We start from the raw sequence: 56,296 nt of genomic DNA on the forward strand, positions 1-56,296 counted from the left end.
GCCCGCAACCTCTGGTTCCGCGGCATCCTCCCGCTCGCCGGCGCGCTGCTGCTGACCGCGGCGTTCTTCATCTCGGCCGTCCAGATGTGGGACCCGGCCTACGGCGACACCCAGATCTTCGGCATCGGCGGTGCCTTCGTGAGCGGTGTGGTGCTGCTGGCGATCGGCGTGGTGCTCGCCGCCCTCTGCCGGTTCCTGCCCGCCACCCGCGGCTACTTCCTGGTAAAGAAATGACGGGCAAAAAAATGACTGCTGAAGAGATGCGCGGTGAAGAGAGTGACGCCGTGACCGCGGGCCCCTCCGACGTCCTGGACCTCGACTCCCTGCTGTCCGCGGAGGAACTGGAGCTCCGGCAGAAGGTCCGCGACTTCACCCACCAGCGGATCAAACCGGACATCGCCCGCTGGTACGAGGACGCCGTCTTTCCCCTTGAACTGGCGACGGAACTCGGTGAGCTGGGCGTCCTGGGGATGCACCTGGAGGGCTATGGCTGCCCGGGCCGGTCCGCCGTCGTGTACGGCCTGGCGGCGATGGAACTGGAGGCCGGGGATTCAGGCATCCGCACCTTCGTGTCCGTCCAGGGTTCGCTGGCCATGACCGCCATCCACACCTGGGGCTCCGAGGAGCAGAAGCAGGAGTGGCTGCCCCGGATGGCCGCCGGCGAGGTCATCGGGTGCTTCGCCCTGACCGAGCCCACGGCCGGATCGGACCCCGCCTCCATGGCCACCTCCGCGGTCCGGGACGGCAGCGGGGACGACGCCGGCTGGGTGCTCAACGGCACCAAGCGCTGGATCGGGCTGGCCTCCGTGGTAAGCGTCATGGTGGTGTGGGCCATGACCGACGACGGCGTGCACGGCTTCCTGGTGCCGGCCGGCACACCCGGCGTGACGGCCACGCCCATCCGGCAGAAGCTGTCCATGCGCGCCTCCATCCAGTGCGACGTGGTGTTCGACGACGTCCGGCTGGGTCCTGAGGCCCTGCTCCCGGCTGCGCGCGGGCTCCGCGGCCCGTTCACCTGCCTTAACGAGGCCCGGTACGGGATCGCTTGGGGTGCCATGGGCGCCGCCCGGGATTCCTACGAGGCAGCACTGGATTACTCACTGGAGCGGCTGCAGTTCGGCAAGCCGCTGGCGGGCTACCAGCTCACGCAGCAGAAACTGGTGGACATGCTGCTCGAGATCCAGAAGGGCACACTGCTGGCCCTGCACTTGGGCTTACTCAAGGACGCGGGGACTATCCGGCCCGAACAGATCTCGCTGGGCAAGCTGAACAACGTGCGCGAAGCCATCAGGATCGCCCGCGAGGCCCGGACCATCCTGGGCGGCAACGGCATTACCACCGACTACTCACCGCTGCGGCACGCTGCGAACCTGGAATCAGTGCGGACCTACGAGGGTACCGACGAGGTGCACACCCTGGTCCTGGGCCGGCACATCACCGGGCTTGATGCCTTCCACTGAGCGCGGGTTGGCGGCGGGTTGCGGCGCAGCGCTCAGGCGGAGAAGCCGCCGTCGGACTTGATCAGCTGACCGGAGACCCATCGTCCGGCCGGTGAGAGCAGGAAGGCCACGGTCCTGGCAACGTCCGCCGGGGTGCCCAGGCGGCCGCCCGGCTGCTGCGCCGTGAGCTCTTCGCGCACCTCCGGGGTCATCCAGCCGGTGTCCACAGGCCCCGGGTTGAGGACGTTCGCGGAGATGCCCTGTGGTCCCAGCTCGCGGGCGGCGGCAATCACGATTCTGTCCAGGGCACCCTTGGAGGCGCCGTAGGGAAGGTTGAACGCTGTGTGGTCACTGGTCAGCGCAACGATCGCGCCGCCGTCGTCTGTGGCCTGGCGGGCGAAGGCGGCAATCAGCTGCCAGCTGGCACGCGTGTTCACGGCGAAATGCCGGTCGAAGGACTCAACCGTGGTGTCCAGCACGCCGGAATCCACCGACTCGGCATGGCTGAGCACCAGGCCCTGCAGCGGACCGGCCAGCTGGGCCGCCTCCGCCACGAGCCGGTCCGGGACGCCGGGATCCTGCAGGTCGGCGGACAGGACATGGACCTGGGCACCGATGGCTTCCAGCTCCGCGGTCAGGCGTACCACGTCTTCGGGTTCGCTCCCCCACGGCATGCGGGCGTCGTAGTCGGCCCAGTAGGACAGGACCAGGTCCCAGCCGTCCGCCGCGAGCTGGCGGGCAATTCCCGCGCCGATGCTTGCCAGCCGGCCCACACCGGTGACCAGGGCAACAGGACGGGAAGGGGCGGGAGTGAGGGGTTCCATCCGACCAGCCTAGCGGCGCCGCGTTTCAGGCCGCTGCGGGCTCCGCTTCCCGCCGGCTGTGGTGCCGGCGGATGGTGGCACTGATGACCGCGGCGATGGTGCACATCGCGGCCGCACCGAACCAGGCGTAGGTGTAGTGCCCGGTGGCATCACGGAGGGCCCCGGCGGCGATGGCGGCTCCGGCGGCGCCCAGCTGGTGCGCTGCAAAGACCCATCCGAAGACCACGCTGCCGTCAGCTCCGAACGTTTCGCGGCAGATGGCTGCCGTGGGTGGAACGGTGGCCACCCAGTCCAGGCCGTAGATCACCACGAACACGATCATGCTGGGCTGCACTTCGGCGTTCAGCAGCAGCGGAAGCACCAGCAGGCCGATCCCGCGGAACTGGTAGTAGACGGCCAGCAGGATGCGGGGGTTGAACCGGTCCGTCAGCCAGCCCGAGGCGATGGTCCCGATGATGTCGAAGATCCCGACGACGGCCAGCAGTCCCGCGGCGGTGGTTTCAGGCATGCCGTGGTCGTGCGCGGAGGGGATGAAGTGGGTGCCGATCAGCCCGTTGGTGGTGGCGCCGCAGATGGCGAACCCCGCCGCGAGGGCCCAGAAGGTCCTGACCTTGCTGGCGCGCCGCAGCACCTGGAGGGCGCGGACGGCGGCGTTGGTGCGGGGTCCGCTGTCCTGGACCGGTGCGGCCTCTTTAGCCTCGACGTCCACCGGCGCAGCACCGTAGGGCAGCACCCCGACGTCGGCCGGCGAGTTCTTGAGGAACTTCAGCACCAGCGGGACCACGGCCAGGGCGCCGGCAGCGATGAGCAGGGAGGCCTGCCGCCAGCCGGGGTCCTGCGCAAGCATGGCGATGAAGGGCAGGAAGACCAGCTGGTACCGCGCTGCGGCGGTGAGGATGCCAATGACCAGGCCGCGGCTCTTGGTGAACCACGTGTTGGCGATAGTGGCGGCGAAGACCAGGGCCATGGAGCCCGTCCCCAGCCCGATCAGCAGCCCCCACGTCAGCAGGATCTGCCAGGACTGGTTCACCAGCACCGTCAGCGCGCTGCCCATCCCGATCAGGACCAGTGCCGTCGCCGTCACGGCCCGGATGCCGAAGCGCTCCATCAGGGCGGCGGCGAACGGGGCGGTGAGGCCGAAGAGCACCAGGTTGATGCTTACGGCCGCGGACAGCACAGTGGTGGACCAGCCGAACTCCTGCTGGAGCGGGACCATGAGGACGCCGGGAGCAGCCCGGAAACCGGCGGCCCCCACCAGCGCCAGGAAGGCGACGGCGGCGACGACCCAGGCGGGGTGGAAGCGGCGCCCCCGTCCGCGCGGGGTCTGCAGCGTCGACGTGTCCGCCGTATCCCCGGGCAGGGCGCTCACGCGGCCGTTCCTTTCCCGGAAGCGGTGGACAGCCGGATGGGCTCCTCGGAACGGGCGCGGCTGTGCCAGCTGGTGTTCGCCGCGGTCAGCCGCTCCCCGCATTCGGTGCAGGTGTCCGCCGAACTGGTGGCTTTTCCGCAGCCGGAATGGATGACGTGGAGATGCGCCTGATCCGACGGTGCCGGCAAATGCTTCTCCGCCCAGATGGTCACCGCGTTCAGGACCGGCAGTACGTCCTCACCTTTGGGTGTGAGGACGTACTCCTGGCGGGTGCGCCCGCCGTCGTCGTACGCCTTTTTCTCCAGCAGTCCGGACTCAACCAGGCCTGCCAGCCGCTTCGTGAGGACCGAGTCCGCCACCTCCAGCCGGCTCTTCATGGCGTCGAAGCGCCCGTTGCCGAAGAAGACCTCCCGCAGGACCAGGATGGACCAGGGGTCACCCAGGATGTCCAGGCCGCGGGCCATGCTGCAGTTGCGTTGGGACCAGTCGGATCGAAGAGGCATACCGGAACACTAGTTAACTTTCTTCAAGAAAGCCAGAGGTCCGCCTACCGTTACGGGATATTCGAGAAGGCCTGGTCCAGGTCCGCGATCAGGTCTTCCTTGTCCTCGATGCCGCAGGACAGGCGCAGCAGGTTTACCGGGACGGCCAGCTCCGTGCCCTTGACGGACGCGTGCGTCATCTCCGACGGGTAGTTCATGAGCGATTCGATCCCGCCCAGGGACTCCGCCAGCGTGAACACGGACGTAGACTCGGCCACCTTGCGGGCAGCGGCTTCACCGCCCTTGAACTGCACGGACACCATGCCGCCGAACTTGCGCATCTGGGATTTGGCCAGCTCATGGCCGGGGTGGCCTGGCAGGCCCGGGTAGAGGACGGCCTCCACCTCCGGGCGCTCCAGCAGCCACTCGGCCACGGCCTGGCCGTTCTCGCTGTGCCGGTCCATCCGGACGCCGAGCGTCTTGAGTCCGCGGGTGGTCAGGAAGGCGTCCATGGGGCCGGACACGGCCCCCACCGCGAACTGGACGAAGCCGATCTTCTCGGCCAGTTCCTCGTCCTTGACCACGACGGCGCCACCCACCACGTCGGAGTGGCCGCCAATGTACTTCGTGGTGGAATGGACCACCACGTCGGCACCCAGGGCGAGCGGGTTCTGCAGGTAGGGCGACGCGAAGGTGTTGTCGACCACCAGGAGGGCCCCGGCGTCGTGCGCTATGTCGGCGAGCGCCACAATGTCGGTGATCTTCATCAGCGGGTTGGACGGCGTCTCCACCCATACGAACCGGGTCTTGTGCGCAGCCACCGCACGGCGGACCCTGTCCAGGTTGGCCATGTCCACCGGTGTGTTGCCGATCCCCCAGTCGCCCAGGACACGGCTGATGAGCCGGTAGGTGCCGCCGTAGGCGTCGTTGCCCAACACAATGTGGTCCCCGGGGCGGGTCAGCGCGCGGATCAGGGCGTCCTCCGCGGCGAGCCCGGAGCTGAAACTGTAGGCGTGCGTGCCCAGCTCCAGTGCCGCGAGCTGTTCCTGGAGCGCGTCCCGTGTCGGGTTGCCGCCGCGCCCGTACTCATAGCCGCTGCGCAGGCCGCCGATGCCGTCCTGCGCGTAGGTGGAGCTGAAGTGCAGCGGCGGGACCACTGCTCCCGTGCGGGGCTCGAAGGCCTGGCCGGCGTGGACGGCGCGGGTGTTGAAACCCTGGTTTTCAGAGGCAGTCATGATGCTCCTTTTGGGTGACGCAGATCAGTTGCTGAGGTAGGCCAGCAGGTCGTGCCGGGTGAGGATGCCCACCGGCGCGCCCACGAACGTGACCATCAGGGTGTCCGTGTCAGAGAGCAGTTCCCTGGCAGCGGAGATGGTTTCCAGTGAGCCGATCACGGGCAGCTTGGGGCCCATGTGTTCGGAGATCTTGTCCGTCAGCTTCGCTTCGCCGCGGAACAGTTTGGCGGTCAGGGTGCGCTCGTCCACGGCGCCGAGGACCTCGCCCATGACCACCGGCGGTTCCTGTGAGAGGACCGGGATGTGGCTGACGCCGAACTCGTTCATGATGTTGATGACGTCGCGGACCGACTCGTTGGGGTGGATGTGAACCAGGTCGGGCAGCTCGCCGTTCTTGGATTTGATGACCTCCCCCACGGAGGTTTCCTCGCCGCCGGAGAGGAATCCGTAGGAGCGCATCCACTGGTCGTTGAAGATTTTGGCCAAGTAGCCGCGGCCGGAGTCGGGCAGGATGACCACGACGACGGCGCTCTCCGGCAGGTCCCTGGCCGCCTTGAGCGCGGCTGCTACGGCCATGCCGGAGGAACCGCCCACCAGCAGACCCTCCTCCCGCGCCAGGCGCCGGGTCATGGCAAAGGAGTCAGCATCGGAGACGGCAATGACGTCGTCCGGGATGGTCTTGTCATAGTTGGCCGGTCACATGTCCTCCCCGACGCCTTCCACGAAGTACGGGCGCCCGGTGCCGCCTGAGTAGACCGAACCTTCGGGGTCCGCGCCGATGATCCGGACCACACCGCCGTCGGACTCCGGCCTGTCAGCCGAAACCTCCTTGAGGTACCGGCCGGTGCCGGTGATGGTGCCGCCCGTGCCGGCGCCGATGACGCAGTGGGTGACCTTGCCGTCGGTGTCCCGCCAGATCTCCGGCCCAGTGGTCTTGTAGTGGCTGCCGGGCGCGGCAGGGTTGGAGAACTGGTCCGGCTTGAAGGCGCCCGGGGTCTCGCGGGTAATCCGGTCCGAGACGCCGTAGTAGCTCTGGGGGCTGTCCGGCGGAACGGAGGTGGGCGTGACCACCACTTCCGCACCGTAGGCCTGGAGCACGGCACGCTTGTCCTCGCCCACCTTGTCCGGGACCACGAAGACGCACTTGTAGCCCTTCTGCTGCGCCACGAGGGCAAGGCCCACCCCGGTGTTCCCTGAGGTCGGCTCCACGATGGTGCCGCCGGGCTTCAGTTTGCCCTCGCGTTCGGCGTCCTCGATCATCTGCGCCGCGATCCGGTCCTTGATGGACCCCCCGGGGTTCAGGTACTCCAGTTTGACCAGGACGGTGGCCTTGATGCCCTCAGTCACGTGGTTGAGTTTGATGAGCGGGGTATTGCCGATGAGGTCCAGGATGGACTGGGCGTACTTCATAGGTACAAAGCTACCGCTTCCTGCGAGCCGATCCCTGCCGCGGGTGCGAGGATAGGCCGGTGAAGCAGTTCGCATGGCTGAGAGCCACCCGCAGCTACCTGCTGCCCGGCGCAACCCTGGCAGCAGGCGTGGCCACCCTGGCATCCGGTGTGCTGCCCGTTCCCGCGTTCGGGGACCTGGCGTCCCGGACCATTCCCATCCTGGCCTTCGTGCTGGCCATGTCCCTGGTCACCGAGCTCGTGGACGAAGCAGGGCTGTTCCGGGTGGTGACGGACCGCTTGGCCGCACTGGGCCGGGGCCGCGTATTCCTCCTGTGGCTCCTGGTGGTGGCAGTGGCAACGGTGTCCACCGTGTTCCTGTCCCTGGATACGACGGCGGTGCTGGTGACACCGGTGGTGGTCCTGTTGGCCGTCCATGCCCGGATCCCGCCGTTGCCTTTCGCGCTGACCAGCATCTGGCTGGCCAATACCGCGTCCCTGCTGCTGCCGGTGTCCAACCTGACCAACCTCCTGGCGCAGGACCGGCTGGGCCTGAGCCCCTTGCGCTTCGCCGGGCTGGTTTGGGCTCCGGCCCTGGTTGGCCTGCTGGTCCCCCTTGGCCTGCTGTGGCTGGCGTTCCGGCGGGACCTGCGCGGAACGTACGGACCGCAACCGGCCCATCCCATCCGCGACCGGACCCTGCTTAAAGCCGCAGGGATCACGCTGGTGGTCCTGTTGCCTGCACTGGTGTCCGGACTTCCGGTCCAGTACCCGGCGCTCGCCGCCGCCGCCGTCCTGGTGGCGGTCTTCCTCCGGCGCCGGCCCTCCGCCCTGCGGTGGTCCATGGTCCCGTGGCGGCCGCTGATGCTGACGGTGGGGCTGTTCATGCTGCTGGAAGCCCTGCACGCGCACGGCCTCACGTCCCTGCTGGCGGGTGTGGCCGGAACCGGGGAGAGCCTGCCCGCACTCCTGCAGCTGGCCGGGCTGGGCGCCGGTGCGGCCAACGCTGCCAACAACCTCCCCGCCTACCTGGCACTGGAACCGGTGGCGGGTTCACCGGCCCGGCTCGCAGCGCTCCTGATCGGCGTGAACCTTGGCCCGTTGGTGACTCCCTGGGCCTCGCTGGCCACGTTGCTCTGGCACGAGCGGCTGCGGGTGCTGAACGTTCCCATCCGGTGGGGCGGGTTCGCAGCGGCGGGACTGCTGGCGGTGGCGCTGACCGTGCCGCTTGCCGTGCTGGCACTGTGGGCCGTGTCCGGAATGCCCTGAGCCGTCACCACGTCAGCTGCCCGGGTCAGCTGTCGCGGGTCAGCTGCCTGGAGCCTGGCCGCTCTCCGCGGCGGGGAGGTTCTCCCAGAGGCCCATCACATTGCCCTCAGGATCCTTGAAGTAGGCCGTGTAGCCCATCCCGGGAATCTCATTTTTGGGCATGACCACGGAGCCGCCCAGCTCCTCCACGCTCTTGAGCGTGGCGTTGATATCCGGAACGTCCACGGTGATGACCGGACCGGTGATCTGCCCCTCCCTGGCCATCATTCCCCCGTTGATGGCGCCCGCAGCCGCCGGCTGGCCGTCGTCGTCCATGTCCGTGGTGATGACCATGCTGTAGTCCATCCCCGGCACCGGTTCGATCCGCCAGCCCAACGCCTCCTGGTAGAACTTCCTGGCCCGCTTCTGGTCGTCCGCGGGGATCTCGAAATGCACTACTCCGCCCATGGTTGCCCTCCGTGTTCCTGTGCTTATCTGTTGGTTGGGTGCCTTGCGCCGGTGTCCGGGCGCCACACGCGGTGATCCTAATCCGGGGTCGCAATGCGCAGAAGGGCCGATGGTCCCGCCGCTGTCAGTGGTCCGTGGGACGATTGAAGGCATGACGATCGCAGAGGCACCTCCCCGGCTGGCAGCCGCGGCGGACGTGTCGCTGCGCTGGTATCCGGAGGCCCCCTACAGCCTTTCCCGGACCCTTGGCCCGCTCCTGCGCGGCAACAGCGATCCTTCCTTCTGCGTGCACGGGGACGTTGTCTGGAATGCTTTTACGACGCCGGACGGTCCGGCCACCATGCGGCTCGCCCCCGCGGGTGGCGGCGATGTGGGTGCGCCGTTGGTGGATATCCAGGCGTGGGGGCCCGGCGCCGCAGCCGCCGTGCAGGCGGCGCCCCGCCTGTTGGGGGCCGACGACGACTGGCAGGGTTTCGATGAACCGGCTTTCCATGCCACGCTGCCGCGCATGGTGCGGGAGGCGCGGCGCCGCAGCCTGGCGGTCCGGCTGCCTTCAAGCGGCCGCATGGTGGACCAGCTGGTGCCGATCATCCTGGAGCAGAAGGTGACGGTGATCGAGGCGCGGCGCGCCTACCGCTACCTGGTGCAGCGTTACGGGACTCCGGCGCCCCCGGCCGGGACGTCCACCCCGCGCGGTTTGCTCGTGGCACCGACGGCAACCCAGTGGCTGCAGGTTCCCAGCTGGGAGTGGCACAAGGCCGGGGTGGGACCCCAGCGCTCCGCCACCGTCATGCGCGCCCTGCGCTCCGCCGCCGCGCTTGAACGCCTCGCGGCGCTGCCGGCGCTGGAGGCAGCGGAGAAGATGCAGGCCATCCCGGGGATTGGGGTGTGGACCGCGGCCGAGGTGGTGCAGCGCACCCACGGCTGCCCGGACTCGATCTCGGTGGGCGACTACCACCTCGCGGCCTACGTGGGGGCCGCATTGACCGGACGGCGGACCGACGACGCCGGGATGCTCCGCCTTTTGGAGCCCTGGCGGGGGCACCGCCAGCGCGTGGTCCGGATGATCCAGGCCACCGGCTTCCGCAAGCCCACCTTTGGCCCGCGGATGACCATCCAGGACCACCGGGGGCACTGACCTGCACGGCACTTCCGGCCGCCTGGAAACGCTTGATCTCCGTGCCAGAGGGTACGGAGCCGGTATAGGGCGCTCCGCAGGGTGCCACACCCGTCCGGTTGGACGGCACCAGGCTGGCAGGCAACGTCGACCGAAAGGATCCCATGAGCTCCGAAACAGGCAGCACCAACCCAAACTCCGAGGCTGTGCCCGGAACGTCCCAGGATCCCGCCGTCCTGGATCCGGACGCCCAGGATCCGGACGCAGAGGAGAAGCTTAGGCTGCAGCTGGCCATCTTCGACGTGTCGCGCGACGCCGGAGGCAGGGGCTTGGAGGAGATCCGGGACATGCTGCTGTCAGCCTTTGCCGCCCGGGGCGTTGCGGCACCGCCTGCAACTTGGGTGGAGTCCGTGGCGTCCTCGGCGTTTTACGGTGAGCCCTACATCATCGACTACCCCACGGCCATCGCAGCCGACGATCTGGAACCGGCCCCGAACCCGGAGGTCCGCGAGCGGCTCGCCGCCCGGCGCGAGCTGCGCGAAGTGCAGCTCCCACCCGGAATCTTTCCCTCCCAAGAGGAGTGGAATATCCCTGCCAAAGAGGTCACCACCGCGGACCAGGGACGCGGCGGGCGAGGTGCCTTCCAAGCCCTGACGGCACCTGGAGGCCCCTCCCGGCAGCTCCTGGCGGCGGTAGGGCTGGCAGGAGTCGTCCTGGCTGCCCTTGCGATTATCCAGTTATCACGCCGCACCTCCCGGGTCTCCCTGGAGGGCTAGGGGCAGTTCTCCCCATCCCGCCTTGGCCCGCCGCCGCATAAGCTGTTGGAGGCTGGGACTGATTTGGGGGAACAATGGCAGGCATTTATGGGGCGGACGTCGCCCAACTCCGCGCCCTGGGAAAGGCCCTGGCCTCTTCCTCAGCCCGCTTGGCATCCACCAGAACGGCGCTGTCGAGAGACGTGCGCGACCCGGGCCGGTGGAAAGGGGCCGACGCCGAAAGGTTCCGGAACGAGTGGGACGGCACCCACAGCCTCCTGCTGGGCAAAGTCGTCGAGGCGCTTGCGGAGGCCGGGAAAGCGGCCGGACGGCACGCGGATGAGCAGGAACTCGCCAGCGGCGCCGGTGGCACGGCAAGCCGGACCAGCGCTGCTGGACGCCCCGCCGGCAAGGGCGGCGGGGATTCGACAGCCGAGTATCTGACCGGCGGGGAGCATTCTGTTGCGCGCCACCCCGACCGCGGCGAAGCGAACCTGACCGCGCCGGAACTGGACAGGCTCCGGGGCCTGGTCAGGGACGCGAAGTCCGCTTCGACCTGGTACAGCAGCCCGATGGACAATCCTGAGGCCGGTCGGCTCATGGCGCGAACTTCGGAGGCGTGGGGCTGGCTCCTTGTCCTGGCAGCCCTGTCCTCGGCCCTGACCCTCGCTGGCTGTGCCCAGCCCGAAACAACGGTTGATTCGAAGCCGCAGGCAGTAGCCACGAAAGGCCAAGGGCGCGCTTCCAGCCCAAGCTGCACCAGCACTGGAACCTACAAGGTGGTCCCATCAGCAAACGGCTCATTCCCGCTGCTTCCAGCAACCTCCGCAGCGGAGCCACCCCTGGTCCGGCTTTCCAGCACGCACCTCAAGAGTGACCCGGTGACCGCGGACTTGTCGGTTGCCCTCTTTTCCGGCGGCAGCCCCGCGTCAAAAGAGTTCCGCGGGCTCGCTATCGGCCAGCAGGCATCCTTTGACGGCTACACGGTCCGGGTCACATCCATCTGCGAGGGCGAAGTGCTGTTCGACCTCGTGCAGCAGCCCGGATAGTCAGAGGCCCAGCCGGGCCACGGCCTCCTCGCGCATCTGGACCTTGCGGATCTTCCCCGAGACCGTCATGGGGAAGCTCTCCCGAACTTCCACGTAGCGGGGAATCTTGTAGTGGGCCAGCCGCCCGCGGCAGAACTCTGCCAGGGAGTCGGCATCGAGCGGCCCGGCACCCGGCTTGAGGATGATGCAGGCCATGAGTTCCTCGCCGTACCGCTGGTCCGGGACCCCGATGACCTGGACATCCTGGATGGCGGGATGCGTGTAGAGGAATTCCTCGATTTCGCGGGGGTAGATGTTTTCGCCGCCACGGATCACCATGTCCTTGATGCGGCCTTCCACCACCACGTAGCCGTCCTCGTCCATGAGGGCCAGGTCGCCGGTGTGCATCCACCCGTCGGCGTCGATCGCCTCGGCCGTCTTGTCCGGCTGGTTCCAGTACCCGGCCATCACGGCATAGCCGCGGGTGCAGAGTTCGCCGATCTGTCCGCGTTCCAGTTCCTCCCCGGTGGCCGGGTCCACAATCCGGCTTTCCAGCTGGGGCATGGTCCGGCCCACGGTCTCGGTGCGCTGCTGCAGAGTGTCGCCCTTGCGGGTCATGGTGGACACCGGCGAGGTTTCAGTCATGCCGTAGCAGATGGCCACATCCACCATGTTCATTTCCGAAATGACCCGGTTCATCACCTCGATGGGGCACAGCGAACCTGCCATGACCCCGGTGCGGAGCGTGGACAGATCGTAGGAACCGAAGTCGGGCAGCGCCAGCTCGGCGATGAACATGGTGGGCACCCCGTACAGGGACGTCCCCTCAAAGTCCTGGACGGCCTCAAGTGCGGCGGCGGGCGAGAAGCCCCGGCCCGGGATGATGGTGGCGGCGCCGTGGCTGAGGGCGTTGAGGTTGCCGATCACCATGCCGAAGCAGTGGTAGAAGGGCACCGGGATGACCACGCGGTCGTGCTCCGTGTAGCCCAGCAGCTCGCCGATCGCAAAACCGTTGTTCAGGATGTTGTGGTGCGTCAGCGTGGCGCCCTTGGGGAACCCCGTGGTACCGGAGGTGTACTGGAGGTTGATGGGATCGTACGGGCTGAGTTCAGCCATGCGGGCCACCAGGTGCGAGTGCGCGACGGCGTCGGCGCGCTTGAGCAGCTCGGCGTACGTAAGTTCGGCGTCGCTTTGGGGGCTGCCGGCGTTCAGCGCGTCCAGGCCATGGTCCGGCAGGAAGACGAGTTCCCGCAGGTCCGGGCAGGTAAGGAGGGCCTGGCGGCCCATGGCGACGTAGTCGCTGTTGGCGTCCGACGGCGCCGTGACCAGCGTGCGCATGCCGTTCTGCTTGACCACGAACTCCAGTTCGTGGCTGCGGTATGCGGGGTTGACGTTGACCAGGATGGCACCCATCTTGGCGGTGGCATACTGCAGCAGCGTCCACTCGGCGCAATTGGGGCTCCAGATGCCCACCCTCTCCCCCTTGGCGACGCCCAGGGCGAGGAGCGCGCGGGCCAGCCGGTCGACGTCGTCGTTCATCTTGGTGTAGCTCCAGCGGCGGGCGTCAGCGCCCGCCACGGGTGCGGCCTCGATGAGGGCGTCGTGGAGTGGAAACTGCGCGGCGACGCGCTCGAAGTTCGCGCCGATGGTTTCCTCCAGGAGCGGGACGTCAGTGTCCCCGGCTGTATAAGCACGCATGATGGCACGCTACCAACAGGATCCCGGCAGGAGAAGAACGACAGGCTGGGAAACAGGGGCAACAGAACCGGACGGCCCGGTGGCGCCCGGTATTGTGAAATCCATGAGTGCACCCATTGACCTGATAGCAACGTTCGTCCCCAACGACGGCGAGTTCCACCGCGTGAAGCTGGCCCTGGAAATCGCCATCGACGAGGTGGTGAAGGAGCCAGGCTGCATCCAGTACGAACTGACCGAAGCCACCGAGGAGAAGCTGGTCCTGACCGAGCAGTGGGCGTCCGAGGAGGACCTGGACAGGCACTCCAAGGGCATCGCCGTGCAGGACCTGAACGAATCGCTGAGCGCGCTGCTGGCCGAACCGGTCAAGGTTGAACGCGTCTAGCGCACCCGTTAACCGCAGAATGCGGGACCTCCCACCGGAGGTCCCGCATTCTGCGTTTACGGGGTCTTAGAAGTCGGGGATCTGCGTGCCGTCCTGGGGGCCGGTTTGGCCTGCCGGCTTGCTGGCCGCGGCTGCTGCTTCTTCCCGCTGCTTGGCCACATGGGCGTGGACCTCATCCATGTCCAGCGCCTTCACGGCGTCCACTACCTGTTCCAGCTGCTGGGCGTTCAAAGCGCCGGGCTGTGAGAACACCAGCACCTTTTCGCGGAAGGCCATCAGCGTGGGGATGGAAGAAATGCCTGCCTCCGCTGCGAGCTGCTGCTCAGCTTCGGTGTCCACCTTGGTGAAGAGGACGTCGGGGTGCTTCTCGGAGACGGCGGAGTACGTGGGGCCGAACTGCTTGCACGGGCCGCACCATTCCGCCCAGAAATCGACCAGGACAATGTCGTTGCCTTCGATCGTCGATGCGAACTGTTCACCTGTGATGTCAAGGGTAGCCATGTGTCCACGGTACGCGTCAGCCCCGGGCCTGTCGCGGTTGTTCGCTCCCCGCGTCATCGGGAATACGGGGAAGGACGACGGCGGCCGCCGGGTTCAGGCGGTGGCATCCCAGAGATGCGGGGCGGGCGTGCGGCTGCCTGGGAGGGCGCTGGAGGCGCGCCATTCGTGGATCCATTCGGGGAGCACCAGGTCCGCCGGCGGGGCGCCGAACTCCGCAAGGATGTCCTCCTGGCTGACCGGGCCCGTCCTGGTGACCAGCCGGGTGGCGATGTAGGCACGCGCGTAGATTTCGCCGTCGGACACCATGCGCTGCTCGAAGAAGATCGCCTTGGTGTCCAGCCCGATGATGCGGGTCTCGATGGCGTACTCCCGCCACAGCTGCAGCGATTTGCGGAAGGAGATGGTCTCCGCGGACACCACCGGGCTCCAGCCGCGGCGGCGCATCCGCTTCCAGACGCCGCTGCGCACCATCAGGTCGAACCGGCCCAGGTCCATCAGGGACAGGTACATGCCGTTGTTGACGTGCATGGCGATGTCGATGTCCGTGGGCAGGACGCGCAGGGGCAGGGACGACGGATCCCACACCGCCAACGGCGGACGGCGGCGGGAGCGGAAGAGCATAAGGAGTGTTCTCAGGAGCAGGTGCATGCCTCAATGTTACCCGTCAGTAACATCTTACGGGAGGGCGCTCCACATCCGGCACCGTGGGATTTCCGGCATCGCCTGGTGACGTTGCTGTCCGTGCTGCACCGGACCGTGGGCGAAACGCTGCGCGGCCGGGTGGTCACCTACGTGGCGGCGTCCGCGGCGTTGCTGGTTTTCGTGGGGGCCTTGGCCGTGCTGGACGTGGAACAGTGGGCGCCCGAGGCCAAGATCACCACGTTCGGTGACGCACTGTGGTGGGCCACCGCCACCATCACCACGGCGGGCTACGGGGACATGTACCCCGTCACGCCCATCGGCCGCCTGGTGGCCACAGCGCTCATGATGAGCGGAATCGCGGTACTCGGTGTGGCGACGGCGTCCATCGCCTCGTGGCTCGTCCAAAGGGTGGAAGACACAGCCGAAACGGTGGCCGAGGCCGTGGAGGAACCGGTGCGGGCCGAGGTGGCCGAGCTGGTCAGCGAGATCGCCCTGCTGCGGCGGGAGATCCCGGAACTGCGGGAATGCTGGCCCCTGTAACGCCAAGTATTCAACGTTCCGGCGTCGAGTAGCGGCCCCCTTCCGGGCGAGTAGCGGGCCGGCAAAATCGGGTAACCCCTACTGGTGCCCCGGCCTTGCCCCGTTCCTAGACTCGGGTTTCCTAGGACCAACACGCACTGGCAGGTCCCCCGGGTGGCTTCCGGGAGCTCCTGCCGTCACGCGGAGCTCCGGTTTTCTGGGTATGCGGACGCCTCCAACCTGCGCCGCTTTCGGTTCCGGCCCCCGCCGGGACCGGCGGCGCAATATCATCTCGCTCCGTCCAGCGTCCTGGTGTGCATGCAGCGCCCCGGCGGGACCGAACACTGATGGGCAACCCATGAACCAGCCTTCCCTTCCCTCCCCCGACGGCACCAGCAGAAGCTTCGCCACCGACGAACCCCGGACCGACCTGACCACCGGCCGGCCGGTCATCAGCAACAAGTTATGGGCCGGCATGGCCACGGCAGCGGTGGTGGCAGCGGTGGGCGTCGGTGCCATGGCGGCGCCGCCCGCGTCCCTCAACGGGAGCACGACGGCGGCGGCGCAGGTAGCAGAGGCCCCCGCGCCGCCGTCGGCAAGCACCTCCGCCCCCACAGCTCCTGCAGCCGCTCCCGGGGCGGCGGAAGCGGTGGCAGCGCAGGCGGCCGCTCCGGCCGCCGAAGCCGGCCGCACCGGCCGACCCGGCTCCGGCTCCGCCGCCCGCACCCGAGCCTGCACCCGCGCGCCCCCGAACCTGCCGGCGACCCCAACCTGTACACGGTGGTGCCGGGCGACACCGTCGGGGCAATCGCCGCGGCCATGGCGTGGACATGAATGCCATGCTCGCGGCCAACGGACTGAGTGCGTACAGCATCATCTACCCGGGCGAAACGCTCCTGTTGACGGGCCCGCCCATCGCAGTTGCCGAGCCTGCTCCTGCTCCGGCTGCCGCGCCCGCCCCCGCCGCGGCACCGGTTGCTGCGCAGGCATCCGCTCCGGCCGCCGTTGCGCCGGCGGCTCCTGCCGTCCGGACCATCTACGTAGCCGGTTCGGGTGGCCAGTCCATGGTGGACGCCTGCATCGGGCCCATCCACTACACACCCAATGACGGCTACTCCCTGTTCATCACCGAACACGATTTCTGCGGTGGATGGGCCCGGTTCTCGGGAATCGGCGTGGGTGAGACCGTGAGCATCCCGGGTTACGGAACGTACACGGTGACCGGGCGCGGCACAGTGCCAAATCCCGGAACCACCAATGACGTCATCTCGGTGTTCGGCGGGTTTCCCCGGGCGATCCTGCAGACCTGCATCCCGGGAACCAGCACGATGCTCCTGATCGCGCTGAACTGAAATTGCGGAATTCGTAAGCTTGTCCGCGGGTCCTGGCCTCCAAGGGCTGGACCCGCGGACAAGTCAATGACGCGCCACAATGGCGCGCTATACGCCGTGGCGTTCTGAAATGTGTTCCACCAGTTCGCCCACGCGCTGTTCGGAGTAGTTGCGGGCAATATCGCCCTGGCTGATGATGCCTACCAGCTTGTGGTCCGAGATCACCGGGAGCCTGCGGACCTGGTGCTGCTCCATCATGTCGATCGCTGCATCAACGTTGGCGTCGGCGTCGATGCAGTAGGGCTTGCCGGCAGCCAGCTCGCGGGCCATCATCTGGCCCGGGTCGCGGCCGGCGGCAACGCACTTGAGCACGATGTCGCGGTCAGTGATCATGCCCTTCAACTTGCCGTCGTCACCGCAGATGGGAAGCGCTCCGCAGTCAAGGTCCATCATCATGCGGGCCGCGTCCGTCAGTGACTCTGTTTCCCTGACGCACCTCGCATCAGTGGTCATGAATTCACGTACAGCACTCATTGAATCCTCCTTCATCGATGGATTATCGACGCAGGGCATCGGAGCACATGCGCCGATGCTGCCAGATTACGCCCGCACCCAGATGGTGTCGACGGCGGAAGGAGGCCCGTTCTGAAGGGCTGGGAAAGGGCCCGGGGCAACGAAAAAGCCTCCGGAACCTGGTGGTTCCGGAGGCTTTTCCTTCGGTGGCAGATGAGGGATTCGAACCCCCGTAGGCGTTGCCAGCTGATTTACAGTCAGCCCCCTTTGGCCGCTCGGGTAATCTGCCGAACTTCAAAAGAAGTACCCGCCGATGCAGTGTTGGGAAGCATCCGTTTCCGGCGCTTTCCGCTTCAGTAACCGCGGGCAAGACAACTTTACAGAACTTCGGGCGAAGAATCGAATCGGGCCTTCCACGGCCCCTAAAGCCCTGAATCGGCGCCGAAAAATTGGTGCCTAAGCCTCCCCGAGGATGCGCCCGGCCAGCTTTGCTTCGAAGCTGAGTGCCTGCTCCTCGGTGATCTGGTTCAGCTGCACAGCCCGCTGGAGGTCGGCGCGGACCCCGTCCATCCTGGCGGAGGCATCCGCCACGGGACTGAAGACAATGGAGGCCGCCACTGCGGCCGCCGCCACCGACGACGCTGCTGCAGCCACCGCCCCCGCTGCTGTACTGGTGCTGCGGGTGACGTAATGGGCGGCTTTGCGGTGCATGGTGTTCCCTTCAACTGCGGTACAACTGCTCCAACTCTCGCCAGCCCTCCTTCGTTCCCCCGGTGGATCCGCTGAGAGGGAACTGTGAATCAGGCGCCCCCACCGGCCCGGACATCCGTACTAGGCTGGATGCCAGTGATCCAGGCCCTGTACCCGCACGGGGCTCCCATCAACAAAGGAGAGTCATGGCAGGCGAGTCAACGTTCGACGTCGTAAGCAAAGTGGACAAGCAGGAAGTGGCCAACGCGCTCAACCAGGCGCAGAAGGAACTCGCCCAGCGCTACGACTTCAAGGGCGTCGGTGCCGAGGTGGACTTCAGCGGCGAAAAGATCCTCATGAAGGCCAACTCGGAAGAACGGGTCCTGGCCGTCCTGGACGTGCTGCAGTCCAAGCTGATCCGCCGCGGCATCTCACTGAAGTCGCTGGACACCGGCGAGCCCTACGCCTCCGGCAAGGAGTTCCGCCTGGAAGCCTCCATCAAGGAGGGCATCGCCCAGGACCTGGCCAAGAAGATCAACAAGCTCATCCGCGACGAAGCACCCAAGTCGGTCAAGTCGCAGATCCAGGGCGACGAACTGCGTGTTTCTTCCAAGTCGCGTGACGACCTGCAGGCCACCATGGCGCTGCTGAAGGACTTCGAGGAAGCGGACCTGCAGTTTGTGAATTTCCGCAGCTAGTCCCCCGCCGCCGTCGTTTTCGACGCGCAAAAAGTTACACGCCACGTATAAAGGCTGGCGCACCCCACATTCCGGGCGCGCCAGCCTTTTTGCGTGTCGCTGCCCGTTTTGCGCAGCGCGGAGCCGCCAGGGCGCGCGCCTCCCGGGAGACGAGGGACCCAGGAAGGTAACCTGGGGACAATTACGGCACGTTTGGTTTGCGTATTCGACGGCGCCGGGTAATCTCTTCCTTAGGCCTGCCTAAGTAAGGGCAGCCTGAGCGAAAGAACACTCCATGACTGCCAACTTCCTGATCGGCCTGCGCGAAGGACTCGAAGCCACCCTGGTGGTGGTCCTCCTCATGGCCTACCTGGCCAAAACAGACCGCCGCCACCTCATTCCCCGGTTGTGGGTGGGCGTGGCAGCAGCAGTTGCAGTGTCCGTTGCCTTCGGCGCCCTGCTGACCTTCGGCCCCAAAGGCCTCACCTTCGAGGTGCAGGAGGCCATCGGCGGCACCTTGTCCATCGCCGCCGTCGGCCTGGTGACGTGGATGGTCTTCTGGATGGCACGCACCGCACGGACCCTGGGAAGCGACCTGAAATCCCGCGTGGACAAGTCAGCGGGCGGAGAAGGTTGGGGCCTGGCCGTGGTGGCTGCGATCGCAGTCGGACGTGAGGGCCTGGAAACAGCCCTCTTCCTCTGGGCTGCGGCCAAGGCCACGGGCGAATCCACCCAGCCGCTCATCGGCGCCCTCCTGGGCCTGGTCGCCGCGGCCGGCTTCGGCTACCTGCTGCACCGGGGCGTCCTGAAAGTGAACCTCTCGCGTTTCTTCACCTGGACCGGGGCGGCCCTGATCATCATCGCCGGCGGCGTCCTGTCCTACGGCATCCATGACCTCCAGGAGGCCGGACTGCTCCCGGGCCTGCACTCGCTGGCCTTTGACATTAGCGGCGCCGTCCCGCCGTCGTCCTGGTATGGCACCCTGCTCAAGGGCACCCTCAACTTCTCCCCTGCCACCACCTGGCTGGAAGCCGGAGCCTGGCTGCTCTACGTGCTGCCCGTGCTGTTCCTGTACCTCCGCATCAACCGCAAAACACCACCCAGCCCCGCCGGCTTCCACGACAACACTGCCGTCAAGGCCGTGGCCGCCGCCTAGATCCCCCTCACCCGCACCAAAGGAATCCCCCATGCCTGGCTTCACCCTGCCTAAAAACACCCTGCCTAAAAACAACCTGCCCAAAACTGCCCCCTGCACCTTCCGCAGCAAGCGTGCCGCCCTGGCCGCCGCCGTCGTCGCCGTGCCCTTGATCCTCACGGGCTGCACGGACAACACCAAGACCTCGGACACTGCCGCGGGCGCCATTGACGTCGTCAGCTCGAACAGCGAGTGCAAGGTCTCCGCCACCAGCGTGCCCAGCGGCAACCTCACGTTCTCGGTCAAGAATGAAGGCACCGAGGTCACGGAGTTCTACCTGCTGGCCGCGGACGGGCTGCGCATCCTTGGCGAGGTGGAGAACATCGGCCCGGGCCTGAGCCGCAACCTGGTGGTGACCGCACCCGCCGGCACCTACACCACCGCGTGCAAGCCCGGCATGGAAGGCGACGGGATCAGGGCTGCACTGGAGGTCACCCCGTCCGGCAACCAGCAGCCGGCGGACGCGGATTTCCAGCACCTCCTCGACACCGCCACCACGCAGTACGCGTCCTACGTCAAGGACCAGGGCGAACAGCTGCTCACCGGGACCGAGCAGTTCGCCGCGGCCTTCGCGGCCGGTGACGCGGCGAAGGCGCGCGAACTGTACGCCGCGACGCGCCAGCACTGGGAACGGATTGAGCCCGTCGCGGAGTCCTTCGGGGACCTGGACCCGCAGCTTGACGCCCGCGAGGCCGATCTTGAACCGGGCCAGGAGTGGACCGGGTGGCACCGCGCGGAGAAGGACCTGTTCCCGCCCGCCGGCTACACGGCCTTGACCGCTGCCGAGCGCTCAGCCATCGCCGACCGCATGGTGGCCGACACCAAGGACCTCGTGGAGCGCACGCGCACGCTGGAGATCTCCGCGGACATGCTGGGCAATGGCGCCAAGGAGCTGCTGGATGAAGTTGCCACCGGAAAAGTGACCGGTGAAGAGGAAATCTGGTCCCACACGGACCTCTGGGACTTTCAGGCGAACGTGGACGGTGCCCGCATTGCCTTCGAAAACCTGAAACCGGCCCTGCAGCAGAAGGACGCCGCACTGGCAACATCGCTGGACGAGAAGTTCGCCGCGCTTCAGGCCGAACTCTCCACCCATGCCCAGGGGACCGCCTTCACGTCCTACGACAAGCTGACGCCGGAGCAGGTCCAGCGGCTGGCTTCCCTGGTGGACGCCCTTGGGGAGCCGCTGTCCCGGCTGACGGCGGCGGTGGTCCTGTGACCGGTTGCCCGTTCAGCGGCCGGGCGCCGGAAGCTTCTGAGCCGAGCGCGGTCCCGGCTTCCGTCCAGGCACCGTTGGAGCCCCCCAAGGGGGAACGGCCGACGGCGGCCGCGCGCCTTAGCAGGCGCGGCCTGTTTGGCATCGCCGGACTGGGCGGGGCTGCGGCGGGACTTGCGGCCGGCTTCCTTGGCCACGACGCGGTGGCGGCCTCCGCGGCACCTCCCGCCGCCGACAGTCCGGTGGTCCCCTTCCACGGGGACCACCAGGCCGGCATCACCACCCCCGCCCAGGACCGCCTGCACATGGCCGCGTTCGACGTCACCACCACCAGGCGCGAAGAACTCATCCAGCTGCTCAAGGACTGGACGCGCGCGGCCGAAGCCCTGACCGAAGGCCGCCCGGCCGGCGCGACCGGTGCGGTGGACGGCCCCTACGGCGCTCCGCCGGAGGACACCGGCGAGGCTTTGGACCTCAACGCGGGCAAGCTGACGCTGACGTTCGGCTTCGGCGCCGGCCTGTTCGAAAAGGACGGCGCGGCCCGGTTTGGGCTGGACGGCCGGCGGCCCGAGGCCCTGATCGACCTGCCGCACTTCCCCGGCGACGACCTGGACCCCGCCCGCAGCGGCGGCGACCTGGTGGTCCAGGCCTGCGCCGACGACCCCCAGGTGGCCGTCCATGCCATCCGGAACCTGGCCAGGATCGGGTTCGGAAAGGTCCGGGTGCGCTGGTCCCAGCTGGGATTCGGGCGAACCTCGTCCACCACCCGCGCCCAGCAGACCCCGCGGAACCTCTTCGGCTTCAAGGACGGCACCAACAACCTCAAGGTCGAGGACGACCAGCTGCTGGACCAGCACGTGTGGGCCACGGCCGGCCGGCCGGAGGATGCCTGGCTGGCGGGCGGCAGCTACCTGGTGGCGCGGCGGATCCGGATGCACATCGAGACCTGGGACCGGACGTCGCTGGGCGAGCAGGAGGGCCTGATCGGCAGGACCAAGGGCACGGGCGCACCCCTGTCCGGCGGCGAGGAGTTCACCGAGCCCGACTTCGCCCGGCAAGGCAAAGGCGGCAAACCCCTGATTCCGCTCGATTCGCACATGCGGATGGCCCACCCCAGCCGGAACAGCGGCGTGAGAATGCTGCGCCGGGGCTACAACTACACCGACGGTTCCGACGGCGTGGGCCATCTCGATGCGGGCCTGTTCTTCATTGCCTTCGTCACCGATCCCCGGAGCCACTACGTCCCGATGCAGATGGCGATGGCCAAGGGCGACACCCTGGCGGTGGAGTACCTGAAGCACACGGGTTCGGGACTGTTCGCCGTTCCCGGCGGGGTGAAGCCCGGCGGATTCATCGGGGACGGCCTGTTCAGGTAGGAAGGCTGCCCGGCGTCCGACGGCGGGGTTCCCGGCTACAGCTGCCGGCCCGCCATCCGCTCCAGCCGTGCGATCCGGTCCCGCATGGGCGGGTGGGTGGCGAACAGCTTGTTCATGGCCCCGCCGCGGAACGGGTTGGCGATCATCAGGTGCGAGGCGTTGACCAGCCGCTGGTCCTGCGGCAAGGGCGCAAGGCTCACGCCGCGCTCAATCTTGTCCAGGGCTGAGGCGAGCGCCAGCGGATCGCCGGTGAGCTGCGAACCGTCCTCGTCGGCGTCGTACTCCCGGGTGCGGGAGATGGCCATCTGGATCAGGGACGCCGCGAAAGGTGCCAGGAGGGCCATGGCGATCATGGCCAGCGGGTTGGCATTGCGCCGGTCCCCGCCGCCGAAGAACAGCAGCATCTGCCCCACCGAGGTGATCACGCCGGCGACGGCAGCCGCCACGGACGAGGTGAGGATGTCGCGGTTGTAGACGTGCATGAGCTCGTGGCCCAGGACGCCGCGGAGTTCGCGCGGGTCCAGGAGCTGGAGGATGCCCTCGGTGCAGCAGACGGCCGCGTTCTGCGGGTTGCGGCCGGTGGCGAAGGCGTTGGGGTTCATGGTGGGCGAGACGTAGATCCGCGGCATGGGCTGGTTGGCGCGCATGGAGAGCTCGCGGACAATCTGGTACAGCTGCGGGGCCTGGGCTTCGGTCACAGGGACGGCCTGCATGGAGCGGATGGCGATCTTGTCGCTGTTCCAGTAGCCGTAGAACGTGGTGCCGACGCCGATCAGGGCCATGATCCAGATGGGCGCCGAACTGCGGGTGCCCACGCCGATGAGCCCGCCGAGGCCAAGCAACACCGCCCACAGCACCCCGAAAAGCGCCGCGGTCTTCAGGCCGTTGTGATGGTTGTGCACGTTTCCTCCTTGCTTAAGGAACGGCTTGCTAGGGCGCCGGGTTCCGGGCATCGTACTGCCGGAAGCCGGGCTGGAGTTTCGCCGCGAGCCATGCCCCCGCGATGCACAGTGCACCGCCGAGCAGCAGGACCCACCCCTCATTCAGAAGCTTAGTCGCGCCGCTTACCAGCAGGTCCCCGACCCGGGGGCCGCCGTACACCACCACGATGAACACGCCCTGCAGGCGTCCGCGCAGGTGGTCAGGGGCCGCGGCCTGCAGGATGGTGTTGCGAAAGACGCTGCTGATGGAGTCGGCAATCCCGGCGAGGGCGCAGCAGGCGGCGGCGGGCAGCAGCCACAGGGTCACCGCTCCGTCCGGCGCCGGGCCCGCGAGCAGCACCACCAGGCCGAAGGCCCCGATGGAGGCACCCCAGCCCATGACGGAAACCACGACGGCGGTCCCCTGGCGGCGCACGCTGCCCAGCGGACCGGAGAACAGGCTTACCAGGAAGGCCCCGACGGCGGTGCAGGCCAGCAGGATGCCCACCGTCGCCTCGCCCCCGCCGATCATGAGGGCAGCGACGGCGGGGAGCAGCGCCCGCGGCTGGGCAAGGATCATGGCCACGAGGTCGATGATGAAGGTCATCCGGAGGTTGGGGCGCGTTCCCAGGAAACGGAAACCCTCAACCACGGAACGAAGTCCCACTTTGCTGCGGGTGCCTGCCGGAGGCATCGGCGGAAGCCGGTACACCGCCCAGAGGACGAACGCGAAGCTGGCGAAGTCGATGGTGTAGGTCCAGCCGAACCCCAGCCACGCCACCAGGAGGCTTACCAGCAGCGGCCCGGCGGTCATGGCAAGGCCCAGGGACAGCATGCTCAGGGCGTTGGCCGCCGGCAGGAGCTCCTTGCGGATAAGCATCGGGATAATGGCGCTGCGGGCCGGCTGATTGATGGCCTGGGCCCCGCTTTGCAGCGCCACCAGCAGGTACAGCACCCACACGTTGCCCAGCTGCAGCCAGGCCTGCAGCGCGATCAGGCCGGTGGTCAGCCACAGCACCGTGGAGGCCAGCAGGGCGATGCGGCGGCGGTCATGCGCGTCCGCGATGGAGCCGCCAATCAGGCCGCCGATTATCAGGGGAACCAGCGCGAAGATGCCCACCAGGCCCACGTAGAAGCTGTCCTGGGTCAGCCGGTACACCTCGAGGCTGACGGCCACCAGCGTGAGCTGGCTGCCGACGGCGGATACCGCCGATCCCAGCCACAGCCGGCGGAATGCGGGGCTTTCCTTGAGCGGCGTGACATCGGCAAGTATTTTCCCCACCCCGCAACACTAGCGGGCGACACGGAAAGGTAAGCCGAGCCTTATTGTGAGTTATTAATAATAAGTGCTTCAATGGAGCCATGACGGAGCACTTTGATGGCCAGGACGCATGGGCTGCGGCCCTGCGCGCCCATGGCCGCAGGGTGACCAAGCAGCGGCTCGCTGTACTCGCCGCCGTCGAACGCCACCCGCATTCCCCAGCCGAAAGCATCCTTGCCGCCGCCCGGACCGAACTGCCGGAACTGACGGCCCAGTCCGTCTATGTGGTCCTCGGCGACCTGACGGACCTGCACATGCTGCGCCGGTTCGAGCCGCCCCACTCCCCCGCCCTGTACGAGACACGGGTGGACGACAACCACCACCACGCCATCTGCATCAGTTGCGGCCGCGTGGAAGACGTGGACTGCGCCGTCGGCCACGCCCCCTGCCTCACGCCGCACTGGAATCCGGACGCCAAGCCGATGACCATCCAGATCGCCGACGTCATGTACCAGGGCATCTGCCAGGAGTGCCAGCAGGCCCAACAACTTCCTCCCCACAGTCCCTCGCAAGAAAAAGAGAAATAGGAGAACAATGACTGCCGTTTCCACAACCCAGTCAGGTGCACCGGTTACGTCCGACGCACACTCGAAGTCAGTTGGTGCCGATGGTGCCATCATCCTGACTGACCACTACCTGGTGGAAAAGCTCGCCCAGTTCAACCGTGAGCGGGTTCCGGAGCGCGTAGTGCACGCCAAGGGCGGCGGTGCATTCGGCACGTTCAAGACCACCGAGGACATCTCCAAGTACACCAAGGCAGCGTTCCTGCAGCCTGGCGTCGAGACCGAGATGCTGATCCGCTTCTCCTCCGTGGCGGGCGAGAACGGTTCCCCGGACACCTGGCGCGACCCCCGCGGTTTCGCCGTGAAGTTCTACACCACCGAGGGCAACTACGACCTCGTGGGCAACAACACCCCCGTCTTCTTCATCCGTGACGGCATCAAGTTCCCGGACTTCATCCACTCCCAGAAGCGACTGCCGGGCACCCACCTGCGTGACGCCGACATGCAGTGGGACTTCTGGACCCTGTCCCCCGAGTCCGCCCACCAGGTCACCTGGCTGATGGGTGACCGCGGCCTGCCCGCCTCCTGGCGGGAAATGCAGGGCTACGGCTCGCACACCTACCAGTGGATCAACGCCGAGGGCGAGCGGTTCTGGGTCAAGTACCACTTCAAGTCCAACCAGGGCGTGAACTCCATGAGCTCCGAGCAGGCGGAACAGCTTGCCGGTTCCGACGCGGACTTCTACATCCGCGACCTGTCCGAGAACATCGAAGCCGGCAACTTCCCGTCCTGGGACCTGCACGTGCAGGTCATGCCGTACGAGGATGCCAAGACCTACCGCTTCAACCCGTTCGACCTGACCAAGGTCTGGCCGCACGCGGACTACCCGCTGATCAAGGTGGGCACCATGGAGCTGAACCGGAACCCGGAGAACTACTTCGCGCAGATCGAGCAGGCCACCTTCGCGCCGTCGAACTTCGTGCCCGGCATCGCCGCCAGCCCGGACAAGATGCTGCAGGCCCGCATCTTCTCCTACGCGGACGCACACCGCTACCGCGTGGGCACCAACCACGCCCAGATCCCGGTGAACCAGCCCAAGAACCAGGTCAACAACTACAGCCAGGACGGCCAGGGACGTTTCCTCTTCAACGCCCCCTCGGTTCCGGTCTACGCCCCCAACACGTTTGGCGGCCCGGCTGCCGTTGAGCCGCAGAACGCTGCGGGCGGCTGGGAGAACGACGGCGAGCTGACCCTCGCCGCGCACTCCCTTCACGCCGAGGACGGCGACTTCGTCCAGGCCGGCGCGCTGTACCGCGAGGTCTACAACGAGGGTGAAAAGGCCCGCTTCCTGGAGACCATCACCGGCGCCGTTGGCGGCGTGAAGCGCTCCGACATCAAGGAACGCGCCATCCAGTACTGGACCAACGTCGACGCCGAGCTGGGCGCCAAGCTGCGCGCCAACCTCGGTGCCGGTGCGGCCCCGTCGGCTCCGGCTTCGGACGCTGAGTCCGCCAACAAGATCGGCTGACCAGGCCTCCTGCCGGCTGAACTGAAGAACACCCCGTCACGGGCTTCCGTGGCGGGGTGTTCTGCTGCCTGGCCCGGTTGTGCACATACGGCGCCGGAGGTCTGGCCGGTCGCGGTAAGCAGCCCTAGGCTCCGTAGATGAACACTTTCGCAGGCATTCCCCCGGAAGCCTTCCGCTTCTACGCGCAGCTGGAGGACAACAACAACCGCGACTGGTGGCTGGAACACAAAGCAACGTACGACGCATCAGTCAAGGAACCGCTCACCCTCCTGCTCTCCGAGCTGGAGCCCGAGTTCGGACCTGCCAAGCTTTTCCGCCCCAACCGGGACATCCGCTTCTCACTGGACAAGTCGCCATACAAAACCGCCCAGGGGGCATTCGCCGCCCGCCAGGAAGGCGTGGGTTTCTATCTCCAAATCAATGCCGACGGACTGTTGATCGGTGGCGGCTACCACTCCCACACGCCCGCCCAGCTGGCCCGGTTCCGCGCGGCCGCTGACGCCTCCGCCAGCGGCGCCGCCCTGCAGGACATTTTTGATGCCGTGGCCGGGGCCGGTTTTGCCATCGAAGGCGAGAAGCTGAAAACCGTCCCGCGGGGTTTCGACAAGGACCATCCCCGCGCCGAACTGCTTAAGCACAAATCACTGTCCGCGGGTGTCGAGATGGGCAAGCCGGAGTGGGTGTCCACACCGGCCGCCAAAGAGCAGATCGCGGAACGCTGGCGGCAGCTGCGGCCGCTCGTGGAATGGGTGGGACGGTACGCGGCGCCGTAACCGGCCCGAAGCATGACCCGGCCGGAAACGCGGCTGCCCGCCCGGCGCAGGCCGGGCGGGCAGTTCAACAGCTGGTACGGTGGGCCGTCAGGTCCGGCTCAGCTCGTCCTCGTCATCAGACTCGGTGGCTGTCCGTGACGCCATGCCGGGCGCGCCATTGACGGACGCGTTGGCTTCGGCGAAACGCTCATTGAGCCGCGAGTGGCGCTGGCCGTAGGCGAAGTAGATCGCCAGGCCCAGCACCAGCCAGAAGGCGAAGAAGATCCAGGTCTCCACGGCGAGGTTGGTCATCAGGTAGAGGCACAGCACCGCAGACACGATGGGCAGCACCTTGCCGAGCGGAACCCGGAAGGCCGGCTTCAGGTCCGGGCGCTTCTTGCGGAGCACCAGGATGCCCAGGCTGACCACCACGAACGCGGACAGCGTGCCGATGTTGATCATTTCCTCGAGCAGGTCCACGTTGGTGAGGCCTGCAACCAGCGCCACCGCGGCACCGCAGATGACCTGGAGGCGCACTGGAGTGGACCGCTTGTCGCTGGTCTTGGACAGCGCCCGGGGCAGCAGGCCGTCGCGGCTCATGGCCAGCACCACGCGGGACAGGCCCATGAGGAGCACCATGATCACGGTGGTCAGGCCCACGAGGGAACCAAAGGCGATGACCTTGGCCGCGGAGGTGTCTCCCACTGCCTCGAAGGCCGTGGTGAGGGTGGGGCTCTTGGCTTCGGCCAGCTGGGTGTAGGACACCATGCCGGTCAGGGCCAGGGACACGAGGATGTAGAGCAGCGTGACCAGTGCCAGGCCGCCGAAGATGCCGCGGGGCAGGGTCTTCTGCGGGTTCTTCACTTCCTCGGCGGAGGTGGCCACCACGTCGAAGCCTATGAAGGCGAAGAACACCAGGGCGGCACCGGCGAAGATGCCCATGGTGCCGTACTGGGCGGGGGCAGCTCCGGTCAGGAAGCCAAAGAAGGACTGCTTCAGGACGTCTGCGGCGCCGGTGCCGGCCGTGGGCTCGGCTGCCGGAACGAAGGGGGTGTAGTTTTCGAACTTCACGTAGGTGAAGCCCACCACGATCACGAACAGCACCACGGCGATCTTGATCAGGGTGAAGATGTTGCCCACACGGGCGGAGAGCTTGGTGCCCAGCACCAGCAGCACGGTGAAGATGGCCACGATGAGGAATGCGCCCCAGTAGAGGTCCACGCCCGCCAGCGAGATGGCCGGCGGGATGTCCAGGCCGGTGAGGGCGAACACCTTGCTGAGGTAGATCCCCCAGTACTTGGCGATCACGGCAGCGGCGGTGAACAGTTCCAGGATCAGGTTCCAGCCGATGATCCAGGCAAGGAGCTCACCCATGGTGGCGTAGGTGAAGACGTAGGCGGATCCCGCTACGGGAATGGCCGTGGCGAACTCGGCGTAGCACATGATGGCCAGCGCGCACGTGACGGCGGCGATCGCGAAGGACAGGGTAACGGCGGGACCTGCAAAGTTGGCGGCGGCCTTTGCGCCGACCGAGAAGATGCCGGCGCCGACAGCAACGGCGACGCCCATGATCATGAGGTCCCAGGTGCTGAGGGAACGCTTAAGCTTGCGTCCCGGCTCATCGGCGTCGGCAATCGACTGCTCGATGGATTTTGTCCGCAGAAGGTTCATTGGGGGTCACAATCCTGGTTTGTGAGGGAAACAGACCTATCAACGATACTGTCCATCCACTGGACGGTCCCAATCGTCCCGAATAATGAGACGGCCCCGATGCCGAACATTCTTCTGCCAAAGCACTCGGGGCCCTCCGAATGGAGAGCCCCGAGTGGCAGTTGGTCGAACTTCCTAGGACGGCCAGTCCATCAGTGTTGACCGGATCAGGAAGCGTTTACCTTCAGGCGCTTCAACGGAAAAGCCGCTCCCGCGTCCGGGTACGACGTCGATGGTCAGATGGGTGTGGCTCCAGTAGTTGAACTGCTCACGGGACATCCAGAACTCCAGCGGCAGGGGCTGCAGACCGTCCGAAAGATCGAACAGCCCCAGCAGGACATCCGCGTCCCCCGTGATGAAGTCCCCGGCCGGATAGCACATGGGCGAGGACCCGTCGCAGCAGCCGCCGGACTGGTGGAACATGAGCGCCCCATGCTTGTCCCAGAGCATCCGGAGCAGGTCCACGGCAGCCGGCGTGAGCGCCACCCGGGAAAAATCTTCCCCGGGCAGCGTCACGGCGGCAGCGAGCCCTTCAGCTGGCATCAGAACCTCAGCACCACGCGGCCGTCGATCTTGGCGTGCTTCATCTCATCAAGCACGGCATTGACCTCCGACAGTTCCCGCACGGACACGGTGGGGTGGATCTTCCCGCGGGCATAGAAGTCCAGGGCTTCCTCCATGTCCTGCCGGGTGCCGACGATCGAGCCGCGGACAGTCAGTCCCTTGAGCACAATCTCGAAGATCGGCGCCGGGAAATCCCCCGGCGGCAGTCCGTTGAACACGATGGTGCCGCCGCGGCGGGCCATCCCGATGGCCTGTCCGAACGCTGACGGGTGCACCGCAGTGACCAGAACTCCATGGCAGCCTCCTGTCTCCCGCTGGATTACCTCCGCCGGGTCCTCATGCAGGGCGTTGACCGTGAGTTCAGCGCCGTGGGCCTTGGCCAGGGCCAGCTTGTCGTCGGCGATGTCCACGGCCGCAACCCGGAGTCCCATGGCCACGGCGTACTGGACTGCGATGTGCCCCAGGCCGCCGATGCCGGAAATGGTGACCCACTGGCCCGGCCGGGTCTCGGTCATCTTCAGCCCCTTGTAGACGGTGACGCCGGCGCAAAGCACCGGCGCCACCTCGACGGGGTCGGATCCCGCCGGTATGCGCGCCGCGAACCGGGAGTCCACCAGCATGTACTCCCCGAAGGAGCCGTCCACGCTGTACCCGCCGTTCTGCTGCGCCTCGCACAGGGTTTCCCACCCGCTACGGCAGTACTGGCAGTCGCCGCAGGCCGACCACAGCCAGGCGTTGCCCACCAAGTCACCGATGGCGAGGTTGGACACCCCCTCACCCAGTGCCACTACTTCACCCACGCCTTCGTGCCCGGGGACGAACGGAGGGGAGGGTTTGACCGGCCAGTCGCCTTCCGCGGCATGGAGGTCGGTGTGGCAGACGCCGGTGGTCAGGACCTTGACCAGGGCCTGTCCCGGCCCCGCCGTGGGAATGGCGATGTCCTGGATCGACAGGTCCGTGCCGAATTCGGTTACTACTGCTGCTTGCATTGTCGTCGTCATTGGCGAAATCCTTGCGTCGTTGTAGTGGTGCGGGCTTCGGCCTAGAAGAAGCCCAGCTTGTTTTCGTCGTAGCTGACCAGGAGGTTCTTGGTCTGCTGGTAGTGGTCCAGCATCATGGCGTGGTTCTCGCGCCCGATGCCGGAGGACTTGTAGCCGCCGAAAGCGGCACCTGCCGGGTAGGCGTGGTAGTTGTTCACCCAGACGCGGCCGGCCTGGATCTCGCGGCCGGCGCGGTAGGCCACATTGCCGTTGCGGGACCAGACGCCGGCGCCCAGGCCGTACAGGGTGTCGTTGGCGATCCCCATGGCGTCGTTGTAGTCACTGAACCGGGTCACCGCCACCACGGGGCCGAAGATCTCCTCCTGGAAGATCCGCATCCGGTTGTGGCCCTCGAACACGGTGGGCTGGACGTAGAAGCCGCCAGCGAGGTCCCCCGGGAGTTCGGCGCGGGCGCCGCCGGTGAGCACCTTGGCGCCTTCCTGCTTTCCGATGTCGATGTAGGACAGGATCTTCTCCAACTGGTCGTTGGAGGCCTGCGCGCCAACCTGCGTTTCGGTGTCCAGCGGGTTGCCCTGGATCATCTTCTCCACCCGGGCCACGGCGTCGGCCATGAAGGACTCGTAGATGTCCTCCTGCACGAGGGCCCGCGAGGGGCAGGTGCAGACTTCGCCCTGGTTGAAGGCGAAGAGTGCGAAGCCTTCCTGGGCCTTGTCGTAGAACGCGTCGTTTTCCTGGGCAACATCGTTGAAGAAGATGTTGGGGCTCTTGCCGCCCAGTTCCAGGGTGACGGGGATGAGGTTCTGGCTGGCGTACTGGCTGATGAGCTTACCGGTGGTGGTTTCACCGGTGAAGGCGATCTTCCGGATCCGGGAGCTGGATGCCAGCGGCTTGCCGGCCTCCACGCCGAAGCCGTTGACCACATTCAGTACGCCGGCGGGCAGCAGGTCCCCGATAAGTTCCATCAGCACCAGGATCGATGAGGGCGTTTGCTCCGCGGGCTTGAGCACCACGGTGTTGCCGGCGGCGAGCGCGGGCGCAAGCTTCCAGACGGCCATCAGGATGGGGAAGTTCCAGGGGATGATCTGGCCCACCACGCCGAGCGGTTCGTGGAAGTGGTACGCGGTGGTGTTGTCATCGAGCTGGGACAGGCTGCCCTCCTGGGCGCGCACCGCGGAGGCGAAGTAGCGGAAGTGGTCCGAGGCCAGCGGCAGGTCGGCGTTGAGGGTTTCCCGGATGGGCTTGCCGTTGTCCCAGGTTTCGGCCACGGCGAGCATCTCGAGGTTCTCGTCGATGCGGTCGGCGATCTTGTTCAGGATGGCGGCGCGTTCCGCCACGGAGGTCTTGCCCCAGGAGGGTGCGGCCTTGTGTGCCGCGTCCAGGGCTAGCTCGATGTCCTCCGCGGTGCCGCGGGCCACCTGGCAGAACGCCTTGCCCGTCACCGGGGTGATGTTTTCGAAGTACTGGCCCTTGACCGGGGCCACCCATTCGCCGCCAATCCAGTTCTCGTAGCGGTCCTTGAAGGTGACCTTCGAACCGTCGGTTCCCGGCTGTGCGTAAACGGTCATGTGCTTAGCTCCTTTGCTGTGCAGAAGGCTGGCCCGTAGGGGCGCTCGCCGATGGACCCAGCGTAGGAGGAGCAACGTTGCAGCAAGGTTGCGAGGGTGAGATCCAGATCACAGAGCCGTGGTCCGGCCCGAATCGAGCGTCAGGCGCGCAGTTCGGCTTCCAGCCGTTCCAGGTCGGCTACGACGGCGGCCCGCTTGGGTGAGCGCGGCGGCAGGAGGCGGAGCGCGGCGCGGCGGATGACGACGTCGTCCCTTGCTTCGGGAAGCGCAGCGTACTTGAGCAGGGACTCGGCGCTGCCGTCCGTGAGGACCGCTTCCCGGAGCAGGGACGAAACCCTGTTCCTGAGGTCGACAACGCCTGGCGCCTCCGAGCGCGGGAGTACCTCGCCGCGGTAGATCTCCAAGGCAATCCGGTGTGCGCCGCGCTGCAGGCAGCTGAGCACCTGGCCGGTATCCGGCACCAGGTCCAGCGGGAGCCGGTACGGGCGGGAGCCGGGGACAGCGTCGGGACTCAGCTGCTGGATGACCTTGCGCAGGCGGACCATCTCGGCCCGCAGCGTGATGGTGGAGCCCTCCCCGGGGTACAGCAGCAAGCCCAGTTCCTCGGCAGTGAGCCCGTCTGGGTGAGTGCTCAGCAGGGCGAGGATCTCGCTGTGCCGTGCTGACAGGGAAACGGTCCTGCCGCCCAGGCTGAGCAGTGCCTGGTCGCGGCCCAGCAGCTGCAGGCTGTTCCGGTAAAGGCTGCCTTCGCTGGCACCCGGGCCTTGCCTGCCGGCGGCAGCCGGGGACCGTCGTCGTACTGGCTTCCTGGCGAGCTCCGCCGCAAGCTGCAGGCGCTCCACCCGCAGCTGCGCCTGGGCGGCAGCAACGGTGGCCTCCACCAGCGACAGCGTGTGCGGCGCCACCGCGGTGTCCGTCCCGGTGATGTCCACGACGCCGAGGACAGCGCCGGAGTCGGGGTCATGGAAGGGGACGGCGGTGCAGCTCCAGGGGTGCACTGCCCGCTGGTAGTGCTCGGCGCCCGCGATCTGGATCCCCCGGCCCAGGGCAAGGGCGGTGCCCGGCGCGCTGGTGCCGACGCTGGCCTCGGACCAGTCGGCACCGGGGACGAACATCATGCCTTCGGCCCGGCGTTGGAGGGTGGGGTCGCCATCCACCCACAGCAGCCTGCCCACCTCGTCGCCCACCGCAACCAGGAGCCCGCTGTCGTGGCTGGGCTGGACCAGGAGTTTGTTGATGACCGGCATGATCGCGGCCAGGGGGTGCTGCCGCCGGTAGTCCTCCAGCTGGTCCCAGTCGAATGCCAGCGGCGCGGCAGCGTTGTCCGGATTGGCCTTGAAGCTTGCCGACCGCTGCCAGGACTCCTTGATGAGGTTGCGCAGCCCGGGGATCTCGGGGGTGAGGTTGCCGGGGTCCGACCCCAGGCGCTCGTGGCCGGTCAGTGCGGCACGCTGGCGCGGTTCAGGATGGAGCAGGTTCGTCATCGAACTCCCGTTCCGGAGTCTTGTCCGGCTGTGCAGGGCTGGAGGGTGGCCAAGTCAGCATAGCTGGACAACAACCTCGTGTCACCGGCCTGCCCTGACCAGCTCTTCCAGAGCGTCCGCCCCCGCCGCTGCTCCCCCGGCGGCCGCGTAGCCATCCGCCACCCGGCGCGCCCCCGGCGCCTTGCCCAGGGCCTGGTGGACGGCTTCCCGGAGCCGCTCCGGCGTGAGGCGCTTCCGGCTGAGCCGCACTCCGGCGTCGGCCGCCACTACCCTTGCGGCCACCTCGTGCTGGTCGCGGCCGAACGGGACCACCACCACGGGCACTCCCTTTGAGAGGGCCTTCTGTGTTGCCCCCATGCCGCCGTGGGTGATGGCAACGGCGGCGCGGTCAAGGACAGGGCCGTGCGGCACGAAATGTTCCAGCCTGGCATTGGACGGAACGGGCTGGAAACGGTCGAGGCCGGCGGCCCTGGCGGCACCCGCAGAGCCGGCCTCGGCTGCAGGCAACGTGGCGACGACGGTATAGGGCTCTCCGGCCAGGGCCGCCAGGGCGGTCCGGACGATGGCGTCATCCGCCTGGTACTCGGAGGACGTGGTCACCAGGACGACCGGAGCGGTGGCCTCCCCGAGCCACGAGGGAGTTTCGGCCGGCGGCTCCCAGTCCAGGGCGCCGATCATGCGCACATCCGGAGCCCAGTCCGGGTGCGGATATTCGAACGGCCCGGCGGTGGCCACGAGCATCAGCGGGGCGGTGCGGAACATGGAGTTGGCGCCGGTGACCGGGGGAAGCATGCCGCCGGAGATGTCGGCCCGCAGGGCGTTGATCCGGGGCAGCATCAGCTTCTCGACGGCGCCAATCACCAGGCGCCGCACCACCGCATCCCGGGCCCTGCCGAGCGGACCCGGCAAAGGAGCCAGCCCCGGCCCGAACGGGGGCGTACCCCTTGAGGGCAGCGGCGGGGTGTAGGGGCTGAAGGTTGCCCACGGCAGCCCTGAGTGTTCTGCCAGGATGCGCGCGCCCCAGGCGTTGATGTCGACCAGGAGCAGGTCCGGCCTTATCCCCTCAATGGCGCGCTGCAGGTCCGGCGCATCGAACCGGGCGCGGGCGGCGAAGGTCTCAACGCTGGAGGCCAGGGCAGCCTTCGGGTTTGTGGCGCGGTAGTCCGTGGCCTCGATCGCAAGAATCCTGCCGTCCACCGGCCCGGCGTGGAACCCTGACTCCGTGAGCTGTGGAACCTGCCGTGGCAGGGTGCGGATGTGGACATCATGACCGCGGGCCTTGAGTTCCGCGAGCAGCGGAACCATGGGGAAGAGGTGGCCTATGGCAGGTGAAGTGTAGGCAAGGACGGTGGACATCAGGGCCTCCGCGTGAAGGGTTCCAGCATTTCGAGCAGGGAGTGGGCCACCTGGCCGCGGCTGAGCCCGGCGTCCAGGCGCAGCAGTTTCCAGTTGTAGACGTCGCAGAGAGCGACGAACTGGGCCAGCCGGCGGTCGTGGTCCGGGCTGCCCTTCAGGGGGTCAAGGAAGGGGCCGAAAACGCGGCGGCACCATTCGCGGTGCAGGTGGCGCGCTCCCCCGGTGATTTCCGCCAGGACGGGGGAGGTTTGTTCCTCGGCGAGCAGCTTCAGTGCCAGCGCGCCGGTGGTTTCGTAGTGTTCCAGGAGGTTGTCGACGGCGGCGGGCACGTCGCCGGGAGGAACGGCGCTGCGCTGGCTGTCCACCCTGGCCGTGGCAGCCTTGGCGCTGGCGTCGATGAGGGCGGCGCGGTCCCCGAACCTGCGGATGACGGTCTGGACGGTGACACCGGCGCGGGCAGCCACCGCACCCAGCGTGACGTCGGCGAGCGGCCCCTGCATGAACAGGTCTTCGGTGGCCTGCAGGATCCGGCGGCCGGTTTCCTCGGCAGAGGTGGCGCGCTTCGGGGAGCTGTAGGGACGGGTTCCGGCCCCGGCCGTATTCATGTTAACCAGATTAACTCGAATACTCCGTCGGGGGTAGGGGTCAGCCGCGGGAAATGCGGATCATCTCCTCGCGCGGCACCACCTTGATACGCTCGCGGACCACGTGGTCCAGGCCCTCGGGTCCGGTCCAGGCGGCACCCAGGCCCGCCTCGTGGGCGTCGAGCTTGTTCCACCCTTCCCAGGTGGTGTATTCGATGCCGCGCTCTTCCAGCAGGTCGATGATGGCCTGGGGATCCGGGTTCCTGGCCGCCGGGAGGGTGAGCCGGTCCTCCAGCAGGAAGCCGATGGTCTCCAGCGCATCGCCCTTGGTGTGGCCGATCAGCCCCACAGGTCCGCGCTTGATCCAGCCCGTGGTGTAGATGCCCGGAACGGGGTTGCCGTCGGCATCGAGGACCCGGCCGCCTTCGTTCGGGATGACGCCCCGCTTGGCGTCGTACTCCAGTTCGTCCAGCGCGGAGCCGTGGTAGCCGATGGCCCGGTAGACAGCCTGGACGGGGTATTCAACGTACTCTCCGGTGCCCTTGGCGTTGCCGGTCCCGTCCAGCTGCATGCGCTCGAACTTGATGCCGCCCACCTTGCCCGTGCCGTCGTCGAGCACTTCAACGGGGCTGTGCAGGAAGTGCAGGTGCAGCCTGCGGGACGAGGGGTTCTCCGACTCCGCATGCTCCTCCACGAGCCAGTTGGTGAGGGTGTTCACCATGGTCTTGACCTGGTTGTTGCTGCGGATGGCCTCGTCCGAGGCGTCGTCGAATTCAAAATCCTCGGGGTAGAGGACGATGTCGACGTCTTCCATGTGGCTCAGTTCCCGCAGCTCCAGCGGGGTGAACTTGACCTGGGCGGGGCCGCGGCGGCCAAAGACGTGGACGTCCGTCACCGGGGACGCCTTCAGGCCGGCGTACACGTTGTCCGGGATCTCGGTGGTGAGCAGCTCCTCAGGGTGCTTGACCAGCATGCGGGCCACATCCAGGGCCACGTTGCCGTTGCCGATCACCGCGATTTCCCTGGCCTCCAGCGGCCACTCGCGGGGCACGTCCGGGTGGCCGTCGTACCAGGACACAAAGTCCGCGCCGCCAAAGGAGCCGCGCAGGTTGATGCCCGGAATGTCCAGGTCCGCGTCCTTGATGGCGCCCGTGGAGAAGATGACGGCGTCGTAGAAGGCCCGGAAATCGTGCAGCGTGAGGTCCCGGCCGTAGGTCACGTTGCCCAGGAACCGGATGTCGCCCCGGTCCAGGACCTTGTGCAGGGCGTTGACGATGCCCTTGATGCGGGGGTGGTCCGGGGCTACGCCGTACCGGATCAGTCCATAGGGCGCCGGGTAGGCCTCGAAGAGGTCGATGCTGACCTGGAAGTCGCCGTCCTTGACCCCGCTGGACTTGGTGAGGATGTCCGCAGCATAGACTCCTGCCGGTCCCGCGCCGATAATGGCGACGCGGAGGGGACGGTTGGCGGCGGTTTCGCTGTGATTGGACACCGGGAACCCTTCTGAACTGGTCCTGCTCATGTTTCATGAGGGTGCGCCGCATGGTGCAGCGCACAGTCCCCCATTCTAGTTGGCGGCCAGGGCCACTACCTTGCCCTCGCGGTACAACAGCGCCCTGAGCTCAGCTTCCGCCGAGTCCAGCCGTTTCGGATCGATGGTTTCGCCGTCATGGTAGTGGTCCAGCACCCGCGGGTCCACGTAGCTCTTGCGCGCAATGGAGGGAGTGTTTCCCAGCGTCTCCGCCGCGTCGTACATGGCGCGGCTGATGGCCCGCTTCCGCTTTGCCGCCGTCCGCTGGACTCCGGTCCTCGCCAGGCTTTCCGCGGCCGCCACGGTTCCGCGCAGGGTCCGGAAGTCCTTGGCGGTGAAGTCTGAGCCGGTCCGCTCCTTCACGTAGGCGTTGATATCCGCACTGGTGACCGGACGCCAGGTCCTCCCCTCCTTGTAAGCCAGCAGCCTCGCGTTCGGTCCCCGCCGCTTGAGCAGGCGCAGGAGGGCGGCGAGGTCGGCGTCGCGGATTTCCGATTCCCAGTCCTTGCCGCTCTTGGCCGGGAAGCGCAGGAGGATCCGGTCCTTGCGCACCTGGACGTGGGCGCACAGCAGCGTGGCCAGCCCACGGCTTCCGTTCTCGTTGGTGTACCTCTCCGAGCCCACCCGCAGCGAGCCGGTGTCCAGCATCCGGAACGCCGCCGCCAGGACGCGGTCGCGGGTGAAGCCTTCACTGCGCAGGTCCATGGTCACCCGCCGCCGGGCCGCGGGCAGCGATTCGGCCAGCTGGAGGGACCGGTCAAACTTCACCCGGTCCTTACGCTCGCGCCACTCCGGATGGTAGATGTACTGGCGGCGGCCCACGGCATCCACGCCGGTCGCCTGGATGTGCCCGTTCTCGAAGGGGGCGATCCAGACGTCGGTCCAGGCCGGCGGGATGCCGATACTTTCCAGGCGGTCGCGGATAGGGCCGGGCGGCAGCGTGGAGCCGTCCAGGTCCCGGTAACTGAAGCCCTTGCCGGCGGGCACCCTGCGGTAGCCGCGGCCCGAGGCGTTGCTGCGCCGGAGCCTCATGGGCTGGGCTCCGGGGAAGGCGCACGTGTCATGAAAGCAAGCCTACTGATTATTTTCCGGAATACCGCCTGTCTGCTGGAATACCTGCCCACCGGATGCTGTTATGGAGTTCGTGCCTATGCCAGAAGGAACCTCCCCCGCCACGCCCGTTGCTACCCCCGCAGCCGCGCCGCCGGCCGGTGAGGGGCCCCGGGCTGTCGCCAAGGATTCGACGACCGGCATGCTGTTCGGCATCGGCGCCTACGTTCTGTGGGGGCTGCTCCCGCTGTACTTCTTCATCCTGATGCCGGCGGGCGCCGTCGAAATCGTGGCCAACCGGGTGGTGTGGTCCCTGCTGTTCTGTGCTCTACTGATCACGGTGACCAGGGCGTGGGGCGTGCTCGCGGTGGCGCTGAAGGACCGACGGGTCTTTGGTTCCCTGGCGCTGGCGGCATTCCTGATTGCCATCAACTGGCTGACCTACACGTACGGCGTCACCACGGGGCAGGCCGTGGAAACGTCACTGGGCTACTTCATCAACCCGCTCGTCTCTGTGCTGCTGGGTGTGCTGGTCCTGAAGGAAAGGCTGCGGCCGCTCCAGTGGGCCGCCGTCGGCGTCGGCTTCGTAGCGGTGGGCGTGCTCACCTACTCCTACGGGAAGCTGCCATGGATTGCCCTGACCCTGGCGTTCAGCTTTGGCCTGTACGGCTTCGTCAAGAATCGGGTGGGATCGAGGGTGGACGCCATCACCAGCCTCAGCGTGGAGACGATGGTGCTCGCCCCTCTGGCCGCCGTGGCCATGGTGGTCCTGGCCGCAGGCGGCAGCTCCACGTTGACGTCCGAGGGACCAGGACACTTCTGGCTGCTGCTGGCATCGGGCGTGATCACCGCCGTCCCGCTGCTTTTCTTCGGTGCGTCCGCACGGCGGCTGCCCATGACCACCATCGGACTGCTCCAGTACTTTGCCCCGGTCCTGCAGTTCGTGGTGGCGCTGCTGGTCTTCCGGGAGGCCATGACGGTTGAGCGCTGGATTGGTTTCGGGGTGGTGTGGCTGGCCCTGCTGCTGCTGACCCTGGACATGCTGCGGGCCGCTCGCAGGAACTCCCTCGCCCGCAGGGCGAGCGTCCGCCAGGGCGCCTGAGCCGGGGCTCCCGGTCAAAGTCAGCCGCCCAGGGCGCGCTTCACGGCATCGTATGCCGGGGTGGGTTTCCCGTCGTTGAACAGGTGGTCGTGGCCCTGCCGCAGGCTCCCGCCGTCGTCGATCCACCAGTCGTAGCGGTCATCCACTCCCCACGTGGTGTAGGAGACGCAGGTGCGCGAGCGCAGGCAGGTGGCCAGCACCGTGGCGTACTGCTTCGCCTGGGCCTCCGTCCCCTGGCTGTCTGTGACGTCGTTCTCGGAGATGCGGACGCGGAGCCCGGCGTCCCCAAAACGCTTGAGCGTCCGGGTGAGGTCGTCGGCGGAGATGGCGTCGGTCTTGAGGTCGTAGACGTGGGCCTGGAGGCCTGCCCCGTAGATGTGGCCGCCCTGCGCATTCGTGTCCAGGATGAGCTTGAGCAGTGCGTCCTGGCGGCGCCCCGGCACGTCGGCGCCGTTCTCGTTGATGTACTGCTTGACGTCCGGATCGGCCGCGTAGACAGCCTTGGAAACCACGGCCGGATAGCCCGGCCCGAAGACGCGGTACCAGATGTTCTGCTGCATGCCGGTCCCCTGGTCCACGTCGAACGGTTCGTTGACCACGTCAAGGGAAGCCAGCTGCCCTTTGAAGTGCCCCACTACTGCGGAGATGTAGTCGAGCAGTGCTGCCGCGCTGGTCCGGCGCTCCGCGTCCGAGCCTGCGGGGAGTTCCTGCATCCAGCGGGGCATGGCCTCCGTAAAAGCGATGGTGTGGCCGTGCACTGCCAGGCCCTTGCTCCGGGCAATCGCCAGGATCGCATCAGCTTCTTCGAAGGTGTAGACGCCCCGCTGCGGGGAGAGGAACTGCGGCTTCATCGCGTTCTCCGGTGTGAGGGCGCCGAAGTTTTCGACGAACTCCCGGGCATAGTCCGTGTCCCCGGTGAGGGGCCCCAGTGCCACGGCCGCGCCTACCAGGAACTCCGGACGGGTCCTGGCGGCGAGCGCCTGCAGGCCGTCCTTTGACGGCTGGACGCCGGCTGCCGCGGCCCCTGAGGTGCGCAGGCCCGCGCTTCCCGGCGCAACCGCCTTGAGCGAGGTGATTGCGAAGTCGCCGGAATCGCTGGAGAACCCCAGCCACAGTTCCCCGGATGAGAACACCTTGCCCAAGGGAAGGGAGGAAAGGGTGTCGTTGCCGCTTGCGACGGCAAGCGTATCTCCGGAGCGGCGCACGGTGAAGGGCGCCCCCGGGTCCTTTACCGTGACGTGTTCATCATGCACCGGCACCGGCTGGGTCACGTCTTTCTTCTGCGTCCCGTCGAAGACGGCGATCTTCAGGTCGTTTCCCTGAAGGGTAAGCCGCAGGCCCGCCGGCTCGACGCGGAACTCATCGGCGATGACGGGCGGCCGGTCGTACAGAGCCCAGGACGCGTCCGCGGTCACGTCCTGGAACGTCGCGCTGACCGAAAAGTCTCCGCCGACCACCAGGTGCGTGCCGGCGAGGTTGAGCGGGGGGTTCGGCTGACCTCCTTCCCCGCTCTGCTCCACGATTCGCCTGGCGGTGGGCGTCACCTGGAGTGCGCCGTTCCCGGCCCGGACGCCTGGAACATCCTGCCAGTCCCCGTGCAGCAGGTCCAGCGTCACATCAGGCTTGGGCGGGGAGCATGACGCGAGGATGACGAGGAGGGCGGACACCAGCACCACCGTCAGTGCGTGCGGGCGCCCGGCCATCCTTCATCCTCTCCCCTGCTGCCAGGACCTGGTGCTGCTAGGACTTGGTCCAGCGGACGTCGTCGAAGTACGCCTGCAGTCCCGAATTGCCCTGGACGATCACCTGCAGGCTCGCCTTCGCCACGGCGGTGCTGCTCGGCGAGTACGTCAGGTCCACATTGGTCACGCCGCCGGTTGAGATCCCAAGCTTCCACTGCCCGGAGATCCACTGCCCGGCCGAGTTGTATTCGTCAATGTAAAAGCCCATCTCGCCGCTGGTCCGCGCCGTGATGTTGAGGTAGCTGGCGATCTTGTAGCTGCCGGCTGCCACCGCCACCTGCGGGGAGAACAGGTGTTTGTTGGCCGTGGTGGCGGTCATCTTAACCGAGTTCACCGGGTTGGCCGGGCTTCCGTGGTTGGCTGCGTCAGCCAGGATGGTGGATGCGGAGTCTGTCCGCCAGCCCGAGCCGATTCCGGCATCAAACGTGCCGTTTGCCACGAGGTTGGGCGACGGCGTGGTGGAGCCGGCCCCGAGCGTCATCATCTGCATGTTGTCCAGGTACGCCGTGATGCCGGTGCCGGTCACGTAGACCTGCAGGCTGGCAGACGCCACGCTGGTGGAGCTGGGAGTGTAGGTGAAGTTCATCGACTCCACCCAACGGCTGTTTTCCCGCTTGCGGAACTGCCCGGAAATCCACTGCCCGGCCGCGTTGTACTCGTCCACGTAGAAGCCCACTTCTCCGGAGGAGATTGCCGCCACGTTGAGGAAGGCCTTGTACAGGTAGCTGTTGGCCGCCGACACCGGAACCTTTGGCGAGAACAGGTGGCCCGCAGCGGAACCCGACACCAGCTTCACCGATTTGGCAGGATCCGGGTAGCTCCCGTTGGTCCCGGCGTCCGCGGTGATCGTGGCCGGGGCGTCCGTGCGCCAACCGTCGGCGATGCCGTTATTGAACGTCGCGTTCGGCAGGAGGTTGGGGCTGCCGGTTACCAGGCCCTTGCTGACATTGACGTTCCTGATCTGCCCGGCTGCCACTTTGGTCTGCACATACGCTGCCAGCTGGTCCAGCTCAGCCGTTCCGTACTGGTAGTCATCCGGGTTCTGGCTCGGCGAGGGCCTGACGTCGTGGAACGTGAAGATGGCCCACGTCTTGTTGGCGATTGCCTCGTCAACCTTGGCCTTCAGCGTGGAGACCGTGGTGGTGATTTCCTGCACCGGAGTGTTGTGGAGCAGCAGGTCGCCGAGCGGCCAGATGTTGTTGCCCACGTCCGCGAAGCCGCGCATCGAGGTGTAGTACTTTGCTATGCGGGCGAGCGCCGACATGTCGTAGTCGCCGTAGGGCGTGGCCAGGGCAGTGGCGTTGAACCCGTGGGCCGACAAAGCGGCCCTGCTGTTGGCCAGCTCGGCGTCCACCTGGGCGGCCGTCAGCTTGGTGGCCTGGCAGTCGTTGCCCACACTGACAAGGCACTGATGGTCAACGGTGTGCGAGCCGATCTCCCAGCCGTAGGTGTTCTGCAACTGGGTGATCTGGTCCCACGTCATATAGGGAACGTCGGTGTTGGCGCGGCAGGTGTTCGGCACGGCGGTCATCCCCACGCAGTTGGTGATGACGTAACTGGTGCCGGTGAGCCCGTACTTCTTAAGGGTGGGGGCAGCCTGCGTTAAAGCACTTTGCATGCCGTCGTCGAAGGTGAAGGACACGAGCGGAGTTGGGGCAGGGTTGTCCACGGCGGCGTTCGCGGCCGCAGGGGTCAGCAGCGCGGCGGCCATGGCCCACACGGCTACCCCGAGGGTCAGGAGCCCGGCGCGGCGTCGCGCCAGGCTGGATCTGGATTTGATCATGACTTTCTCCTTCTTTCGGGTGGCGAAGGCGCCGCGTTTCACCGCCTGGTGGTGGTCACGGGCCCTGCAACTGCTCGAACGCCTGGGCGACCGGTTTCACTTGGATGCCGCTTTCGTCGATGAGCTGCAGCTGGGTTGCGAGGACGTCGCTGGTGATGGTGCTCTTGTCCGCCGCAATAGTGTTCTTCTGGGTCCCCGACGCGTCGGGGGCAGCGATCTGGTGGTAGACCAGGATGAGCCAGCCGTTGGACCGCTTAGCCTCGGCGAGCGCTTCCTTCAGGGTGTCCGGCGTGGTTGCGTCGGTCACGTACAGGACCTTCAGGTCATGCGGGTTGATGTTTTGCCTGGTGTTGATCCCGTCATCCGTCCCCCGCATGACCTTGAAGTACTTAGCCGCGTACCAGTCCACCTGGGCGTCGGAGCGTCCGTACGGCGGTGCCAGGTCATCAGTGGGAAGGCCGGCCGCGGCCAGCGCTTCCTCACTCTTGCGCAGCTCCTCATCCAGCCGCTCCGCCCCCACGGAGGTGAGGTCGACGTGCTGGTAGGAGTGGGCTGCGATTTCATGTCCCGCCTGGTGCAGCTGCTGGACCTCGGCGCCCGTGATGAAGTTCGGCGTTTCGATAGAGCTGGCGTTGACGTACTGGGTGGACTTGAAGCCATGCTTGTCCAGCAGGGGCAGCGCCCGGTCGTACACGGACTGCCACCCGTCGTCGAACGTGATCGAGACCGTGGGCTGGTTCCACCGCAACGGCCCGGGCCTGGTGATGTCCGTCAACGAATAGTCGCGGACGGCGGTGGTCCCGTTCCCATGTGCAACCAGGGTGACCATCGCGGTGGCCGCGCCGTCGGGGACCTGGAATGCCTCGCTGATGGTGGTCCACTCCCCTGCCGGCGGCACGGTCTCCAGGTTCTTGAAGGTGCGTCCTCCGCCCGCAAGCTCGAACTCGGCCACCACATCCACCTCGCGGTCCGCCTTGTAGGCCGCGCCGAACCTGAAGTAGCGGTCCGGGGTCACCGGGATGGGCTGGTACTGCCACTTCGCCTCCCCGTTCTGGTAATTTCCGACGCGGGTCCAGAGGAAGCTTCCGCGCCCATCCTCGCCGCGCCCGGATTCCACCGTTGACGTCCCGGAGGAATAGGGGGACCAGAAGGCCGGCTGGTTCGGCTGGGTACCGGCGAACCCCGGGTTGGGGATCACGTTCGGGCCCACCGTTGCGGGTGCCGGGGGCTGGACGTCGTCCGCTGCCTCAAGGTAGGCGCCTTCCACACGTGCGGTGCCCACTGAGGCGAAGCGGAAGACGTACTCCACTGCCGCGACGGTGTCGCCGCTGTTGAAGGCATCACTCACCGTGAACGCGGTGGTACCGGGCCGCTCGACCGGGTTCCGCAGCTGCTCCAGGCTGGCGGAGCCATCCCTGTGGTATTTCCGCACCAGCAGCCGGAAATCCGCTTCCGTGGTGGCGTACACCTTGAAGAAGTAGGTCTTGCCGGGAGCCACGTCCACGCGCGGGCTGGTGAGGGTGACGTCGCCCGAGGCGTACTGCGGGATGTCGAGCTTCAGCGCCTGGGCGCCCATCTGTCCCTGCACCAGTTCGAGGGAGGTCTTCGCGTCCCCGCTGTGGCCGGCGGTCCAGCCGCCTGCAGGTGCTACCGAAGTACCGGCCGACGGCGACGGGCCGGGTGTCGCCGTCGGTGCGGCAATGCCGGGAAAGAGCGCCGGGAGCAGGTTGGCTCCGGGCCGCGCCTGGGCGAAGGTGCCGATCCTGCCCGTATACATGAACCACCCTGCGGTGATCAGGAGGACCAGGACCGCGATGACCACGAGCGGATTCAGCAGGACCTGGCGGACCCGCCGGCGCCTAGGCGGCACGGCTTATCACCGCCACGCTGCCGGCACGCTGCGGAGATTTCCAGGTGTTGATCACAGGGCGCCGCACCAGCCCTGGTGAACGGGCGATGCACCGGACCGCTGCCGCGAGCTGGACCAGGTCCATGATGTAGAACAGGAAATAGGCGGTTGGCGCGTACATGCACAGCCTGGTGCGTTCCCGGGGTGAGAGGTTTTCGTCCATCAGGACTGTCAGCAGCGTGTAGGCGGTGATGGTGGCGTAGGACCCGATGATCAGTGCCGGAGTGTAGGTGGCCAGCGACCAATAGACCGCATACGTCCAGGCCAGGGGCGAGACGAGCAGCGTGAATTCGCTCAGCACGGCCGTGGGCATCCGGTAGTAGGCCAGGGTGCGGCTGTACCGGCGGCTGGGGTTCAGCGTCATGCTGCGGTACTTGATGAGGTTCTGGATGCTTCCGTACTTCCAGCGGTAGCGCTGCTTGGCCAGGGCACGGAAGGTGAGGACCCCCTCGGTCTTTGCCACCACGTCCGCGCCGTAGACCATGCGGAAGCGCCGGTTGCCCAAGTGGGTGATTTTTGCACTCAGGCCGATGTCCTCGGTCACGGTGTCCGTGTCGTAGAAGTCCACCTTGCGCAGCACGCGCATCCGGTAGGTGGAGGCCACCCCACCCACCACGAACTCGCAGTTCAGCAGCGAGTAGAGCTTCTTGGAGCGGTAGCCGATCATGTGCTCAAACCGTTGCAGGATGCCGAGCGCCGTGGTCTCCTCCATGATTTGGACGTTCGCCGCCACGCCGGCGACGTACGGGTCGTCGAAGTAGGACAGCGCCCGGGTGATGGCGTCCGGCTGGATGACCGAGTCGGCGTCGAGCGTCATGACGAACTGGCCGCGCGCGAACCTGCGGAGCACCGAGTTGAGCGCCGCGCCCTTGCCCACGTTCCGGTGCATCCGCACGATCCGCAGGTGCATGGCGGGGTGGCGCAGCTGGTAATCACGGACCAGCCGGCCGGTGAGGTCACCGGAGGCGTCATCCGCTACGAAGACTTCAAAGAACGGGTAGGTGCTGCGCCGGATGGAGTCCAGGGTCCGGACAATCACGGCTTCCTCGTTGTGGGCGGCAATGACAATGGAGACCAGCCCGGGTACCTCGGGGAGCGCCCGCCGGGTCCACGTGGCCGTCGCCGCGCATTCGGGCTGGTAGGGGGTGGGAAGCCGGATCCCGCTGAGTCCCTTGCGCCGCTGTTGCCATATGTCGTAGAAGTTGGCACCCGCCAGGTAGAGGCCGAAGTGCACAACGTAAAGGATGCTGACGCCCGCGAAGAGCCAAAAGACCAAGAGCGCGATATCCATCGCTCATCCGTCCACGGAGTTGGCTGCGAGCACGTTCGTTAAGGCTTCGGGCAGCGGGACGTTGGTAAGCTGGAGCAGGTCGATCCCGGCCGCGATGGCGGGCACGACGGCGATGGCCGGCATGACCGCGGCAGCGGCAGCCTGTGCGGCGGCGGCCCCTGCAGCCCGGGCGGTCCCGGGACTTTGGCCGTCTGGAACAGCCGTGCCGGCGGCGGCAGCGGCAGAGGCGTCGATGCTTGCCACGGCGATGGCCGGAACGGCGGTGCCGGCTGCCGCCATCTTGGCCATGGCCCGGCGGGCGGCGCGGCGGTAGAACCGGATGCCGATGAAGCGGATGACCACGGTGAGCGTGACCATGCCCCACAGCACCAGGCTCATCTGGGCCACGAAAGCGAGGAGGCCCTCGAACATGGCGCCGTCCCGGCCGAAGGTGGTCCCTGCAGGCACGGCGAAGGTTCCCAGGTTCGTCACCACAGGCCCTCCCCCGTTCCCCTTGAAGCTTGCGTCATTGTTGAAGGCTGCGTCATTGCCTTCCCCCTGTCTTGAGCAAGATGTCCGTTTTTGGGCTGTGGGGTGTCGCCGCCTGGGGTGCCCATGCACCAGGCGTTCGTGGAAGTTCCTGTCGTCAGCGTCATGGGAGGGCAGCGTCATTACCCTGCGGCTGACTTGATTGGGAGCGCATACGGAGCTCCGCATTTTGGGGTGGCAGGTGGCGCCTCAGGCAATTGGCGTCGCGCACTGCCCACCCGTTTATAGGTCAAAATTACGTATTCCTGCGCAGGCCCGACACGAGTAACGGGTACTCTATAAAGATTTTTGGGGCTACTTACCAAAAGGTTTTTGGGGGGACCGCCGCGTGCCCGCCGGTCCGGGTGGAATATTAGGTAGTTTGCGCAGTCCGGTGCGGGGGCCTAGGTATCCCCCCACAGCGGGCTTCCCAGGCAACGAAAAAGGCAGCACCCCGGCGGGGTGCTGCCTTTTTCGTGGACCGGGTTAGCGGCTCCTAGGCGTTGGCCTTGATGGCTGCGGCGAGGACTTCCAAGCCGTCCGCGAGCAGTTCATCGGTGATGACCAGCGGGGGCAGCAGGCGGATGACGTTGCCGTAGGTGCCGCAGGTGAGGATGATGACGCCTTCCTTCAGGCAGGCGGCTGCGACAGCCTTGGTCAGCTCCGGGTTGGGTTCCTTGGTACCGGCCTGGACGAGCTCGATGGCGAGCATGGCCCCGCGGCCGCGGACGTCGCCGATCACGGCGGTCCCGGCGCCGGCCAGTTCGGACTGCAGCTCCCGCAGGCGCGCCGTGGCGATGGATTCAATGTGGCGGGCACGGCCGTTCAGGTCGTACTCCTCCATGGATCCGATCGAGGCCAGGGCTGCTGCACAGGCCACGGGGTTGCCGCCGTAGGTGCCGCCCAGGCCGCCGGGGTGCACGGCGTCCAGGAGGTCGGCGCGGCCGGTGATGGCAGACAGCGGCATGCCGCCGGCGATGCCCTTGGCCATCGTCATGATGTCCGGGACGATGCCTTCGTGGTTGACGGCGAACCATTCGCCCGTGCGGCAGAAGCCGGACTGGACCTCATCTGCGATGAAGACGATGCCCTTCTCCTTGGCCCATGCGGCCAGCGCGGGCAGGAAGCCTTCGGCCGGGACGATGAAGCCGCCCTCGCCCTGGATGGGCTCGATGATGATCGCGGCAACCTGGTCGCCGCCGATCTGCTTCTCGATCATGGTGATGGCGCGCTTTGCTGCCTCTGCGCCGGTGATCGAGGGGTTTTCCTCGCGGTACGGGTAGCTCATGGGCATGCGGTAGACCTCGGGCGCGAACGGGCCGAAGTTGGTCTTGTACGGCATGGCCTTGGCGGTCAATGCCATGGTCAGGTTGGTGCGGCCGTGGTAGGCGTGGTCGAAGGCGACGACGGCGTCCCGGCCGGTTGCCAGGCGGGCCACCTTGACGGCGTTTTCCACTGCCTCGGCACCGGAGTTGAACAGGACGGTGCGCTTTTCGTGGTCGCCCGGGGTGAGGCGGTTCAGCTGCTCGGCAACGGCCACGTAGCCCTCGTAGGGGGTGACCATGAAGCACGTGTGGGTGAAGTGCTCCACGGCTTCCTTGACGGCGCCCACGACGGCGGGGTCGGAGGCACCCACGCTGGTCACGGCGATGCCTGAGCCCAGGTCGATGAAGGAGTTGCCGTCGACGTCGTGGATGATGCCGCCGTCGGCGTCTGCAACGTAGACCGGGACGCTGGAGGCGACGCCGGCGGCCACCACGGACTTGCGGCGTTCGGTCAGTGCGACGGACTTGGGACCCGGGAAGTCGGCCTGGACGTTGCGCTTCTGCTCCAGGCGGTAGGTGATGTCTGCTGCGGTGGTGGTCATGGTTCTTTTCTTTCTACGATTCCGGGTTTCGGCAAGCTCAACCAGCGGGAAATGGTCAGGCGTCGAGGGCGGACATCACGTGCTTGATGCGCGTGTAGTCCTCCACGCCGTACATGGAGAGGTCCTTGCCGTAGCCGGACTGCTTGAAGCCGCCGTGCGGCATTTCGGCGGTAAGGAGGATGTGGGTGTTGATCCAGACGGCGCCGAAGTCCAGGTCACGGCTCAACCGCATGGCCGTGCCGTGGTTGGTGGTCCAGACGCTGGAGGCCAGCGCGTAGTCCACGTCGTTTGCCAGGGCCACGGCTTCTTCCTCGGTGCTGAACTTCTGGACGGTGATGACGGGGCCGAATGTTTCCTTCTGCACCACGTCGTCGGTCTGCTTGGCGCCGGTGATGATGGTGGGTTCGAAGAAGTAGCCCTTCTCCCCTGCGCGGTGTCCACCCGTTTCGATCCGGCAGTTGGCCGGCAGGTTCTCCACCACGGAGGCCACGGCGTTGAAGTGGTTCACGTTGTTCAGCGGGCCGAAGTAGTTGTCTTCGTCGTTCTGCGAACCGGTGTGCAGGGTCCGGGTGTGTTCCACCATGGCTGCCACGACGTCGTCGTGCACGGAATCCTGTACCAGCACCCGGGTGATGGCCGTGCAGTCCTGGCCGGCGTTGAAGAACGCGAACTCGGCGATGGCCGCCGCGCTCTTCTTGATGTCCGCGTCCGCGAAGACGATGGCCGGGGCCTTGCCGCCGAGCTCCAGGTGGGCGCGCTTGAGACCCTTGGCGGCGCCGGAAGCCACCGCGATTCCCGCGCGGACAGATCCCGTGATGGACACCAGGCCGGGGACCTTGTGCTCCACCATCATGGCACCGGTTTCGCCGGTGCCCAGGACCACGTTCAGGACGCCCGCGGGCAGGATGTCGCCGGCCAGGCGGGCCAGGACCAGCGTGGACTCGGGGGTGGTGTCGGAGGGCTTGAGGACCACGGTGTTGCCGGCCGCGAGCGCGGGACCAATCTTCCAGATGGCCATCAGGAAGGGGTAGTTCCACGGGGCCACCTGGGCTACGACGCCGATGGGTTCGCGGCGGACGTAGGAGGTGTGGCCTTCAAAGTACTCGCCGGCGGACTTCCCCTCCAGGATGCGGGCGGCACCGGCGAAGAAGCGCAGCTGGTCGGCGCCGGCAGCCACTTCCTCGGAGGCGATGAGGGAGCGGACCTGGCCGGTGTTGCGGTGCTGGGCTTCGACGAGTTCGTCGCTGTTGGCCTCGATGGCGTCGGCAAGCTTGAGCAGCATCAGCTGGCGCTGGCCCGGGGTGACGTGCTTCCAGGTCCTGAAGGCGTCCTTGGCTGCCGTCATGGCCGCATCCACATCCGCCTGCACGGAAACGGGGGCCTGCGCCACCACTTCCCCGTTGGTGGGGTTGACCACGTCCAGCAGGGTGGTGCCGGCGGGGGTGACGAACTTCCCGTTGATGAAGTTCTGCAAGGTTTGGACCACGGTGTGCAACCTCTTTCGTAAGGGCCATCGGCGGCCGGGCGGAGACCAGGACGGATGGATGGAACTGCCTTGAGCCTATGCCAGCGCCCAAGCAGGGTGAATAGCCACCTGCACACCCTTGCCGAAGGGGTTTAGTGCGGTTGCCCAGCTCACGTTTATCCTTGCTTCATGGCCATTTCCCTTGCTGCCCTGGTGGGCGTGACCTCCTTGAAGCTGTCCAAGGCGGGCGTGGCGGAGACTACCTGGAACCAGGACATCAACTGGGTGGCCGTGACGGAACTCGAGGATCCGCAGCGGTTCCTCAACGGCGGGGAATTGGTGCTCACCACCGGCCTGCGGCTGCGGTCCGCGCCGGAGCAGCGCCGCTTTGTGCGGCAGGTGCAGCGGGCCGGCGCGGTGGGCATCGGGTTCGGTGTGGGGCTGTCGCATGAGGCGGTGCCGCCGGCCCTCCTGGCAGAGGCCAACCGGTGGGGCCTGCCGGTGGTGGAAGTGCCTTACGAAACCCCGTTCATCGCCATCACCAAGCTGGTGGCGGACGCCCAGTCGGCTGACCACTACGCCAAGCTGGAACGGCTCATTGCCGGGCACCAGGTGCTGGCCCGGGCGCTGCTGACCGGCGGCGGGCTCGCAGAGCTGCTGAAGAACCTGGGCGGCATGCTGCGCACCGACGTAGCGCTGACCCAGTTCACGGCGCAGTTGTACAACAGCGGCAGCACCCACCCGTCGGCCGATACCTGGTCCAGCTACCCCGTGCCCACGGGCCGGCGCGATGCCTGCACGCTGTGGGTCCGCCAGCCCTTCGAGGACACCGGCATCATCGGTTACGCGCAGAACCTGATCAGCGTGGAGCTGAACAACATGGTCAAGCAACGCCAGGCCCAGCGCGCCCTGTGCGGCCAGGTACTGGAGGACGTGATCCACGGGGCATTGGAGACCAGCGAGGCCCAGCGCCGCCTGGCCGGGGTGGGCGTGAACAGCACCCGCAAGAACGTGGTGCTGCTGGCCGTATCGGCCGCCCATGGGAAGGCGTTGGGGAGCACCTCAGTGCCGCAGGAGCTGGAGAAGGCGGTTGCCGCCGTCGTGGGCAAGGACCTGGTGCTGGTAGTCAATGACGACGGCGGGACGGCGCCGGCGCTGGCACGGAAGCTGAGCGACCACCTCGCCGAGGCCGGGATCCACGCCACGATCGGCATCGGCGGGGCGTACACCAAGCCCAACGGCCTGCGCTGGAGCTACTTCGAAGCCCGCGACGCCGCCAGCCATGGGCTGCCGGTCAACGAACCGGAACGGCTCAGCCTGACATCGCTGCTGCTGGCCAGCGAGGATGTCCCGCTGGCGGACATGGCGCACGAGTCCCTGAACCCGCTGCGGGCCTTCGATGCCGCGCACGGCTCGGAGCTGATGTCCACGCTGGAGAGCTACCTGAACAACAACGGCTCGGTGGCTGCGGTGGCGGAAGAGCTCACGCTGCACCGCAACACGGTCCGGTACCGGCTGGCGCAGATCACCGAGCTCACCGGCTATGACCCCTCCGTCACCGCAGACCGGGTGCAGCTGTGGCTGGCCCTGGCCGTGGCCCGGTTGTCCGCCCGGCAGGGCAAGTAGGCCGGAAACCGCGGTCCGCCTCAGAGGACGCCGTGGCCCAAGAGGTCGCGCGACTTCTTCCTGGCCTTCCGGTACCCGGCCCGGGCCGCCAGCATCCGTTCTTCCTGCTGGCTGAGCAGCTCCGCGTAAATGCCTGCCGTGGCGGGCTCGCTGTACTCCGCGGCGATGTCTGCCAGCAGGTCGCGGGCCACCACGGCGTCCTGGAACTGGCCCAGGACCTTCTGCTGCCGGCGGGCGGCCTTGGCCACCTTGCCCGCACGCTTGCCGTGCACCAGGGCCGCTGATTCAGCCACGTGGCGCAGCCGCTTGGCATCCTTGCGCACCCGGTGGAGGGCAAGTTCCTGGCCCCTGCCGCGCCGCGCGCCCTTGACCGCTTTGCGGGAGCGCTCCAGCCGCCTGGCGGCCTTGTCCACGGCTTTCGCGGCCGCCCGGCGTCCCGGGGCCACCGCGTCGGCGCGCACCGGCGGGTTGTCGCGGAAATCCTCGAGCTTGTCCAGGAGCCGGAAATAGCGCCCCGAGCCCAGGGCTTCCAGCAGGAGCCGGTACCCGGCGTCATAGTCCCCGCCCGTGCGCTGCTCCACCCGTGCCGTGGCCCCGGCGGTACCATCCCCCGGCTGCAGCCCGCCCAACTGGTCACGGAGCCGGGACCGCAGGACCTCGGCGTCGCGCGGCTGGCCGAGCAGCTGGCCCAGCCACTTCAGCTCGCTCCGCAGTTTGCGCACCGGCGATGCCCGGTAGAGCTTGGCGTACGCTGCCAGGACGGAGCGGATCCGGCGCGTGGCGGACCGCATGTTGTGGATGGCCTCCGGCTCCTCCCCCCGGACGGCGGCGTCGCTGGCGAGGATCTGGTCGATCTGTGCGGCCACATATACGGTGACGACGGCGGCGGTAGCGCGCGCTTCCCGGCCAGCAGGGCAGGGGTGCCTTCGGGTCCGGCAGCACCGGCGGGCGCCTCGCCGGCGGCGGCACGCTTGCCCGCTTTGGTGTCAGCACCCAGGGCACGGACCAGCTTCGAGGCATGGCCGGCGGGCCGGGCGCCGGCGGCTGCGAGCAGCTCCTCCACTGGGCCAAAGAGGTCCGGCCCACCGTGGACCAGCTCCAGCTCCCATTCGCGCCATTCCTGCCTTATGGCGTTGTCCCCGTCCCCCAGGCGTTCGGCGGTGACCTGGTCGTCCGCGAGGTCGGCGAGGTGGGCGCCGTCGGCCCCGTACAGGGGGTAGGTGGTGCGCCGGGTGTCCAGGCGCACCACCGGGACGGGGACGGCACCCCTGAGGTAGGCGTAAAGGTGGGTGAGCAGGGCGTCCGGGACGACGTCGGGCCGGCCGAGGGGTGCATGCAGTTCCGTCCGCTCCTGCGGTCCTTCGCCGCTGGCCGCCGCCTGGGGAGGCAGCTTCAGGTGCCAGCCCGCGTCCTTCCCGCCGGTGCGGCGGCGGAGGGTGATGCGGCGTCCGGCCAGGGCATGGGTGGGGGTGTCAAAGTACACCGCCTCCAGCAGGTCGGTGTGGGGCTTTCCTGTGCGGGCCACCCCCGCGGCCTGCTCCAGGGTCGGCACCACGGCGCCGGTATCGACGTCGTACTTCTTCTCAATCTCGAGTCCCCTGGAAGCCTCCACAGCCGCCCTTCCGCACCGCCTGGTCCGCGCCAGGCTCTCCGACAGTCCGTTGGCAGTCTATTGCAGGCACCGAAACCGGGAGAGGTTGGCCACAAAAGCGCAAACATCAAACGTCTAACCTTTAGGGTGGTTCGTATGCCCGCCACTCCCCCCGTTTCCGTTCCCACCGCCAACCAGGCGCCCGTTGCGGTGCCCGGCACACCGCCCGCCGGCGCCGCCCCGGCAAAGCCGCGCTCCGCCGTCGTCTTCGGCGTCATTGCGCTGGTGCTGATCGGGCTGAACCTGCGCGCGGGCATCACCGGTGCATCCGCGCTGCTGCACGACCTGCAGGCGGTGCTGGGTTACGGGGTGCTGGTGGCGGCGATCATCCCCTCCATCCCCACCCTCTGTTTCGCGCTGGCCGGTGCCGCCACGTCCTGGCTCACCGGCAGGCTTGGCGTGGAGAAGGCCATCCTCCTGTCCCTGGCGCTGCTGGCCGGCGGGCTGCTGCTGCGCGGCATCCCCGCCACGGGCATGCTGGTGGTAAGCAGCGTGGTGGGCATGTCCGGGCTGGCCATCTGCAACGTGGCAATGCCGTCCTTCATCCGGGAGCACTTCGCATCCCGGACGTCACTCATGACCGCCGTCTACACGGTGACCATGACCACCGGCGGCACCCTGACCTCGGTCGCGGTGGTCCCGCTGGCACAGGCGCTCGGTTCCCCGTCCGCCGCCGTCGGCGCCGTGGGCATCGCGGCCGTGGCCGCCTTCCTGGGCTTCCTGCCGGTGGCTCTGCACGCCCACCGCAATACGGTGCGGACCACGGCCGGGCATGTGTCGCCCTGGCCGCTGCTGCGGACCCGCAAGGGGCAGCTCCTCACCGCGATCTTCACCCTGCAGGCCCTGCTGGCGTACGCCTTGTTGAGCTGGTTCCCGTACATGCTCACCACCATGGGCCTGAGCGCCTCGGACAGCGGGCTGATGTTCGGCCTCATGCAGCTGGTCTCCGTCCCCGCGGGCATGGTGCTGATAGCCATCGGCGCCCGGCCCCGGATGCTGCGTCCGGCGTTCTACCTGGTGAGCATCACCATGGCCGTGGGAATTGCGGCGCTGCTGGTCCTCCCCGTCGCCCTGGCGGCCGTCCCCGCTGTCCTGCTGGGCTTCGGCCTGGGCATTTTCCCTCTGGTCATGGTGATGATCAGCCGCAGCGGCACCAGCACCGCCGAGACCACCGCCCTCTCCACACTGGCCCAGTCCTCCGGTTACCTGCTGGCCACCGCGGGCCCGTTCGGCATGGGCCTGCTGCACAGCGCCACCGGCGGCTGGTCCCTGCCGCTGGTGCTGCTGCTGGCACTGGCCCTGGTCCAGATCGTGGTGTCCCACCTGATCACCGGCCCAGCGATGTCCGGCAAGCCCGCGGAGAGGAAGTAATCCCATGACCCTGAGTCCTTCCGTCCGTCCGCCGCTCGCGGCCGAGGTCACGGCCAAGCTGCGGGGCATGGTCCACTCCGGCGAGTGGCCGCTGAACCAGCGCATCCCGTCCGAACCTGAGCTCATGGCCAGGCTGGGGGTTTCCCGCGGCACCCTCCGCGAAGCGGTCAAGGCCCTTGCCCACGGGGGAATGCTGGAGGTGCGGCGGGGGGACGGCACCTACGTGCGCGCCACGAGCGAAATGTCCGGCGCCGCGCGCCGCATGTACCAGGACCACACCGAGCAGCACATCCTGGAGGTCCGGCTGGGCCTGGACACCCAGGCTGCCCGGCTGGCCGCGCGCAACGCAACGGACGACGACGTCGCCGCCCTGGGGGCCCTCCTCGCCACCCGGGACCAGGCCTGGAACAACGGCGACTTCGAAGCCTGGGCGGACGCGGACTGGAGCTTCCACGAGGGCATCGCCCGGGCGTCCGGCAACCCGCTGCTGCACGAGCTGTACGCCAGCTTCGGAACCGTGTTCCACCAGGACCTGCTCACGCAGCAGCGCCGGTCGGGGTTCAACGGACTCCCCCGCGACGGCCACGAAACACTGCTCGACGCCATCGCCCAGCGGGACGAAGACGCTGCCGTGGCCAGTGTGAACCGGAACCTGAACTCGTGCGCGGAGTGGCTGGCGGAGTAACCCGGCCCTGCGCCCCGCCCTGTCCACCCCGTGGGCATGCCGGCGGCCCGGCACTGTGGTGCCGGGCCGTCGTCGTCCGCTCTATGTCTGGCTGGTAGCGCTAGTCGCGGCGCAGGCCCGAAAGGACGTTCTTGGGGCGCTGCATCTCGCCGTGCTTGGCGCCGAGGATGATCACCAGGGCAGCGAAACCGGGGATGGCCCACTGCAGTGCCTTGAGCTGCTGCTGGGCCGACTTCAGCTCGTCCGAGGCTGCACCGTGCGGCTCGGTGGCACCTTCGGCACCCTCACCGGCCAGCTTCTCCACCTTCTTGCCCAGGATGCCCGAGTACAGGGTCACTGCGGCGCCCACCACGGTCACGGCCGTCTTGATGACGGTGTCGCGGGCCACGCCCTCCTGCTTGGCGATGCGGCCCTTGTTCTCCCACGCAATGGCCAGGTCCGCCACCAGGTGGGAGGCGAAGGCTGCGGTCTGGAACGGTGCCCACTTCATCCAGCCGGCGCTGGAAAGCCGGGTGCGCTCTGCGGGGTCCTTGGCCTGGGCCGCTGCCCCGTTGAGTCCGATGGCGCCCATCAGGGATCCACCAAACCATGCTGCTGCCGTCAGGTCGTGAACTGAACGGGCAATGAGATTTCCTGCCATGATGTGCATTCCTAACGTTATGGACTGGTTCCGTGTTGCCGCTGTGCCGCGGACTCCACCTGCCGTGTTCCTTCGAGGTATGGTCCGCCCATGGTAAGCACACTTACTAATATTACGAAACCCCATCCCCGAGAGGGGCAACCGCGTAATATCGTCGCCATGAGAAATACAGGGACATTGTTCGGCTGGGCCTTCGGGGACCCCGCCCGTGGAAGTGACGGCGGCTACGTGGACGGACTGCAGCGCGAGGCGCTGGGGAACGCCAGGGAAACGGCAAAGGCCAAGGGCGTTGGCGTTGTAGCCGGTTCGGAGGTGTTCACCGTCCTCAGCGCGGACGATTCCCTGGTGGAGCTGGACAACGCCCCCGGCCAGCTGGTGGTCCGCTGCACCGTACACGTGGAGGGACCCGGCGCAGAGAAGCTGCGGGCCGAAGGCCCCATGAACGGCTAAGAGATGTCCGACGGCGAATCCACCCTCAGCCAGGCAGCGGACGCTGTCGAGGACGCGTCCAATGCCAAAGCCCTGGACGTCCTGGCCCGTTCCGGATTCGCCGTCATGGCGCTGCTCCACATCATCGTAGGGGTCATCGCCATCGCCATCGCGTTCGGCCACCCCGGCGATGCCGAGGCCACCGGCGCCATCGCCCGGCTGGCGGACAACCCGTGGGGTCCCCTCGTCATGTGGGGATGCGTGGC

The 56,296-nt window shown here is 67.3% G+C and carries 50 protein-coding genes, 1 tRNA gene and 4 pseudogenes (2 of these 55 running past the window's edge); 22 read left to right on the plus strand and 33 right to left on the minus strand.

The features are described 5' to 3' along the window. Both NMQ03_RS15520 and NMQ03_RS15525 read left to right on the plus strand, forming a co-directional pair. Positions 1–234, plus strand: partial view of an APC family permease gene (locus NMQ03_RS15520; protein WP_255172907.1) — the 3' portion only. 1,260 nt of this gene lie to the left of the window's left edge; 234 of the gene's 1,494 nt are visible here — the last part of the coding sequence; its start codon lies off the left edge, out of view; it ends in the stop codon at positions 232–234. A gap of 11 nt (positions 235–245) precedes the next feature. Then, on the plus strand, positions 246–1,460 hold the full coding sequence (locus NMQ03_RS15525) for an acyl-CoA dehydrogenase family protein (RefSeq protein ID WP_255172908.1): 1,215 nt from the start codon (positions 246–248) through the stop codon (positions 1,458–1,460). A 32-nt stretch (positions 1,461–1,492) separates the two neighbouring features. On the opposite strand, the gene NMQ03_RS15530 is transcribed toward NMQ03_RS15525, so the two are convergent. The 5 genes and pseudogenes from NMQ03_RS15530 to NMQ03_RS15550 all read right to left on the minus strand — a co-directional run bounded on the left by NMQ03_RS15530 (position 1,493) and on the right by NMQ03_RS15550 (position 6,759). Beyond that, entirely contained in the window at positions 1,493–2,263 is a 771-nt protein-coding gene (locus NMQ03_RS15530) for an SDR family oxidoreductase (RefSeq protein ID WP_255172909.1), read from the minus strand. A 25-nt stretch (positions 2,264–2,288) separates the two neighbouring features. Beyond that, positions 2,289–3,593, minus strand: a complete 1,305-nt coding sequence (locus NMQ03_RS15535; protein ID WP_255175631.1) for an MFS transporter — start codon at positions 3,591–3,593, stop codon at positions 2,289–2,291. 35 nt (positions 3,594–3,628) lie between these two features. Next, entirely contained in the window at positions 3,629–4,135 is a 507-nt protein-coding gene (locus NMQ03_RS15540; RefSeq protein ID WP_255172910.1) for a helix-turn-helix domain-containing protein, read from the minus strand. A 50-nt stretch (positions 4,136–4,185) separates the two neighbouring features. Next, positions 4,186–5,349: a cystathionine gamma-synthase gene (locus tag NMQ03_RS15545; RefSeq protein ID WP_255172911.1), complete on the minus strand. Its 1,164-nt coding sequence runs from the start codon at positions 5,347–5,349 to the stop codon at positions 4,186–4,188. Between the two features lie 24 nt (positions 5,350–5,373). Continuing rightward, positions 5,374–6,759: pseudogene (locus tag NMQ03_RS15550) on the minus strand (cystathionine beta-synthase). Positions 6,760–6,818: 59 nt separating this feature from the next. On the opposite strand from NMQ03_RS15550, the gene NMQ03_RS15555 reads away from it, so the two are divergent. Next, a complete protein-coding gene (locus NMQ03_RS15555; protein WP_255172912.1) occupies positions 6,819–8,006 on the plus strand; it encodes an SLC13 family permease in 1,188 nt (395 codons plus the stop codon). Positions 8,007–8,045: 39 nt separating this feature from the next. On the opposite strand, the gene NMQ03_RS15560 is transcribed toward NMQ03_RS15555, so the two are convergent. Next, positions 8,046–8,453 (minus strand): VOC family protein, encoded by a 408-nt coding sequence (locus NMQ03_RS15560; RefSeq protein ID WP_255172913.1) that lies wholly within the window; start codon positions 8,451–8,453, stop codon positions 8,046–8,048. A 151-nt stretch (positions 8,454–8,604) separates the two neighbouring features. On the opposite strand from NMQ03_RS15560, the gene NMQ03_RS15565 reads away from it, so the two are divergent. The 3 genes from NMQ03_RS15565 (at position 8,605) to NMQ03_RS15575 (ending at position 11,374) form a co-directional block, all read left to right on the plus strand. Beyond that, positions 8,605–9,591, plus strand: coding sequence for a DNA-3-methyladenine glycosylase (locus NMQ03_RS15565; RefSeq protein WP_255172914.1), 987 nt, complete (start codon positions 8,605–8,607; stop codon positions 9,589–9,591). Positions 9,592–9,734: 143 nt separating this feature from the next. After that, entirely contained in the window at positions 9,735–10,346 is a 612-nt protein-coding gene (locus NMQ03_RS15570; RefSeq protein WP_255172915.1) for a hypothetical protein, read from the plus strand. A gap of 74 nt (positions 10,347–10,420) precedes the next feature. Continuing rightward, on the plus strand, positions 10,421–11,374 hold the full coding sequence (locus tag NMQ03_RS15575) for a WXG100 family type VII secretion target (protein ID WP_255172916.1): 954 nt from the start codon (positions 10,421–10,423) through the stop codon (positions 11,372–11,374). Here the strand turns inward: NMQ03_RS15575 and NMQ03_RS15580 are convergent, their stop codons facing one another. Next, complete coding sequence (locus tag NMQ03_RS15580) at positions 11,375–13,051, minus strand: AMP-binding protein (RefSeq protein WP_255172917.1); 1,677 nt, start codon at positions 13,049–13,051, stop codon at positions 11,375–11,377. Between the two features lie 103 nt (positions 13,052–13,154). On the opposite strand from NMQ03_RS15580, the gene NMQ03_RS15585 reads away from it, so the two are divergent. After that, a complete protein-coding gene (locus NMQ03_RS15585; RefSeq protein WP_255172918.1) occupies positions 13,155–13,433 on the plus strand; it encodes a putative quinol monooxygenase in 279 nt (92 codons plus the stop codon). Between the two features lie 66 nt (positions 13,434–13,499). Here NMQ03_RS15585 and NMQ03_RS15590 read toward each other — a convergent pair whose 3' ends face one another. Further along, positions 13,500–13,934: a co-chaperone YbbN gene (locus NMQ03_RS15590; protein ID WP_255172919.1), complete on the minus strand. Its 435-nt coding sequence runs from the start codon at positions 13,932–13,934 to the stop codon at positions 13,500–13,502. Positions 13,935–14,027: 93 nt separating this feature from the next. Continuing rightward, complete coding sequence (locus NMQ03_RS15595; protein WP_255172920.1) at positions 14,028–14,582, minus strand: acyl-CoA thioesterase; 555 nt, start codon at positions 14,580–14,582, stop codon at positions 14,028–14,030. Positions 14,583–14,654: 72 nt separating this feature from the next. Between NMQ03_RS15595 and NMQ03_RS15600 the strand changes: the two are divergent. Next, positions 14,655–15,116: pseudogene (locus NMQ03_RS15600) on the plus strand (potassium channel family protein); the annotation flags it as partial. 337 nt (positions 15,117–15,453) lie between these two features. Continuing rightward, positions 15,454–16,447, plus strand: a pseudogene (locus NMQ03_RS15605) (LysM domain-containing protein). Between the two features lie 87 nt (positions 16,448–16,534). Here the strand turns inward: NMQ03_RS15605 and NMQ03_RS15610 are convergent. From NMQ03_RS15610 to NMQ03_RS15620, 3 genes are all read right to left on the minus strand, one after another. Then, a complete protein-coding gene (locus NMQ03_RS15610; RefSeq protein ID WP_255172922.1) occupies positions 16,535–16,960 on the minus strand; it encodes a CBS domain-containing protein in 426 nt (141 codons plus the stop codon). Positions 16,961–17,146: 186 nt separating this feature from the next. After that, positions 17,147–17,228 (minus strand) — tRNA-Tyr (locus tag NMQ03_RS15615). A gap of 167 nt (positions 17,229–17,395) precedes the next feature. Beyond that, positions 17,396–17,650, minus strand: coding sequence for a hypothetical protein (locus NMQ03_RS15620; protein ID WP_255172923.1), 255 nt, complete (start codon positions 17,648–17,650; stop codon positions 17,396–17,398). Between the two features lie 185 nt (positions 17,651–17,835). Between NMQ03_RS15620 and NMQ03_RS15625 the strand changes: the two genes are divergently transcribed. From NMQ03_RS15625 to efeB, 4 genes are all read left to right on the plus strand, one after another. Further along, a complete protein-coding gene (locus NMQ03_RS15625) occupies positions 17,836–18,327 on the plus strand; it encodes a YajQ family cyclic di-GMP-binding protein (RefSeq protein ID WP_018769043.1) in 492 nt (163 codons plus the stop codon). Between the two features lie 274 nt (positions 18,328–18,601). Beyond that, positions 18,602–19,462: an iron uptake transporter permease EfeU gene (efeU, locus tag NMQ03_RS15630; RefSeq protein WP_255172924.1), complete on the plus strand. Its 861-nt coding sequence runs from the start codon at positions 18,602–18,604 to the stop codon at positions 19,460–19,462. 31 nt (positions 19,463–19,493) lie between these two features. After that, complete coding sequence (gene efeO / locus NMQ03_RS15635; protein WP_255172925.1) at positions 19,494–20,720, plus strand: iron uptake system protein EfeO; 1,227 nt, start codon at positions 19,494–19,496, stop codon at positions 20,718–20,720. A 74-nt stretch (positions 20,721–20,794) separates the two neighbouring features. Then, entirely contained in the window at positions 20,795–22,093 is a 1,299-nt protein-coding gene (efeB, locus tag NMQ03_RS15640) for an iron uptake transporter deferrochelatase/peroxidase subunit (protein WP_255172926.1), read from the plus strand. 35 nt (positions 22,094–22,128) lie between these two features. Here efeB and htpX read toward each other — a convergent pair whose 3' ends face one another. Both htpX and NMQ03_RS15650 read right to left on the minus strand, forming a co-directional pair. Next, positions 22,129–22,995 (minus strand): zinc metalloprotease HtpX, encoded by an 867-nt coding sequence (htpX, locus tag NMQ03_RS15645; RefSeq protein WP_255172927.1) that lies wholly within the window; start codon positions 22,993–22,995, stop codon positions 22,129–22,131. 28 nt (positions 22,996–23,023) lie between these two features. After that, complete coding sequence (locus tag NMQ03_RS15650; protein WP_255172928.1) at positions 23,024–24,295, minus strand: MFS transporter; 1,272 nt, start codon at positions 24,293–24,295, stop codon at positions 23,024–23,026. Between the two features lie 80 nt (positions 24,296–24,375). Here NMQ03_RS15650 and NMQ03_RS15655 point away from each other — a divergent pair, with 80 nt between their 5' ends. From NMQ03_RS15655 to NMQ03_RS15665, 3 genes are all read left to right on the plus strand, one after another. After that, entirely contained in the window at positions 24,376–24,861 is a 486-nt protein-coding gene (locus NMQ03_RS15655) for a Fur family transcriptional regulator (protein ID WP_255172929.1), read from the plus strand. A gap of 7 nt (positions 24,862–24,868) precedes the next feature. Next, positions 24,869–26,365 (plus strand): catalase, encoded by a 1,497-nt coding sequence (locus NMQ03_RS15660; RefSeq protein WP_255172930.1) that lies wholly within the window; start codon positions 24,869–24,871, stop codon positions 26,363–26,365. 137 nt (positions 26,366–26,502) lie between these two features. Beyond that, positions 26,503–27,138: a DUF2461 domain-containing protein gene (locus tag NMQ03_RS15665; RefSeq protein WP_255172931.1), complete on the plus strand. Its 636-nt coding sequence runs from the start codon at positions 26,503–26,505 to the stop codon at positions 27,136–27,138. 87 nt (positions 27,139–27,225) lie between these two features. Here the strand turns inward: NMQ03_RS15665 and NMQ03_RS15670 are convergent, their stop codons facing one another. The 9 genes from NMQ03_RS15670 to NMQ03_RS15710 form a co-directional block, all read right to left on the minus strand. Continuing rightward, positions 27,226–28,788 carry an amino acid permease gene (locus NMQ03_RS15670; RefSeq protein ID WP_255172932.1) on the minus strand — a complete coding sequence of 521 codons (1,563 nt, stop codon included), beginning with the start codon at positions 28,786–28,788 and terminating at the stop codon, positions 27,226–27,228. Positions 28,789–28,962: 174 nt separating this feature from the next. Next, positions 28,963–29,370 (minus strand): DUF779 domain-containing protein, encoded by a 408-nt coding sequence (locus tag NMQ03_RS15675; protein WP_255172933.1) that lies wholly within the window; start codon positions 29,368–29,370, stop codon positions 28,963–28,965. Continuing rightward, complete coding sequence (adhP, locus tag NMQ03_RS15680) at positions 29,370–30,392, minus strand: alcohol dehydrogenase AdhP (protein WP_255172934.1); 1,023 nt, start codon at positions 30,390–30,392, stop codon at positions 29,370–29,372. The genes NMQ03_RS15675 and adhP overlap by 1 nt, the downstream gene beginning before the upstream one ends. 41 nt (positions 30,393–30,433) lie before the next feature. After that, entirely contained in the window at positions 30,434–31,957 is a 1,524-nt protein-coding gene (locus NMQ03_RS15685) for an aldehyde dehydrogenase family protein (protein WP_255172935.1), read from the minus strand. A gap of 140 nt (positions 31,958–32,097) precedes the next feature. Next, the gene (locus NMQ03_RS15690; protein ID WP_255172936.1) at positions 32,098–33,441 is read right to left on the minus strand and encodes a helix-turn-helix domain-containing protein; all 1,344 of its coding nucleotides are present in this window, start codon (positions 33,439–33,441) and stop codon (positions 32,098–32,100) included. Between the two features lie 81 nt (positions 33,442–33,522). Further along, positions 33,523–34,797, minus strand: coding sequence for a glycosyltransferase (locus NMQ03_RS15695; protein WP_255172937.1), 1,275 nt, complete (start codon positions 34,795–34,797; stop codon positions 33,523–33,525). Further along, positions 34,797–35,402 (minus strand): TetR/AcrR family transcriptional regulator, encoded by a 606-nt coding sequence (locus NMQ03_RS15700; protein ID WP_255172938.1) that lies wholly within the window; start codon positions 35,400–35,402, stop codon positions 34,797–34,799. Before NMQ03_RS15700 ends, NMQ03_RS15695 begins: the two co-directional genes overlap by 1 nt. A gap of 40 nt (positions 35,403–35,442) precedes the next feature. Continuing rightward, positions 35,443–36,873 (minus strand): FAD-dependent oxidoreductase, encoded by a 1,431-nt coding sequence (locus tag NMQ03_RS15705; protein WP_255172939.1) that lies wholly within the window; start codon positions 36,871–36,873, stop codon positions 35,443–35,445. Between the two features lie 75 nt (positions 36,874–36,948). Then, entirely contained in the window at positions 36,949–37,944 is a 996-nt protein-coding gene (locus NMQ03_RS15710; RefSeq protein WP_255172940.1) for a DNA topoisomerase IB, read from the minus strand. A gap of 118 nt (positions 37,945–38,062) precedes the next feature. Here NMQ03_RS15710 and rarD point away from each other — a divergent pair, with 118 nt between their 5' ends. Beyond that, the gene (gene rarD, locus NMQ03_RS15715) at positions 38,063–39,064 is read left to right on the plus strand and encodes an EamA family transporter RarD (protein ID WP_255172941.1); all 1,002 of its coding nucleotides are present in this window, start codon (positions 38,063–38,065) and stop codon (positions 39,062–39,064) included. A gap of 20 nt (positions 39,065–39,084) precedes the next feature. On the opposite strand, the gene NMQ03_RS15720 is transcribed toward rarD, so the two are convergent. From NMQ03_RS15720 to NMQ03_RS15750, 7 genes are all read right to left on the minus strand, one after another. After that, positions 39,085–40,767, minus strand: coding sequence for an endo-1,4-beta-xylanase (locus NMQ03_RS15720; RefSeq protein WP_255172942.1), 1,683 nt, complete (start codon positions 40,765–40,767; stop codon positions 39,085–39,087). Between the two features lie 37 nt (positions 40,768–40,804). After that, positions 40,805–42,589 (minus strand): polysaccharide deacetylase family protein, encoded by a 1,785-nt coding sequence (locus NMQ03_RS15725; protein ID WP_255172943.1) that lies wholly within the window; start codon positions 42,587–42,589, stop codon positions 40,805–40,807. 55 nt (positions 42,590–42,644) lie between these two features. Further along, the gene (locus NMQ03_RS15730; protein ID WP_255172944.1) at positions 42,645–44,459 is read right to left on the minus strand and encodes a polysaccharide deacetylase family protein; all 1,815 of its coding nucleotides are present in this window, start codon (positions 44,457–44,459) and stop codon (positions 42,645–42,647) included. After that, complete coding sequence (locus NMQ03_RS15735; RefSeq protein WP_255172945.1) at positions 44,449–45,789, minus strand: glycosyltransferase; 1,341 nt, start codon at positions 45,787–45,789, stop codon at positions 44,449–44,451. Before NMQ03_RS15735 ends, NMQ03_RS15730 begins: the two co-directional genes overlap by 11 nt. Before the next feature lie 3 nt (positions 45,790–45,792). Continuing rightward, positions 45,793–46,263, minus strand: a complete 471-nt coding sequence (locus NMQ03_RS15740) for a hypothetical protein (RefSeq protein WP_255172946.1) — start codon at positions 46,261–46,263, stop codon at positions 45,793–45,795. A gap of 529 nt (positions 46,264–46,792) precedes the next feature. Then, positions 46,793–48,163 (minus strand): 4-aminobutyrate--2-oxoglutarate transaminase, encoded by a 1,371-nt coding sequence (gabT, locus tag NMQ03_RS15745; RefSeq protein WP_255172947.1) that lies wholly within the window; start codon positions 48,161–48,163, stop codon positions 46,793–46,795. 55 nt (positions 48,164–48,218) lie between these two features. Then, positions 48,219–49,649: a gamma-aminobutyraldehyde dehydrogenase gene (locus NMQ03_RS15750; RefSeq protein WP_255172948.1), complete on the minus strand. Its 1,431-nt coding sequence runs from the start codon at positions 49,647–49,649 to the stop codon at positions 48,219–48,221. A gap of 168 nt (positions 49,650–49,817) precedes the next feature. On the opposite strand from NMQ03_RS15750, the gene NMQ03_RS15755 reads away from it, so the two are divergent. Continuing rightward, entirely contained in the window at positions 49,818–51,254 is a 1,437-nt protein-coding gene (locus NMQ03_RS15755; protein WP_159631190.1) for a PucR family transcriptional regulator, read from the plus strand. Positions 51,255–51,274: 20 nt separating this feature from the next. Here NMQ03_RS15755 and NMQ03_RS15760 read toward each other — a convergent pair whose 3' ends face one another. Together NMQ03_RS15760 and NMQ03_RS15765 are read right to left on the minus strand one after the other, a co-directional pair. After that, on the minus strand, positions 51,275–52,120 hold the full coding sequence (locus tag NMQ03_RS15760; RefSeq protein ID WP_255172949.1) for a CHAD domain-containing protein: 846 nt from the start codon (positions 52,118–52,120) through the stop codon (positions 51,275–51,277). A gap of 287 nt (positions 52,121–52,407) precedes the next feature. Beyond that, positions 52,408–52,866: pseudogene (locus NMQ03_RS15765) on the minus strand (CYTH domain-containing protein); the annotation flags it as partial. A 135-nt stretch (positions 52,867–53,001) separates the two neighbouring features. Between NMQ03_RS15765 and NMQ03_RS15770 the strand changes: the two are divergent. Together NMQ03_RS15770 and NMQ03_RS15775 are read left to right on the plus strand one after the other, a co-directional pair. After that, on the plus strand, positions 53,002–54,276 hold the full coding sequence (locus tag NMQ03_RS15770) for a CynX/NimT family MFS transporter (protein ID WP_255172950.1): 1,275 nt from the start codon (positions 53,002–53,004) through the stop codon (positions 54,274–54,276). 4 nt (positions 54,277–54,280) lie between these two features. Then, on the plus strand, positions 54,281–54,961 hold the full coding sequence (locus tag NMQ03_RS15775; RefSeq protein WP_255172951.1) for a FadR/GntR family transcriptional regulator: 681 nt from the start codon (positions 54,281–54,283) through the stop codon (positions 54,959–54,961). A gap of 100 nt (positions 54,962–55,061) precedes the next feature. Here NMQ03_RS15775 and NMQ03_RS15780 read toward each other — a convergent pair whose 3' ends face one another. Further along, positions 55,062–55,601, minus strand: coding sequence for a hypothetical protein (locus NMQ03_RS15780; RefSeq protein WP_255172952.1), 540 nt, complete (start codon positions 55,599–55,601; stop codon positions 55,062–55,064). Between the two features lie 159 nt (positions 55,602–55,760). Here NMQ03_RS15780 and NMQ03_RS15785 point away from each other — a divergent pair, with 159 nt between their 5' ends. Beyond that, complete coding sequence (locus tag NMQ03_RS15785) at positions 55,761–56,051, plus strand: hypothetical protein (protein ID WP_255172953.1); 291 nt, start codon at positions 55,761–55,763, stop codon at positions 56,049–56,051. 3 nt (positions 56,052–56,054) lie between these two features. Further along, positions 56,055–56,296: the start of a DUF1206 domain-containing protein gene (locus NMQ03_RS15790; protein WP_255172954.1), read on the plus strand. Its footprint extends 586 nt past the window's final position; 242 of the gene's 828 nt are visible here — the first part of the coding sequence; the start codon lies at positions 56,055–56,057; its stop codon lies beyond the right edge, outside the window.

The organism is Arthrobacter sp. DNA4 (assembly GCF_024362385.1).
Classification (GTDB): domain Bacteria; phylum Actinomycetota; class Actinomycetes; order Actinomycetales; family Micrococcaceae; genus Arthrobacter.

Excerpts from the sequence above, each read along its gene's own strand:
- NMQ03_RS15525 (WP_255172908.1), top strand. The coding sequence starts at position 246 with ATGACTGCTGAAGAGATGCGCGGTGAAGAGAGTGACGCCGTGACCGCG.
- NMQ03_RS15530 (WP_255172909.1), bottom strand. The coding sequence starts at position 2,263 with ATGGAACCCCTCACTCCCGCCCCTTCCCGTCCTGTTGCCCTGGTCACC.
- NMQ03_RS15540 (WP_255172910.1), bottom strand. The coding sequence starts at position 4,135 with ATGCCTCTTCGATCCGACTGGTCCCAACGCAACTGCAGCATGGCCCGC.
- NMQ03_RS15545 (WP_255172911.1), bottom strand. The coding sequence starts at position 5,349 with ATGACTGCCTCTGAAAACCAGGGTTTCAACACCCGCGCCGTCCACGCC.
- NMQ03_RS15560 (WP_255172913.1), bottom strand. The coding sequence starts at position 8,453 with ATGGGCGGAGTAGTGCATTTCGAGATCCCCGCGGACGACCAGAAGCGG.
- NMQ03_RS15565 (WP_255172914.1), top strand. The coding sequence starts at position 8,605 with ATGACGATCGCAGAGGCACCTCCCCGGCTGGCAGCCGCGGCGGACGTG.
- NMQ03_RS15570 (WP_255172915.1), top strand. The coding sequence starts at position 9,735 with ATGAGCTCCGAAACAGGCAGCACCAACCCAAACTCCGAGGCTGTGCCC.
- NMQ03_RS15575 (WP_255172916.1), top strand. The coding sequence starts at position 10,421 with ATGGCAGGCATTTATGGGGCGGACGTCGCCCAACTCCGCGCCCTGGGA.
- NMQ03_RS15580 (WP_255172917.1), bottom strand. The coding sequence starts at position 13,051 with ATGCGTGCTTATACAGCCGGGGACACTGACGTCCCGCTCCTGGAGGAA.
- NMQ03_RS15585 (WP_255172918.1), top strand. The coding sequence starts at position 13,155 with ATGAGTGCACCCATTGACCTGATAGCAACGTTCGTCCCCAACGACGGC.
- NMQ03_RS15590 (WP_255172919.1), bottom strand. The coding sequence starts at position 13,934 with ATGGCTACCCTTGACATCACAGGTGAACAGTTCGCATCGACGATCGAA.
- NMQ03_RS15595 (WP_255172920.1), bottom strand. The coding sequence starts at position 14,582 with ATGCACCTGCTCCTGAGAACACTCCTTATGCTCTTCCGCTCCCGCCGC.
- NMQ03_RS15610 (WP_255172922.1), bottom strand. The coding sequence starts at position 16,960 with ATGAGTGCTGTACGTGAATTCATGACCACTGATGCGAGGTGCGTCAGG.
- NMQ03_RS15620 (WP_255172923.1), bottom strand. The coding sequence starts at position 17,650 with ATGCACCGCAAAGCCGCCCATTACGTCACCCGCAGCACCAGTACAGCA.
- NMQ03_RS15625 (WP_018769043.1), top strand. The coding sequence starts at position 17,836 with ATGGCAGGCGAGTCAACGTTCGACGTCGTAAGCAAAGTGGACAAGCAG.
- efeU (WP_255172924.1), top strand. The coding sequence starts at position 18,602 with ATGACTGCCAACTTCCTGATCGGCCTGCGCGAAGGACTCGAAGCCACC.
- efeO (WP_255172925.1), top strand. The coding sequence starts at position 19,494 with ATGCCTGGCTTCACCCTGCCTAAAAACACCCTGCCTAAAAACAACCTG.
- NMQ03_RS15655 (WP_255172929.1), top strand. The coding sequence starts at position 24,376 with ATGACGGAGCACTTTGATGGCCAGGACGCATGGGCTGCGGCCCTGCGC.
- NMQ03_RS15660 (WP_255172930.1), top strand. The coding sequence starts at position 24,869 with ATGACTGCCGTTTCCACAACCCAGTCAGGTGCACCGGTTACGTCCGAC.
- NMQ03_RS15665 (WP_255172931.1), top strand. The coding sequence starts at position 26,503 with ATGAACACTTTCGCAGGCATTCCCCCGGAAGCCTTCCGCTTCTACGCG.
- NMQ03_RS15670 (WP_255172932.1), bottom strand. The coding sequence starts at position 28,788 with ATGAACCTTCTGCGGACAAAATCCATCGAGCAGTCGATTGCCGACGCC.
- NMQ03_RS15675 (WP_255172933.1), bottom strand. The coding sequence starts at position 29,370 with ATGCCAGCTGAAGGGCTCGCTGCCGCCGTGACGCTGCCCGGGGAAGAT.
- adhP (WP_255172934.1), bottom strand. The coding sequence starts at position 30,392 with ATGACGACGACAATGCAAGCAGCAGTAGTAACCGAATTCGGCACGGAC.
- NMQ03_RS15685 (WP_255172935.1), bottom strand. The coding sequence starts at position 31,957 with ATGACCGTTTACGCACAGCCGGGAACCGACGGTTCGAAGGTCACCTTC.
- NMQ03_RS15690 (WP_255172936.1), bottom strand. The coding sequence starts at position 33,441 with ATGACGAACCTGCTCCATCCTGAACCGCGCCAGCGTGCCGCACTGACC.
- NMQ03_RS15695 (WP_255172937.1), bottom strand. The coding sequence starts at position 34,797 with ATGTCCACCGTCCTTGCCTACACTTCACCTGCCATAGGCCACCTCTTC.
- NMQ03_RS15700 (WP_255172938.1), bottom strand. The coding sequence starts at position 35,402 with ATGAATACGGCCGGGGCCGGAACCCGTCCCTACAGCTCCCCGAAGCGC.
- NMQ03_RS15710 (WP_255172940.1), bottom strand. The coding sequence starts at position 37,944 with ATGAGGCTCCGGCGCAGCAACGCCTCGGGCCGCGGCTACCGCAGGGTG.
- rarD (WP_255172941.1), top strand. The coding sequence starts at position 38,063 with ATGCCAGAAGGAACCTCCCCCGCCACGCCCGTTGCTACCCCCGCAGCC.
- NMQ03_RS15720 (WP_255172942.1), bottom strand. The coding sequence starts at position 40,767 with ATGGCCGGGCGCCCGCACGCACTGACGGTGGTGCTGGTGTCCGCCCTC.
- NMQ03_RS15725 (WP_255172943.1), bottom strand. The coding sequence starts at position 42,589 with ATGATCAAATCCAGATCCAGCCTGGCGCGACGCCGCGCCGGGCTCCTG.
- NMQ03_RS15735 (WP_255172945.1), bottom strand. The coding sequence starts at position 45,789 with ATGGATATCGCGCTCTTGGTCTTTTGGCTCTTCGCGGGCGTCAGCATC.
- gabT (WP_255172947.1), bottom strand. The coding sequence starts at position 48,163 with ATGACCACCACCGCAGCAGACATCACCTACCGCCTGGAGCAGAAGCGC.
- NMQ03_RS15755 (WP_159631190.1), top strand. The coding sequence starts at position 49,818 with ATGGCCATTTCCCTTGCTGCCCTGGTGGGCGTGACCTCCTTGAAGCTG.
- NMQ03_RS15770 (WP_255172950.1), top strand. The coding sequence starts at position 53,002 with ATGCCCGCCACTCCCCCCGTTTCCGTTCCCACCGCCAACCAGGCGCCC.
- NMQ03_RS15775 (WP_255172951.1), top strand. The coding sequence starts at position 54,281 with ATGACCCTGAGTCCTTCCGTCCGTCCGCCGCTCGCGGCCGAGGTCACG.
- NMQ03_RS15780 (WP_255172952.1), bottom strand. The coding sequence starts at position 55,601 with ATGGCAGGAAATCTCATTGCCCGTTCAGTTCACGACCTGACGGCAGCA.
- NMQ03_RS15785 (WP_255172953.1), top strand. The coding sequence starts at position 55,761 with ATGAGAAATACAGGGACATTGTTCGGCTGGGCCTTCGGGGACCCCGCC.